General features: G+C 67.0%; 45 protein-coding genes (1 of these 45 running past the window's edge). 18 read left to right on the forward strand and 27 right to left on the reverse strand.

Going from position 1 to position 44,464, the window contains the following annotated elements; translation table 11 throughout:
- Positions 1–271, reverse strand: partial view of an IclR family transcriptional regulator gene (locus tag IJ15_RS0108350; protein WP_031937883.1) — the 5' portion only. 623 nt of this gene lie to the left of the window's left edge; 271 of the gene's 894 nt are visible here — the first part of the coding sequence; it begins with the start codon at positions 269–271; its stop codon lies beyond the left edge, outside the window.
- Between the two features lie 281 nt (positions 272–552).
- Between IJ15_RS0108350 and IJ15_RS0108355 the strand changes: the two genes are divergently transcribed.
- Both IJ15_RS0108355 and IJ15_RS0108360 read left to right on the forward strand, forming a co-directional pair.
- Complete coding sequence (locus IJ15_RS0108355; RefSeq protein ID WP_031937884.1) at positions 553–1,434, forward strand: TIGR03619 family F420-dependent LLM class oxidoreductase; 882 nt, start codon at positions 553–555, stop codon at positions 1,432–1,434.
- 61 nt (positions 1,435–1,495) lie between these two features.
- Positions 1,496–1,981: a nuclear transport factor 2 family protein gene (locus tag IJ15_RS0108360; RefSeq protein ID WP_031937885.1), complete on the forward strand. Its 486-nt coding sequence runs from the start codon at positions 1,496–1,498 to the stop codon at positions 1,979–1,981.
- A 117-nt stretch (positions 1,982–2,098) separates the two neighbouring features.
- On the opposite strand, the gene IJ15_RS0108365 is transcribed toward IJ15_RS0108360, so the two are convergent.
- Positions 2,099–3,715 carry an acyl-CoA synthetase gene (locus IJ15_RS0108365; RefSeq protein WP_031937886.1) on the reverse strand — a complete coding sequence of 539 codons (1,617 nt, stop codon included), beginning with the start codon at positions 3,713–3,715 and terminating at the stop codon, positions 2,099–2,101.
- A gap of 283 nt (positions 3,716–3,998) precedes the next feature.
- Between IJ15_RS0108365 and IJ15_RS0108370 the strand changes: the two genes are divergently transcribed.
- From IJ15_RS0108370 to IJ15_RS0108385, 4 genes are all read left to right on the forward strand, one after another.
- A complete protein-coding gene (locus IJ15_RS0108370; RefSeq protein ID WP_031937887.1) occupies positions 3,999–4,940 on the forward strand; it encodes a 3-oxoacyl-ACP reductase in 942 nt (313 codons plus the stop codon).
- Positions 4,941–4,959: 19 nt separating this feature from the next.
- Complete coding sequence (locus IJ15_RS0108375) at positions 4,960–5,712, forward strand: SDR family NAD(P)-dependent oxidoreductase (protein WP_031937888.1); 753 nt, start codon at positions 4,960–4,962, stop codon at positions 5,710–5,712.
- Positions 5,713–5,958: 246 nt separating this feature from the next.
- Positions 5,959–7,512 carry a GMC family oxidoreductase N-terminal domain-containing protein gene (locus tag IJ15_RS0108380; RefSeq protein WP_456238384.1) on the forward strand — a complete coding sequence of 518 codons (1,554 nt, stop codon included), beginning with the start codon at positions 5,959–5,961 and terminating at the stop codon, positions 7,510–7,512.
- Positions 7,513–7,715: 203 nt separating this feature from the next.
- Entirely contained in the window at positions 7,716–8,504 is a 789-nt protein-coding gene (locus tag IJ15_RS0108385; RefSeq protein WP_031937890.1) for a VOC family protein, read from the forward strand.
- 7 nt (positions 8,505–8,511) lie between these two features.
- Here IJ15_RS0108385 and IJ15_RS0108390 read toward each other — a convergent pair whose 3' ends face one another.
- On the reverse strand, positions 8,512–9,423 hold the full coding sequence (locus IJ15_RS0108390; RefSeq protein WP_051918634.1) for an amidohydrolase family protein: 912 nt from the start codon (positions 9,421–9,423) through the stop codon (positions 8,512–8,514).
- Between the two features lie 171 nt (positions 9,424–9,594).
- Here IJ15_RS0108390 and IJ15_RS0108395 point away from each other — a divergent pair, with 171 nt between their 5' ends.
- Positions 9,595–10,734: an NADH:flavin oxidoreductase gene (locus IJ15_RS0108395; RefSeq protein WP_031937892.1), complete on the forward strand. Its 1,140-nt coding sequence runs from the start codon at positions 9,595–9,597 to the stop codon at positions 10,732–10,734.
- A 76-nt stretch (positions 10,735–10,810) separates the two neighbouring features.
- On the opposite strand, the gene IJ15_RS0108400 is transcribed toward IJ15_RS0108395, so the two are convergent.
- A complete protein-coding gene (locus IJ15_RS0108400; RefSeq protein WP_031937893.1) occupies positions 10,811–11,629 on the reverse strand; it encodes a CPBP family intramembrane glutamic endopeptidase in 819 nt (272 codons plus the stop codon).
- A complete protein-coding gene (locus IJ15_RS0108405; protein ID WP_031937894.1) occupies positions 11,626–12,879 on the reverse strand; it encodes an MFS transporter in 1,254 nt (417 codons plus the stop codon). Before IJ15_RS0108405 ends, IJ15_RS0108400 begins: the two co-directional genes overlap by 4 nt.
- A 122-nt stretch (positions 12,880–13,001) precedes the next feature.
- On the opposite strand from IJ15_RS0108405, the gene IJ15_RS0108410 reads away from it, so the two are divergent.
- Both IJ15_RS0108410 and IJ15_RS0108415 read left to right on the forward strand, forming a co-directional pair.
- Positions 13,002–13,934 (forward strand): LysR family transcriptional regulator, encoded by a 933-nt coding sequence (locus IJ15_RS0108410; RefSeq protein WP_031937895.1) that lies wholly within the window; start codon positions 13,002–13,004, stop codon positions 13,932–13,934.
- Positions 13,935–14,025: 91 nt separating this feature from the next.
- Positions 14,026–14,466 (forward strand): DUF7832 domain-containing protein, encoded by a 441-nt coding sequence (locus IJ15_RS0108415; RefSeq protein WP_031937896.1) that lies wholly within the window; start codon positions 14,026–14,028, stop codon positions 14,464–14,466.
- 28 nt (positions 14,467–14,494) lie between these two features.
- Here the strand turns inward: IJ15_RS0108415 and IJ15_RS0108420 are convergent, their stop codons facing one another.
- The 5 genes from IJ15_RS0108420 to IJ15_RS0108440 all read right to left on the reverse strand — a co-directional run bounded on the left by IJ15_RS0108420 (position 14,495) and on the right by IJ15_RS0108440 (position 18,951).
- Positions 14,495–15,250 carry an iron ABC transporter ATP-binding protein gene (locus IJ15_RS0108420; RefSeq protein ID WP_031937897.1) on the reverse strand — a complete coding sequence of 252 codons (756 nt, stop codon included), beginning with the start codon at positions 15,248–15,250 and terminating at the stop codon, positions 14,495–14,497.
- On the reverse strand, positions 15,247–16,248 hold the full coding sequence (locus IJ15_RS0108425; protein ID WP_081880643.1) for an iron chelate uptake ABC transporter family permease subunit: 1,002 nt from the start codon (positions 16,246–16,248) through the stop codon (positions 15,247–15,249). The genes IJ15_RS0108420 and IJ15_RS0108425 overlap by 4 nt, the downstream gene beginning before the upstream one ends.
- On the reverse strand, positions 16,245–17,276 hold the full coding sequence (locus IJ15_RS0108430; RefSeq protein ID WP_081880644.1) for an ABC transporter permease: 1,032 nt from the start codon (positions 17,274–17,276) through the stop codon (positions 16,245–16,247). Before IJ15_RS0108430 ends, IJ15_RS0108425 begins: the two co-directional genes overlap by 4 nt.
- A 23-nt stretch (positions 17,277–17,299) precedes the next feature.
- Positions 17,300–18,247, reverse strand: coding sequence for a siderophore ABC transporter substrate-binding protein (locus tag IJ15_RS0108435; protein ID WP_031937900.1), 948 nt, complete (start codon positions 18,245–18,247; stop codon positions 17,300–17,302).
- Between the two features lie 143 nt (positions 18,248–18,390).
- Complete coding sequence (locus IJ15_RS0108440; protein WP_031937901.1) at positions 18,391–18,951, reverse strand: ribonuclease H family protein; 561 nt, start codon at positions 18,949–18,951, stop codon at positions 18,391–18,393.
- Positions 18,952–19,024: 73 nt separating this feature from the next.
- On the opposite strand from IJ15_RS0108440, the gene IJ15_RS0108445 reads away from it, so the two are divergent.
- Positions 19,025–19,957: a DNA-3-methyladenine glycosylase family protein gene (locus IJ15_RS0108445; protein WP_031937902.1), complete on the forward strand. Its 933-nt coding sequence runs from the start codon at positions 19,025–19,027 to the stop codon at positions 19,955–19,957.
- Positions 19,958–20,044: 87 nt separating this feature from the next.
- Here the strand turns inward: IJ15_RS0108445 and IJ15_RS0108450 are convergent, their stop codons facing one another.
- Genes IJ15_RS0108450 through IJ15_RS0108460 form a run of 3 tightly spaced genes read right to left on the reverse strand, consistent with a single transcriptional unit; the run spans position 20,045 to position 23,044 of the window.
- Positions 20,045–20,842, reverse strand: a complete 798-nt coding sequence (locus IJ15_RS0108450) for an SDR family NAD(P)-dependent oxidoreductase (protein WP_031937903.1) — start codon at positions 20,840–20,842, stop codon at positions 20,045–20,047.
- Positions 20,835–21,881 (reverse strand): 2,3-butanediol dehydrogenase, encoded by a 1,047-nt coding sequence (locus IJ15_RS0108455; protein ID WP_031937904.1) that lies wholly within the window; start codon positions 21,879–21,881, stop codon positions 20,835–20,837. The genes IJ15_RS0108450 and IJ15_RS0108455 overlap by 8 nt, the downstream gene beginning before the upstream one ends.
- Positions 21,878–23,044, reverse strand: coding sequence for an LLM class flavin-dependent oxidoreductase (locus tag IJ15_RS0108460; protein ID WP_031937905.1), 1,167 nt, complete (start codon positions 23,042–23,044; stop codon positions 21,878–21,880). Before IJ15_RS0108460 ends, IJ15_RS0108455 begins: the two co-directional genes overlap by 4 nt.
- 123 nt (positions 23,045–23,167) lie before the next feature.
- Between IJ15_RS0108460 and IJ15_RS0108465 the strand changes: the two genes are divergently transcribed.
- Positions 23,168–23,935, forward strand: coding sequence for a helix-turn-helix transcriptional regulator (locus IJ15_RS0108465; protein ID WP_031937906.1), 768 nt, complete (start codon positions 23,168–23,170; stop codon positions 23,933–23,935).
- A gap of 15 nt (positions 23,936–23,950) precedes the next feature.
- On the opposite strand, the gene IJ15_RS0108470 is transcribed toward IJ15_RS0108465, so the two are convergent.
- The 10 genes from IJ15_RS0108470 to IJ15_RS0108520 all read right to left on the reverse strand — a co-directional run bounded on the left by IJ15_RS0108470 (position 23,951) and on the right by IJ15_RS0108520 (position 33,822).
- A complete protein-coding gene (locus IJ15_RS0108470) occupies positions 23,951–24,535 on the reverse strand; it encodes a suppressor of fused domain protein (protein ID WP_031937907.1) in 585 nt (194 codons plus the stop codon).
- A gap of 69 nt (positions 24,536–24,604) precedes the next feature.
- Complete coding sequence (locus tag IJ15_RS0108475) at positions 24,605–25,054, reverse strand: hypothetical protein (RefSeq protein ID WP_031937908.1); 450 nt, start codon at positions 25,052–25,054, stop codon at positions 24,605–24,607.
- A gap of 424 nt (positions 25,055–25,478) precedes the next feature.
- Positions 25,479–26,690, reverse strand: coding sequence for a cytochrome P450 (locus IJ15_RS0108485; RefSeq protein ID WP_031937910.1), 1,212 nt, complete (start codon positions 26,688–26,690; stop codon positions 25,479–25,481).
- 21 nt (positions 26,691–26,711) lie between these two features.
- Positions 26,712–27,653: a PDR/VanB family oxidoreductase gene (locus IJ15_RS0108490; RefSeq protein ID WP_031937911.1), complete on the reverse strand. Its 942-nt coding sequence runs from the start codon at positions 27,651–27,653 to the stop codon at positions 26,712–26,714.
- 59 nt (positions 27,654–27,712) lie between these two features.
- On the reverse strand, positions 27,713–29,704 hold the full coding sequence (locus IJ15_RS0108495; RefSeq protein ID WP_031937912.1) for a flavin-containing monooxygenase: 1,992 nt from the start codon (positions 29,702–29,704) through the stop codon (positions 27,713–27,715).
- Complete coding sequence (locus IJ15_RS0108500; RefSeq protein WP_031937913.1) at positions 29,701–30,531, reverse strand: alpha/beta fold hydrolase; 831 nt, start codon at positions 30,529–30,531, stop codon at positions 29,701–29,703. The genes IJ15_RS0108495 and IJ15_RS0108500 overlap by 4 nt, the downstream gene beginning before the upstream one ends.
- Before the next feature lie 41 nt (positions 30,532–30,572).
- Positions 30,573–31,262 (reverse strand): SDR family NAD(P)-dependent oxidoreductase, encoded by a 690-nt coding sequence (locus IJ15_RS0108505; RefSeq protein WP_051918641.1) that lies wholly within the window; start codon positions 31,260–31,262, stop codon positions 30,573–30,575.
- 10 nt (positions 31,263–31,272) lie between these two features.
- Positions 31,273–32,052 carry an alpha/beta fold hydrolase gene (locus IJ15_RS0108510; protein ID WP_081880646.1) on the reverse strand — a complete coding sequence of 260 codons (780 nt, stop codon included), beginning with the start codon at positions 32,050–32,052 and terminating at the stop codon, positions 31,273–31,275.
- 33 nt (positions 32,053–32,085) lie between these two features.
- A complete protein-coding gene (locus IJ15_RS0108515) occupies positions 32,086–32,286 on the reverse strand; it encodes a tautomerase family protein (RefSeq protein ID WP_031937916.1) in 201 nt (66 codons plus the stop codon).
- A 36-nt stretch (positions 32,287–32,322) separates the two neighbouring features.
- Positions 32,323–33,822 carry an MFS transporter gene (locus IJ15_RS0108520; protein WP_081880650.1) on the reverse strand — a complete coding sequence of 500 codons (1,500 nt, stop codon included), beginning with the start codon at positions 33,820–33,822 and terminating at the stop codon, positions 32,323–32,325.
- Here IJ15_RS0108520 and IJ15_RS26010 point away from each other — a divergent pair.
- The 6 genes from IJ15_RS26010 to IJ15_RS0108550 all read left to right on the forward strand — a co-directional run bounded on the left by IJ15_RS26010 (position 33,821) and on the right by IJ15_RS0108550 (position 39,346).
- Positions 33,821–34,588: an IclR family transcriptional regulator gene (locus tag IJ15_RS26010; protein ID WP_197059780.1), complete on the forward strand. Its 768-nt coding sequence runs from the start codon at positions 33,821–33,823 to the stop codon at positions 34,586–34,588. The two genes, IJ15_RS0108520 and IJ15_RS26010, sit on opposite strands and share 2 nt — an antisense overlap.
- A 232-nt stretch (positions 34,589–34,820) precedes the next feature.
- Positions 34,821–36,266 (forward strand): coniferyl aldehyde dehydrogenase, encoded by a 1,446-nt coding sequence (locus tag IJ15_RS0108530; protein WP_031937919.1) that lies wholly within the window; start codon positions 34,821–34,823, stop codon positions 36,264–36,266.
- Positions 36,267–36,333: 67 nt separating this feature from the next.
- Positions 36,334–36,786, forward strand: a complete 453-nt coding sequence (locus tag IJ15_RS0108535) for a nuclear transport factor 2 family protein (protein WP_031937920.1) — start codon at positions 36,334–36,336, stop codon at positions 36,784–36,786.
- Between the two features lie 300 nt (positions 36,787–37,086).
- Positions 37,087–37,602 (forward strand): nuclear transport factor 2 family protein, encoded by a 516-nt coding sequence (locus IJ15_RS0108540; RefSeq protein ID WP_231569461.1) that lies wholly within the window; start codon positions 37,087–37,089, stop codon positions 37,600–37,602.
- A 74-nt stretch (positions 37,603–37,676) separates the two neighbouring features.
- The gene (locus IJ15_RS0108545) at positions 37,677–38,201 is read left to right on the forward strand and encodes a nuclear transport factor 2 family protein (RefSeq protein ID WP_031937922.1); all 525 of its coding nucleotides are present in this window, start codon (positions 37,677–37,679) and stop codon (positions 38,199–38,201) included.
- A complete protein-coding gene (locus IJ15_RS0108550) occupies positions 38,198–39,346 on the forward strand; it encodes an oxidoreductase (protein WP_031937923.1) in 1,149 nt (382 codons plus the stop codon). Before IJ15_RS0108545 ends, IJ15_RS0108550 begins: the two co-directional genes overlap by 4 nt.
- An 83-nt stretch (positions 39,347–39,429) precedes the next feature.
- On the opposite strand, the gene IJ15_RS0108555 is transcribed toward IJ15_RS0108550, so the two are convergent.
- From IJ15_RS0108555 to IJ15_RS0108570, 4 genes are read right to left on the reverse strand one after another with little or no spacing between them, the layout of a single operon-like run.
- On the reverse strand, positions 39,430–40,470 hold the full coding sequence (locus IJ15_RS0108555) for an NAD(P)-dependent alcohol dehydrogenase (protein WP_031937924.1): 1,041 nt from the start codon (positions 40,468–40,470) through the stop codon (positions 39,430–39,432).
- Positions 40,448–41,392, reverse strand: coding sequence for an alpha/beta hydrolase (locus tag IJ15_RS0108560; RefSeq protein WP_031937925.1), 945 nt, complete (start codon positions 41,390–41,392; stop codon positions 40,448–40,450). Before IJ15_RS0108560 ends, IJ15_RS0108555 begins: the two co-directional genes overlap by 23 nt.
- Positions 41,393–41,418: 26 nt before the next feature.
- The gene (locus IJ15_RS0108565) at positions 41,419–42,057 is read right to left on the reverse strand and encodes a TetR/AcrR family transcriptional regulator (RefSeq protein ID WP_031937926.1); all 639 of its coding nucleotides are present in this window, start codon (positions 42,055–42,057) and stop codon (positions 41,419–41,421) included.
- A 38-nt stretch (positions 42,058–42,095) separates the two neighbouring features.
- Entirely contained in the window at positions 42,096–43,445 is a 1,350-nt protein-coding gene (locus IJ15_RS0108570; protein WP_031937927.1) for a flavin-containing monooxygenase, read from the reverse strand.
- Positions 43,446–43,816: 371 nt separating this feature from the next.
- On the opposite strand from IJ15_RS0108570, the gene IJ15_RS0108580 reads away from it, so the two are divergent.
- Positions 43,817–44,428, forward strand: coding sequence for a TetR/AcrR family transcriptional regulator (locus IJ15_RS0108580; protein ID WP_031937928.1), 612 nt, complete (start codon positions 43,817–43,819; stop codon positions 44,426–44,428).
- Positions 44,429–44,464 lie beyond the last annotated feature (36 nt).

Consider the following 44,464-nt stretch of genomic DNA (forward strand, 5'->3'; position numbering starts at 1 on the left):
CGTCGCCGCCGCCGAGCCCGAGCGCACGCCGGCCCAGGCAGTAGCCGAACGACGCGTGTTCCACCCAGTTCAGCCGAACGAGCTGGTCGAGGATGCGGTGCACCGTCGAGCGCGGCAGCTGCGTACGGCAGGCCACTTCCTCGAGGGTCAGACGCGATGCGCGGCCGTCGAACGCGTCGAGAATCAGCGTCATCCGTTCGACCATCGACGGCGGCAGATCGCGCCGCGGCGCGGGAGTATCGACCGACTCATGTGAATCGACGACAGTCATCGACACCTCCAAACAGCATCCGCGCCCCTGATCAGCGGGGCGAGCCGGTGCAAAATTGAAATCAATTCTGCCAGGCTAGCAGGTTCGTCCCGCTGGGCGGGACCGAAATCGGTCAATTGTTTGCCCGGAATCGGACATCGACATCATGCCTGGGGACTCCCGGCCGCGCAGCGCCCGGTCCGACAGGGCCGCTTCCCGGTCACCGGAAAACCCGGCGCGGGCGTCACCACACTCGGGTAGAACGAAGCCACAATGGCCGATCCAGCAACGGAGCTGTAGGGATGCACATCGGAATCGTCTCCCCCGTCGTGGTGCTGCTCCCCGGCGCCCACTCGGAGTGGGAGCGCAGCGGCGGAATCTCCGACCTCGCCCGCGTCGCCGAATGCGCGGACCGTCTCGGCTTCCACCACCTGACGTGCAGCGAACACGTCGCGGTGCCGGTCGAGGTGGCCGAGGCCCGCGGCGGAACGTACTGGGATCCGCTCGCAACATTCGGCTACCTGGCGGCCCGCACCAGCCGGATCCGCCTCGCGACCCAGGTTCTCGTGCTCGGCTACCACCACCCGCTCGAGATCGCCAAGCGCTACGGCACCCTCGACGTGGTGAGCGGCGGACGCCTCGTCCTCGGTCTCGGCGTCGGGACACTGAAGGAAGAGTTCGACCTGCTCGGCGCCGCATTCGAGGACCGCGGTGCCCGCGCCGACGACGCCCTCGCCGCACTGCGCGCCGCGCTGTCCGCGAGCGTGCCCGAGTACAGCGGAAGCCACTACGAGTTCCGGGACCTCCTCGTCGACCCGCACGCAGTCCAGGACCGGGTGCCGCTGTGGATCGGCGGCCGCACGATGCGCTCGCTGCGCCGGGCCACCACGCACGGCGACGGATGGGTTCCGTTCGGGCTGAGCGTCGACGAACTCGCGACGATGCTCGGCAAGGTCGACGTCCCCGAACACTTCGACGTCGTGCTGAGCGCCGGGGCGCCCCTCGACCCGCTGGGGTCCCGCGAGCGCACCGTCCGCGCGCTCGAGCGACGACGCGACGCGGGCGCCACGATCACCAGCGCGGCCATCGCCGCGACGGACAGCGCCCACTACTGCGAACAGCTCGAGGCACTGCGCGACATCGGCGACGGTCTCGGTCTCGAGTTCGATCCCCGGCAGAGCTGACGCCGCCGCGAGGAACAGTCGTTACAACCGATTGCTGGACAAAACATCTGAAGGAGATCCGATGACCGATACCGCCGCGCTCGTCCAGTCCCTCATCGAGCGGGTTCAGTTGCTCGAAGACAAGCTCGCGATCCAGGAACTCATCACCGCGTACGGTCCGGCCGTCGATGCCGGCGAGGCCGAGAAGGTGGGCGCACTGTGGGCCGAGGACGCCGTCTACGACGTCGACGTGCGCCTCATGAACGGCCGCGAAGAGATCATGGAGATGGTACGCACCCGCCCGCACCAGGACTACATCAAGGGCGGCTGCGGCCACCTGCTCGACCCGGTCAACATCGTCGTCACGGGTGACACCGCGATCGCGACGTGCCACTCGCAGTTGCTGCGCCGCAACGAGAACGAAGATTCCTTCCGCGTGTGGCGGGTGACCGCGAACCGCTTCGAGCTCGCGAAGATCGAGGGCGAGTGGAAGATCGCGCGTCGCACCTCGCGCGTACTCGACGGCCGCCCCGAGGCAGTCGAGTTGCTCGCCCGCGCCGGCAGCTGACCTCAGCAGCTGAAGGGCCCCTTCATACGCTGCGAGCGCATGAAGGGACCCTTCAGCTCTCACGCGAACGGCCCGCTCCCCTTCCGGGAGCGGGCCGTTCGTGTCTGGATCGGAGCGTCAGTCGGCGGCTTCGAGAGTCGCCTTCGCCCAGCGGTAGTCGGCCTTGCCCGCGGGCGAGCGGACGACCTCGGACACGACGACGAGAGTGCGCGGCACCTTGTAGCCGGCGATCTGGGTCCGGCAGTGCGCGATCACCTCGTTCTCGTCGAGATCGTCGATGCCGTCGCGGGGCGAGATGACGGCCGACACCCGCTGCCCGTAGGTGGGATCGGGGATGCCGGCGACGAGCGCGTCGAGCACGTCGGGATGGCTCTTGAGCGCCTCCTCGACCTCCTCGGCGTACACCTTCTCGCCACCGGTGTTGATGCACGACGATCCGCGGCCGAGCACGACGATGGTGCCGTCCGCCTCGACGCGGGCGAGGTCACCGAGCACGGACAGTCGGACACCGTCGACGACCGGGAACGTCTTGGCCGTCTTCTCGGGGTCGTTGTAGTAGCCGACCGGCACGTGTCCGGCCCGGGCCAGGTAGCCGACGTTGTCCGAGCCGGGTTCGATGGTGGAGAAGTCGGTGTCGACCACGCGTGCCTTCGGCGACGGCGGCATCCGCAGCAGGCCGTCCTCGTCCTTCTTGAGTTCGCCGTCGTTGCCGGACTCCGACGAGCCGAACGCATCCCGCAGGTAGGTGTTGGGCAGCAGCTTGGTCAGCTTCGCGCGGACGCTGGCCGACCACAGCGCGCCGCCGGACCCGATGATCCACAGCGTGCTCAGGTCGAACCGTTCACCGTGCTCCTCGATCGCGTCGGCGAGCGGACGGGCGATCGCGTCGCCGACCACCATGACAACGTTGATCTTGTGCTGGTCGACCAGTTCCAGCGCCTCGACCGGGTCGTACTTGGACATGAGGACCTGCTTGGATCCCATGAACATGCAGGTGAACAGCGAGTACGACGCAGCGCCGTGCATTAGCGGCGCGGTCACAAGGTAGGTCATCGCGAACTGATTCGCGGCCGCGGCGGCCCCGAGCGCGGCGGGCGTGAGGATGGGATCGCCGCCCATGACCGCGCCGCCGGCGAGCGCGGCGTGGTAGAAGTCCTCGTGTCGCCACATCACGCCCTTGGGCATGCCGGTGGTGCCACCGGTGTAGATGACGTAGAGGTCGTCGTCACTGCGCTCGGCGAAGTCCCGCTCGGCCGACTGCGCGGCGACAGCCTTGTCGTAGTCGACGACCGAGACATCGGCAGCCGCAGCGGCTTCCGAGAGCGCCGGGCCGGCAGCCTCACCGATCAGGACGATGTGCCGCACGGTCTCACACTTGGGCAGTACCTCCGCGATGACGTCGCTGAACTCGCCGTCGGCGACCACCGCAGCCAACTGCGCGTCGTTGTACAGGTAGACCAGTTCGGCACCGACGTAGCGGAAGTTGACGTTCACCGGGACCGCGCGGATCTTCAGGCAGCCGAGCAGCGCCTCGACGAATTCGAGGCTGTTGCGTGCATGGAGACCCACGTGATCGCCGGGCCCCACCCCCTGCGCGGCCAGGTGGTGCGCGATCCGGTTCGCGGCGGCGTCGAACTCGGCGAACGTCCGCGATTCCGATCCGCACACGAGCGCGACCTTGTCCGGCACGGCATCGATGACGGCTTCGGTGAGGTCCGCAAGGTTGAGTGACATGGGTGGCCCTTCATGGAGAATCGCACAACGAGCAAGAGTGCGTTCTACCACATGACCCCACCCCGTGTGCCTGACATCACAGCCCTTCGAGTAGAACATATTCCGATAGGTCGATCAATAGCCCCGCGAAGAGTTCCGGGCCACCCCGGCAACGGCCGGATCTCGCGCTGATCTGCGGAAGTAGCGGCCATGGGCGCGCAGTCGAAAATGCGACAGACCCTTGTGTAAAAACTAGAATGAATACTAGTTTGAGAGTCATCGTATAGAAGGTAAGGAGCCCGACATGGACGAATCCCTGAGCTTGGCCGGTCGTACAGCCATCGTCACCGGTGCCGGAGCGGGCCTCGGCCGCGCCGAGGCACTCGCACTGGCCGAGGCCGGTGCGGCGGTCGTCGTCAACGACATGGGCCCTGCGGCCAACGACGTCGTCGACGAGATCAAGGCCGCCGGCGGACAGGCGCTCGCCGTCACCGGCGACGTCTCCGACTGGTCGCTCGCCGGGCGCATGATCGAGGAAGCCGTCGCGAACTTCGGATCGATGGACATCCTGGTCAACAACGCGGGCATCCTGCGCGACAAGATGATCTTCAACCTGTCCGAGTCCGACTGGGACGACGTCATCCGCGTCCACCTCAAGGGCCACGCCGCGACCTCGCACGCCGCGGCCGTGCACTGGCGTCAGGCGAGCAAGGACGCCGGCGGACCGATCTACGGCCGCGTCATCAACACCTCCTCCGAGGCGTTCCTGTTCGGCTCCGCCGGACAGCCGAACTACTCGGCCGCCAAGGCCGGCATCACCGCGCTGACGCTCTCGACCGCGGCCGGCCTGTCCCGCTACGGCGTGCGCGCCAACGCGATCTGCCCCCGCGCCCGGACCGCCATGACCGCCGAGGCGTTCGGCACCGAGAACAACACCGGCGCGCAGGGCCTCGACCCGTTGGCACCGGAGCGCGTCGGCACGCTGGTCCGCTACCTCGCGTCGCCCGCGTCGGACGAGATCAACGGTCAGGTGTTCGTCGTGTACGGCAAGATGGTTGCACTCATGGCCGCACCGCAGGTCGAGAACCGCTTCGACGCAGCCGGTTCCGAATTCTCCATCGAGGAGCTCTCGGGTCAGATGACGCCGTACTTCTCGGGCCGCGGCCCGTACGAGACCTACGCCGCCTACAGCGTCGCGGGCCTCGAGAAGATCGCGCTCGCCACCGACACGCCCGCCGGCGTCTGATCCCGGACGGGGGTTCGTCATGAGACTGCAGAACAAGGTAGCGATCGTCACGGGTGGCGCGGGCGGCATCGGCCGCGCGATCACCCGGGTGTTCTCCCGCGAGGGCGCGAAGGTGCTGTTCGTCGACATCAACGACGAGCAGGGTTTCGCACTCGAGAAGGAGATCGCGGAGGCCGGTGGTGAGGGCAAGTTCCTCAATGTCGACATCTCGCAGCCGGACTCGGCGGCGACGATCCGCGACGCCGCGGTCGCTGCGTTCGGCGGGATCGACGTGCTGGTGAACAACGCGCACGCGTCGCGGCAGGCGCCGCTGCTCGAGCAGACCCAGGAGATGTTCGACATCTCGTTCAACACCGGTTTCTACCCGACGGTGCACCTGATGCAGGCCTGCTACGAGGAGTTGAAGAAGTCGCAGGGCTCGATCATCAACTTCGGGTCCAGCTCCGGCCTCGAGGGCATGCCGACGCAGACGTCGTACGCGGCCGCCAAGGAGGCCATCCGCGGCGTCAGCCGGGTGGCTGCCAACGAGTGGGCCGCGGATCAGATCCGCGTCAACGTGCTCTGCCCGTTCGCGGCGACCGAGGGAGTCGTGGCCTGGCAGAAGGCATTCCCCGAGCGCGCGGCCGCGTCCGTCGCGAAGGTCCCGCTGCAGCGGATCGGCGATCCCGAGACCGACATCGCGCCGATCGCACTGTTCCTGGCGAGCGACGACTCGAAGTACATGACGGGTCAGACCGTCATGGCGGACGGCGGCAGCCTCAAGCTGCGCTGATCCGATCCTCGACGGCGGAGCCGAGAATGTCTCGGCTGTACCAATTTTCCGGTACCGCCTCGTAACCTCCTCTGTCGGCGGTATAACCCTGGCAGCTTGCCGTACAACGCAAGCCACCCAACAAACCGCCGACAGAGGAGTTCCATGACCGAAAGCCGGGCGAACAGAGCCACCGCAACTCGGGGGGTTGCAGATGTCTCACGCCGCCGATTTCTTGCAGGTACGGGCCTGACCGCGGGAGCACTGGTGCTCTCGTCGATGTCGACGTCCGCTGCAGCCTCCCCTCGCCGGGCGCTCGCCGACGGCGACCGCATTCCGGCACTGGTCATCGGCAGTGGCTACGGAGGCGCAGTCGCTGCGCTGCGACTGACGCAGGCCGGCATCCCCACCCAGCTCGTCGAGATGGGCCGCGCCTGGGACACTCCCGGATCCGACGGCAAGATCTTCTGCGGGATGCTCAATCCCGACAAGCGCTCGACGTGGTTGTCCACCACGACCGATCAGCCTGTCAGCAACTTCATGGGCTTCGGCATCAACAAGAACATCGACCGGTACGTCGGCTTGCTCGACTCCGAGCGGTTCTCCGGCATCAAGGTGTACCAGGGCCGCGGCGTCGGCGGCGGTTCGCTCGTCAACGGCGGCATGGCAGTTACCCCGAAGCGCAACTACTTCGAGGAGATCCTGCCGTCGGTCGACTCGAACGAGATGTACAACACCTTCTTCCCCCGCGCCAACTCGGGGCTCGGTGTCAACAACATCGACCAGGCCTGGTTCGAGTCGACGCCGTGGTACAAGTTCGCGCGCACCGGCCGCAAGACCGCCCAACGATCCGGTTTCACAACGACTTTCGTGCCGAATGTGTACGACTTCGAGTACATGAAGAAGGAGGCCGCGGGCCAGGTCACCAAGTCGGGACTCGGCGGCGAGGTCATCTACGGCAACAACGCGGGCAAGAAGTCACTCGACAAGACCTACCTCGCGCAGGCCGCGGCCACCGGCAACCTCACGATCACCACCCTCCACCGCGTCACCACGGTCGCGCCGGCGTCCGGCTCGGGCTACAGCGTGACGATGGAGCAGATCGACGAGCAGGGCAATGTCGTCGCCACGAAGGTCGTCACCGCGGACCGGGTCTTCTTCGCCGCGGGCAGCGTCGGCACCAGCAAGCTGCTCGTGTCGATGAAGGCGCAGGGCCACCTGCCGAACCTGTCGTCGCAGGTCGGTGAGGGCTGGGGCAACAACGGCAACGTCATGTTCGGTCGCGCCAACCACATGTGGGACGCCACCGGATCGCAGCAGGCGACGATCCCGACGATGGGCATCGACAACTGGGCGGACCCGACCGCGCCGATCTTCGCCGAGATCGCCCCGCTGCCGGCAGGCCTCGAGACGTACGTCAGCCTCTACCTCGCCATCACGAAGAACCCGAACCGCGCCCGGTTCCAGTTCAATTCGGGCACCGGCAAGGTCGACCTGTCGTGGACCGTGGCGCAGAACCAGCCCGGTATCGACATGGCGAAGAAGGTCTTCGACAAGATCAACAAGAAGGAAGGCACGATCTACCGAACCGACCTGTTCGGTGTCTACAAGACGTGGGGCGACGACTTCACGTACCACCCGCTGGGTGGCTGCCTGCTGAACAAGGCCACCGACAACTACGGCCGCCTGCCCGAGTACCCCGGCCTGTACGTGGTCGACGGCTCGCTGGTGCCGGGCAACGTCGGCGTCAACCCGTTCGTCACGATCACGGCCTTGGCCGAGCGGAACATGGACAAGATCATCTCGACCGATCTCGTCTAGAAGCCCTGACGACCCCTGCCCGTGTCCCTTTTCTCCCCTCACCGGGGGCGCGGGCAGGCCCGTTCTGCGATAGCCTTTCACCATGCTCGACCGCGTGTCGCAGCGATCCCGGACGGATCCACGTCCGTTCCCTCCCTACACCTTCGGCGGCAGGCGGCCCGAGTCGACCGCGCCCGGTCGACGGTGAATGAGAGGACATCGCGATGTCGACACGTTCGAGTTACGACCAGGGCATTCCCGCTTGGGTCGATCTGCAGACCTCCGATCAGGCTGCGGCCAAGGAGTTCTACACGGCGCTGTTCGGCTGGTCGTACGACGACCTACCGATGCCAGCGGAGGACGCCGTCTACTCCGTCGCGACGCTGCGGGGAGAACGAGTCACGGCGATCGCCCCGCTCCCCACCGGATCGTCCCCCTCCGAAACCCCCTCCCAGTGGAACACCTTCCTCGCGGTGGACGACGCGGACGCGTCGGCGGCGAAGGTCGAACCCGCCGGCGGTCGGCTCCTCCTCCCGGCCTTCGACGTCGGCAAGGCGGGGCGGATGGCGCTCGTGGCCGACCCCACCGGCGCCGAGGTGGGACTGTGGCAGGCCCGCAACCACGTCGGCGCCGGCCTGGTCAACGAGACGGGCACCCTGATCTGGAACGAGCTGATCACCGATCAACCGTCGACCGCACTCGAGTTCTACGCCGCCGTGGTGGGGCTGGGCAGTGCGACGATGCCGATGCCCGACGGCGCCGAGTACACCGTCCTGCAGGTACACGACGACGGGGTCGGCGGGTGCTCGCCGCCGCCGCGGCCCGACGTCCCCAACCATTGGCACGTCTATTTCTGCACCGAGGACACCGACGCCACGGTCGCGAAGGCCGCCGCGGCGGGTGGCGCGCTCATGGCCGAACCGTTCGACATGAAGACCGTCGGACGGATGGCGGTGCTCACCGACCCGCAGGGCGCGGTGTTCAGTGTGATGCAGCCGGAGCCGGCGGCCTGACCCCTCGTCAGCCGATCTCGAACAGGCGCGCGGCGTTGTGGTGGACCACCGCGCGCACCCAGTCGTCTCCGAGATCGAAGCGTTCCAGGGCATCGAGCGCGGCACGGTACGAGTACGGGATGTTGGGGTAGTCGCTGCCGAAGAGGATGCGCTCGCCCAGGTCCCGCAGCCGTGACAGTTCCGCGCGCGGGAACGGTATCTGTGCCTCGGTGAAGTCGGTGAAGGCCATCGTCGTGTCGAGGTACACGCTCGGATAGCGGTCCGCCAGGTCGAGGAACTCCGAGTACTCCGGCATCCCCATGTGGGCGATCACCAGCGCGAGCCGGGGATGCCGGGCGAGCAGGGTCGCGATGCGGTCGGGCCCGGTGAACCGGCCCGGCGCGGGCCCCGATCCACAGTGGATGACGATCGGGGTGCCGCTGTCGGCGAGCAATCCCCACACGGGATCGAGCAGCGGATCGTTCGGGTCGTAGTCGCCCACCTGGATGTGCGACTTGAACACCCGGGTCCCGGCGTCGAGTGCCGCGGTGACGTACGCGGGCGCCGATTCCTCCGGGTAGAAGGTGGCGGTGTGCAGGCAGTCCGGTGTGCGGTCCGCGAACTCGGCGGCCCACTGGTTGAGCCAGGCCGCCATGTCCGGCTTGTGCGGGTACAGCATGGAGGTGAAATGGCTGACGCCGAAGGCACGCAGATGCTCGACGCGGGTGTCCTCCTCCATCCGGTACCGGATCGGCCACTCGCGACCGGTGAGCGGGCCGGCCGAGTCGAAGTAGGCCCACACCTTGTCCATCACCCGTTTCGGCATGAAGTGGGTGTGGACGTCGATCAGCGTCGGCAGTCCCAGTCGCTCCCGGAACGCCACCACGTCCGCGGTGTCGGATTCCCAGTCCTGTTCCACCCGGTCAGCGGACTCGCACATGCACTGCCCCTCTCGTCAGCCTGCGGTCCGGGGTGACGCCGGACACTCCCGACGACCCTAGTCCCGACGGATTGCGCTGAGTGAGACCTGGGTTTGACGCGGGCGTAGAGGACTGAAAATCTACCTAACACTTGCTTGGTTTCCGTTGACACTCGAGAAGGCATTGACGACATGACCAGTTCATCTCCCCTGTTCCAGCCGCTGAAGGTTCGGTCGCTCGAGCTCGCGAACCGCATCGTGATGTCGCCGATGACGCGCTCCTACTCGATCGACGGGGTCCCCGGCGACGACGTCGCCGGCTACTACCGTCGCCGCGCCGAGGGCGGCACCGGACTGATCGTCACCGAGGGCGTCGCGATCGACCACGAGACCGCGGTCGACAACTCGCGTGTCCCGCGCCTCTTCGGCGAGGAGTCCCTCGAGGCCTGGCGCAAGGTCGTCGACGGCGTGCACGAGGCCGGCGGCAAGATCATTCCGCAGCTGTGGCACGTCGGCCCGCTGTGGGGCGCGATGAGCAAGGTCGATCCGGCGCTCAAGCCGATGCGCCCGTCGGGCGAGTGGGGCCCGCTGGGCACCACGTCGTACCCCGAGTCGTACACCTCGTGGGTCACGCAGGCCACCGAGGCGATGACCGAGCAGGACATCGCGGACGTCATCTCCGCGTTCGCCCGCGCCGCTCGCAACGCGATCGACGTCGGCTTCGACGGCATCGCCCTGCACGGCGGCCACGGCTACCTGCTGGACTCGTTCCTGTGGGCCGGCACCAACAAGCGTGACGACGAGTGGGGCGGCGACCTCGAGCGCCGCACCCGCTTCCCCGTCGAGGTCGTGAAGGCGATCCGCGCCGAGATCGGCGAGGACTACCCGATCTTCTACCGCTTCTCGCAGCACAAGCAGCAGAACTACACCGCGCGCATCGCGGAGACTCCCGACGAGCTGAAGGTGATCCTCGGTGCGCTGGCGGCGGCCGGTGTCGACGTGTTCGACGCCAGCATCCGCCGCTTCGACTTCCCCGCATTCGAGGGCAGTGACCTGTCGCTGGCCGGCTGGGCCAAGGAAGTCACCGGCGCGCTCACGATGGCCGTCGGCAGTGTCGGTATCGGAAAGTCGCTGCGCGACAGCCGCATCGAGGGTTCGGCGCCGGTCGTCGACAACATCCCCGAGCTCGAGAAGCGCATCGGCGGCGGCGAGTTCGACCTCATCGCCATCGGTCGCCTGCACCTGGCCGACCCGGCCCTGGCGTCGCGTCTGCGCGCCGGCGAGCCGCTGCCCGAGTTCGTCCGCGACGTGCACGAGGGCTCGCTGACGTAGCCCGCCGCCCTCGCGCCGTGGCCGGAACATGGGCCACGGCGCGAGCGCCCGGGTGGAAGCCCCGGAAGCCCCCGGCCTAGGTGCTGGGACCGGTCGTAGCGTCGGCGGCGGTCGCGGCCGGTTCGATGGACCGACGCTTGACGAGCAGCACGATGGCGAGCACCGGGTAGACCAGGATGGGTGCGAACACCCCGACGTAGCTGCCCTGGTCCAGCAGCACCGCCGTGCCGCTGAGTAGCGCGAAGTCGAAGAGCCCGTGCAGGGTCGAGTTCAGTGCGTTGCTGCCCGACACTCGCCGCGTGAGATAGAAGAAGTAGCCGGCGAGGCTGACGATGATCGCCTGGGGGATCGCCGACGCACCGCCGTGGCCGAAGACGTTCGTCAGGTGCACCGCACCGAAGACGAGGCTCGACCACAGTGCCACCTGTCCCTCGCGCAGACCGTGATTGCGCAGCACCGTCACCCCGATGCCGCGGAACATTCCTTCCTCGCCCCAGCCGACGAACTGTGTGGCGACGAGGAGGGTGACGACGAACAACCAGCCCTTCTCCCCCAGCGAGCCGTAGTCGATCCCGACGAGGATCGCGACGAGGAAGATGGCCGGCACCACCCACAACCAGCGATTGACCGGACGATCGTCCTTCATCACCGGACGCCACCACCCGAGCCACGCGACGACTCCGTAGGTGAAGATCAACGCCAATCCGAGTGGGATGAGCATCGTGAAGACGACTCCGCGGGTCGTCAGCGTGTCGCTTTCGTCGCCCCAGCCCGAGATGAGTCGGCCTCCGAGCTGGATGATCAGCAGATACACGACGACGACCGCCGCGAAGCCGAGGTAGGACAAACGGCGTCCGGTACTGCCCGGCGCGGGTACAGAATTCCCTGTTGTCATCGCGCAATCCTAGGAGCGTCGGAACGCTCCGTCGCGCTGAACGATTCGGGCTCGTCCCTTCGCAACAGAAGCACCGGGGTCGCGAGCAGGAGTACACCCGCGATCCCGATTGCGATGCGCGCGTCCGTAGCAGCCGCGAGCACACCCCCCAAGGCCGTCAGTACGGCGATCGCCCCGGTACCGGTCACGTTCCAGGCCACCATCATCCGACCGATCTGCGCTGCCGGGACGCTCTCGAGCCGCTCGGTCGCGAACAGCGGATTGAACACTCCCATGCAGGTGATCAACGCCAGTTCGATGCCGATGACAAGGACAACCCCTGCAGTCCCGGGCGCCACCAGGACCAACCCCACAGGCCACACCGCACGAAGCACCCCGGCGACGAGAAGTACTCGGCGCCGCCCGTACCGCGCGTCCAGAACGGGAGCGATCCGGGCACCGACGAACCCACCGATGCAGGGCAGCCCGAAGGCGAGTCCGTACTGCCAGGCCTCCCAGCCCAGATCCCTGAGCAGCAGGACTGCGAGCAGGGGTTCGGTGGCCATGATCAATGCGTTGACCGCCACGGTGTTCCAGAACAGCCGGCGCAACCGTGGCTCACTGCCGATCACCTTCCAGCCCTCGACCACGTCCGCAGCGCGAAAGGCCGTGGGCTGCTCCCGGGTCGCGGCGCGTTCTCGCTCGCGGATCATCCCGATGCTCAGCGCCGACAGGAGGAACCCCGCGGCGTTGGCGATCACGGTGACGACGGGGCCGAGAACGCTGATGGCCCCACCCCCTACGGTGGGACCCACCGCGGTGGCGGTCCAGGTGGTCGACTCGAACCGGCCGTTGGCCACCAACAGCTGATCCGGTCGCACGATCTGTTTCAGGTAGGCGCTGCCGGCGGCCGTGAAGGCGATGTTCGACACGGTGCCGAGTGCCGACACGACCAGCAGTTGCGTGTAGGTCAGCATTCCCAGCACGTAGGTGACCGGGATGGTGAGCAGGGCTACGCACCGGACGATGTCAGCGATGATCATCACCGGTTTCTTGCGGCGAGCCTCGACCCACGGCCCGAGTGGCAGGGCAAGCACCGCACCCACCAACAGTCCGACCGCCGCCAGAGCGGAGACCCCGACTGCGCCGACGTCGAGGACCAGGACGGCGATGAGTGGGAATGCACCGAACCCGAGCCAGGTACCGGCGGTGGACGCAGCGAACGCCGACCACAACCATCCGAACGATCGCCCCAGATTCTCCCGAGCCATGAAACCCTCTCCCCCACAACCGATCATCGACAGTGAGGATTCGACCAACCCGGCCGGCGGGAATCAAACAACGACAAACCCCGCGAGCCACAACCGCCGGTTGTAGCCGTAGGGTCTCGGCCGTGGACATCGAAGCTGTGCGCACCTTCGTCACCGTCGCGCGCGTCGGGCAGTTCCAGGAAGCCGCCGCCGATCTGCGTGTCACCCAGCAAGCCGTGTCCAAGCGGATTGCCAACCTCGAACGAGCGCTGGGGGTGACGTTGTTCGACCGCACAGCACGCGGGGCCCGGCTGTCACTCGACGGCCAGGCCTTCCTGCCGCACGCCGGCGGAATCCTGCGGGCCGTGGAGCGCGCCGAAGCCTCGGTGCGCCCGGGAGAACGGACGTTGAGGGTGGATGTCCTCAACCGGCGCATCGCTCCCGCTCTCGCCCTGCAGCGCTTCCACCGGGACCACCCGGAAATCGATCTCGACGTGGTGACGCTGCCGGATGCGAACGCCACCGCGGCGACCGAGGCCGTGCTCACCGGATCGATCGATGCGACATTCCGCTCCGTTCCGGTATCGCCACGCGACCTGCCTCACGGCATCGTGGCCGAGCGAATACGGGACGATCCGTTGCAACTGCTGGTCGGGCCCGATCACCCGCTCGCCTCTGCGCCGTCACTGAATCCGGCGGACCTGGCCGAGTACCGCGTGTGGATTCCGGGGATCAAGCAGGGCACCGAATGGGCCGCGTTCTACGACGAACTCGCCGAGGCGTTCGACCTGCGTATCGATGCCGTCGGTCCCGACTTCGGGGCCGAGGCCCTGATGGACGCGATCGCAGCCTCGTCAGCGCTGGCGACCCTGGTCGGTGCCGGTGACCGATACGTGTGGCCCGCGACGCACGGACTTCGGCGCATCCCGCTCACGAATCCCACTCCGGTCTACCCGCACTCGTTCGTGTACCGGGCAGGAAACCCGCATCCCGCCCTGGCCGCGCTCCGCCGGCATGTGGTCGAATCACGTCCGGCCCCATCAGGAAACACCTGGTTCCCGAGCTGGGCCCGATGAACGGACGGCACGGGGCCGACACTCGGTGATGCGCCACCACTAGGCTCTTCGAGAGTGTTCCGCCCCCGCGGGGCGGGAAGCGAGTGACAGCATGACCAAGTACGACGACGCCGATTGGCACTACGGCGGCGAGTTCCCGGAGGACCTGCCGAATGCGGCGGGCGGCACCCACATCGGCATGTTCGCGGCGTGGTGCCTGCTGGGCGGTTTCGCGGGTGAGGACATCGCCGACGAACTCGATCCGCTCGAGTCGCGGGAGCAGACGCCCGGCCAGTTCCTGATGGACGTGCTCGACGAGAAGTTCGTCAGCGACGATCTCACCGCCGACGGCAACGCCTTCGCCGTCGCGTACTACCAGGGTGAGGACGACAACTCCCGGTTCATCGCCGACTACCTCGCCGAATTCGACACCACGGCAGCGCAGCTGTATCACGTGCCGGACACGTGGGAGGTGTACGACCGGATCGCCGATCGGATCGACGCCCGCTTCCGGGCGTGGGCGGACGGCGGACGGCCGCACTTCGTCGCCTGACGCGCAGGGGACGTCGCCGCTCCCTACGTCAGAAGTACACCGCGATCCGCTGGCCGCCGATGTCGTGGACCTCGATGTCCATGTCGTAGACCTCGCGGAGCACATCGGAGCGCAGGATCTCGTCGACCGCGCCGTCGGCGACGACCCGGCCGCCGCGCATCGCGACGATCCGATCCGAGTGGCACGACGCGAAGTTGATGTCGTGGATCACCAGGATCACCGTCTTGCCCATCTCGTGAGCCATGCGGCGCAGCAGGCGCATCATGTGCTGCGAGTGCTTCATGTCGAGGTTGTTGAGGGGCTCGTCGAGCAGCACGTAGTCGGTGTCCTGCGCCAGCACCATCGCCACGAACGCCCGCTGCCGCTGCCCGCCCGACAACTGGTCGAGGTACCGGTGCGTGTACTCCGCCAGCCCGGCGTACTCGATCGCCCGATCCACCGCCTCGTGGTCCTCGGCCTTCAGCCGGCCCTGTGAGTGCGGGAACCGGCCGAACTCGACGAGTTCGCGGACCGACAACCGGACGGAGGTGTTGTTGTCCTGCCGCAGCACCGAGAGCCGCTTGGCGAGAATGTCGTTGGCGGTACGGCGCAGATCCAGGCCGTCGATGCTGACGCTGCCGGCGTCGGCGTCGAGTAGTCGGCTGACGATCGACAGCAGCGTCGACTTGCCCGCGCCGTTGGCCCCGATGATCGACGTGAGCCCGCCGACGGGGATGTCGAGATCGACGGAGTCCAGGACGGTGTCGTCGCCGTAGGACTTGGCGAGGTCGCGGATCGTGATCACAGTCGGGCTCCCCGGACGAGTAGGGCGATGAAGTAGATGCCGCCGACGAAGTTGACGACGACGATCAGGGCCGAGTTGTAGTCGAGCAACCGTGCCAGCACGAACTGGCCGCCGACGAGCGCAATGATCGCGAGCAGTGTCGCGGCGGGGACGGTCCAGCGGTGCCGGAACGTGCCCATCAGCTCGCGGGCCAGGTTCGCCACCAGCAGCCCCAGGAACGTGATCGGCCCGACCAGCGCGGTGGCGACCGACACCAGCACGGCCACGAGCACGAGACTGCGGTTGACCACCTTCCGGTGATCGACGCCGAGGCAGATCGCCTGGTCCCGGCCGAGGGCGACCACGTCGAGCTGGCGGAACAGCTTGGCGCCGTACAGCGTCGCACCGATCACCGCGATCGTGGAGACGGCGAGCAGCTCCACCTCGACGTTGTTGAAGCTCGCGAACAACGCGTCCTGCAGGGTGATGAAGTCGTTGGGGTCGATCATCCGCGACGCCAGGCTCGACAGTCCGGCGAACAGCGAGCCGAGCACGATGCCGACGAGCACCAGGACGTACAGGTCGCGTGAGCGTTTGCCGAACAGCCAGCGGAAGAGCAGCAGCGCGAACCCGATCATCACCAGGACCTCGACGCCGAACTTGAGCCGCGCGTCGATCAGCGCGAGCGCGCTGGCGCCGAAGAAGAACACGACGAGGGTCTGGATCAGCACGAACAGGTTGTCGAAGCCCATCACGCTGGGGGTGAGGATCCGATTGTTGGTGATGGTCTGGAAGAGCACCGCCGAGTAGGCCGACGCGTACCCGACCAGAACCATCGACAGCACCTGCCGCCCACGGATCTTCATGGCGTAGTCCCACGAGCCGGTGAGGAACAGGAACATGTACGCGCAGATCGCGAGCACAGCGAGAACCGCGAGGACGACCAGGACGCGGATCTGGCGGGACGTCGACGGCGCGCCCGCCCCGACGGACGCGGCGGTGGGGACGGTGGTGGTCATCGCGTCCTCCGGGCCCGCAGGATCAGCACGATGAAGACGACGGCGCCGACTACGCTCGCGACCGTGCCGACCGGAATCTCGTAGGGGTAGCGGATCACTCGGCCGACCACGTCGCACACGAGGACGAACAGCGCGCCCGCGATCGCGGTGACCGGCAGGACCCGGCGCAGGTTGTCGCCGAACACCATCGTCACGAGGTTCGGCACGATCAGCCCGAGGAACGGGATCGCGCCCACCACGACGGTCACGACCGCGGTGGTGACCGCGACGATCACCATGCCGACGTTCACGACGGCGTTGTACGACAGGCCCAGGTTCTTCGCGAACGCCTCCCCCATGCCGGCGACGGTGAACCGGTCGGCGTACAGGTACGCGACGACGATGACGGCGAGGACCAGCCAGATCACCTCGTAGCGGCCGCGCAGGATGCCGGAGAAGTCGCCCGTCGTCCACGTGTTGAGCGCCTGGGTCATCTCGAGGCGGTACGCGAAGAACGTCGTCACCGCCATCACCACGCCGCCGAACATGAGGCCGACGAGCGGGATGACGATCATGTCGGTGAACACGACGCGCTTGAGCAACTGCATGAACAGGAACGTGCCGACCAGCGCGAAGACGATCGCGATCAGCATCTTGCCGAGCACGGACTGACCGCCGATCACGACGGTGGAGACCAGCACGCCCAGCAGCGCCCACTCGACGGTGCCGGCGGTGGTGGGTTCGACGAACCGGTTGCGGGTCAGGTTCTGCATGATCAGACCGACGACACTCATCGCGGCGCCGGCCAGCAGGATCGCGATCAGCCGGGGCACGCGGGAGACGAGGAAGACCTCGATCTTCTCGCCGTCACCGCGGAACAGGTCGAGCGGGCTGATGTCGGCCACGCCGACGAACAACGATCCGAACGCGAGGACCAGCAGCAGCGCGAGCCCCGCCACGATGTGCCAACGCCGAAGGGTCGGGTGCGACGAGGCGCGCTGCGCGTCTCGTCGCACCCGACCCGGGCGTGACGTCACTTCAGTAGTCACGGGCGGAATCTCGAGGGTGCCGGTCAGGCGCCGACGACGTCGCCGACGACCTTGATCTGATCCTCGACCGCGCTGATGCCGCTCGGCGCCATGTACCACGTGTAGAGGTCGAGGTAGACGATCTTGTCGTTCTTCGCGGCGTTGGTGCCGGCGACGAGCGGATTGTTCAGCACCGGACCGGCATTCGGGCCGGTGGTGTCGCCCAGGGGCGCCTCGCGGTCCTGCACGAAGATGACGTCCGGGTTCGCCTTCGCGATGTACTCGAACGAGACGGCGTCGCCGTGCGCGACCTCGGTCGCGAAGCTGTCGTTGACCGGCGCGATGCCCAGATCGTGGATGATGCCGTAGCGCGAGCCGGGCCCGTACGCGGTGACCTCGGCGGCCTCGACACGGGTGATCAGGCCACGCAGGTTCGCGGCGGTGGCCTTCGCGGCGACGGCGTCGTACTGCTCCTGCACCCCGGCCCAGCGCGCGTCGAAAGCGTCCTGCTCGCCGTAGATGGCGGCGAGGTTGCGGTTCTGCTTCTCGGTGCTGGCGAGGAAGTCCTTCGCATCGACGGTGAGGTCGACGGTGGGGGCGATGTCGCTGAGCGCGTCGTACGCGTTGGCGGTGCGTGCCGCGACGATGATGAGGTCGGGCTCGAGCGCGTTGACGGCCTCGAAGTCGGGCTCCTTGAGCGAGCCGACCTTCGCGGTGCCGTCACCCTGGTAGCGCGTCAGGCTCTCGGGCCACTGCGTGAGCTGCGGGACACCGACGGCGTCGGGGAGTTCCAGATCGATCATCGACTGCAGCACGCTCTGGTCGAAGACGACGACCTTCTCCGGGTTCAACGGAACCGTGGTCTCGCCCTGGGCGTGGGTGATGACGACGGTCTCACCGGCCGCCGCCGTCGAGGTGTCGGACGAGCAGGCACTGAGCCCGAGCGTTGCGGCGGCGAGGATCGCCACGGCCGCAGTGAGCCGGATACGCATGGTTCTCCCGAGGGTTTGGTGCGTCACCCGACCGATGCCGGGCGGGTGAGCGAACGCCCCAGGGAGCAATTAGCCAACCGTAACCTAAATTAACATATCTTTACCTAAGTTCCGGGCGGGCCTCGTCACATGCGGCTCGTGGGTCAGAACAGCGTCAGCATCGGCTCCGGTTCCGGCTCCGGCTTCCGGACGGGGGCCGGAGCCACCGCCACGGCCGGTTCGGGGACCGCCGACGCCGGTGTGAGCCCACGCCACGGCCGCGCCACCTTCGGATCCGACGCGACGGCGCGCGCGGCCTCACCGGCCAGCTTGTCCGCCAACTCGTTGAAGTGGTTACCGACGTGCCCGCGGACCCAGCGGAACCGCACCGGACCGGTGCGTTCGGCGATGGCCCGGTCGATGTCCTGGACCAGTTCGAGGTTCTTGACGGGCCCGCCCGATGCCGTCTTCCACCCCTTGCGCTTCCAGCCGGGCAGCCACTCGGACGCGCATTTGATGGCGTACTGGGAGTCGGACTCGATGAGCAGCGGTTCGGGACCGGGATGCGCGACGACGGCCTCGACCAGCGCCCACAACTCCGCGATCTGGTTGGTACCGGAGACCGCGCCGCCCGACCCGCTGGGACCCTCGTGTGCGACCCACGCCCATCCGATGGCACCGCCGGGATTCTTCAGGCACGAACCGTCGGTACTCACGATGATCATGGCTTCGGACAATACGGGTTCCCTCCGACACGACTCGGTCCGGTCTCGGCGTGGCGGCGATAGGCTGCCTGGGATGACCGATACGGCCTCCGAAGTGCAGTTCGAGGTGTCGACGCGACGCCCCGTGGATCTCGCGGCGACGCTCGCGCCGCTGAGCCGTGGGCGTTTCGATCCGTGCCATCACCGCGAGCCCGACGGAACCGTATGGCGCACCTCGCTGCTGCCGTCCGGCGCGGTCAGCTACCGCCTCCGCCAGCGCGGCCCGGCCCTCGTCGACGTCCGTGCGTGGGGCCCGGGAGCCGGAGAGTTCGAGTCGTTCGTGCCCGGACTCGTCGGCGAGGACGACACCGACCGGTCCGCCGACTTCACGCCCACCCATCCGAAGCTGGTCGACGCGCACCGACGGTTCCCGAACCTGCGGATCGTGCGGACCGGACGGGTGCTGGAGGCGCTGGTGCCGGCGATCCTCGAGCAGCGGGTGCACACCGTCGCCGCGCAGACGTCGTGGCGGCAACTGGTCCGGAGGTTCGGCAGCCCCGCGCCGGGGCCGGCCCCCGACGGCATGCGGGTCCCGCCGAGCGCGGAGACGTGGCGGCGGATCCCGTCGTGGGAGTTCCACCGCGCGGGCGTCGACCCGCGGCGCGCGCAGACCGTCGTCGCCTGCGCGCGCGTCGCGGACCGCCTCGAGGAGACCGTCGGGATGGATCACGATGCGGCGTATCGCCGGTTGCGGGCCGTCCCCGGTGTCGGACTGTGGACCGCAGCGGAGGTGGCTCAGCGCGCACTCGGCGACGCCGACGCCCTGTCCGTCGGTGACTTCCACCTGTCCGCGATCGTCGGGTGGACACTCCTCGGCCGGCCCCTCGACGACGCCGCGATGGTCGAGTACCTCGCCGACCTGCGCCCGCACCGCTACCGCGCGATCCGGCTACTCGAGGTGAGCGGTCAGGCCCGCAAGCCGAAGTTCGGTCCGCGCACGCCGATCGTCGACCACCGGTGGCACTAGCTCGCGGCAGCCTGAGCGCCCATTCCCTGACCCGATCCGCGGGAATCCGCGCGCGACCGAAAGGAATGGGCGCTCAGGCCGACGGCCCTAGCCCCCGAGCTTGGTGAAGTCCGGGTAGTTGGAGATCTCCCAGCCGCCGTCGACCATGAGGCTGGTCCCGGTGATGTAGCTCGCGTCGTCGCTGGCCAGGTACAGGCACGGCGCCGCGATCTCTTCCGGCGTCGCGGGCCGGCCCATCGGGATGCGCTCGACGAACATGTCCAGCAGCGGCTCGTAGCCCATCACCGCGGCCACCAGCGGGGTGTCGACCAGACCGGGCAGCACCGTATTGACGCGGATGCCGTGGCGCGCCAACTCGACCGCCGCGTTCTTGCCGAACATCTCGACGCCCGCCTTGCCGGTCGCGTACGGGCTGCCGCCGATGACCGGCACGCGCCCGTTGAGCGACGCGACGTTGACGATCGCCCCGCCTCGCCCGCCGGACACCATGTGCCGGGCCTCGTGCTTGGTGCACAGGAACACGCCCTTCTGCACCAGGTCGACGGTGAAGTCCCAGTCCGACTCCTCGAGGTCGAGGATCTGTCCGCCCTTCTGGGCGCCGGCCACGTTGAAGGCCATGTCGAGCCCGCCGAAGCGCTCGGTCGCCACGGCGACGGCGGCGGCGACCGCGTCCTCGCTCGTGACGTCGGCGACCGCCCCGGCGAACCTCTCGCCGAGGTCCTTCTCCATCACGTCGAGCGCATCGGCGGAGATGTCGATGCCGACCACCGACGCGCCCTCGGCGACCAGACGCGTCGCGACGGCCGCGCCGATGCCCGACGCCGCCCCGGTCACGACCGCGACTCTGCCGTCGAACCTGTTGTCCACGGATCCACTCTCAGCCATGTCCCACCTCCACGAGTACCTTCATGCGGCGACCGGCGGCCGCCGCCTGCACACCTTCCACCACCACGTCCGCGAGCGGGACGGATTCGACCCACCCGTCGAGTGGGTACGCCCCGGCCGCCATCCGCTCGATGACGGTGCGGAACTCGTTGCGCGAGTATGCCAGCGACGCCATCAGCCGCGCCTCGGTGAACATCAGCAGGTACGTCGCGAGTGGCACCTGCTCCTTGTAGGTGGCGAGCAGGATCACCGCGCCGCGGGCCCGCACGGACCCGAGTGCGGTCTGCACCGCCGCCGCGACGCCGGCGCACTCGAACACCACGTCCGCGCCGACGCCGCCGGTGCGCTCGAACACGGCTGCCGCGGGATCCTGCACCGCGGGATCGACGGCGTCGAATCCCAGCGACTGCGCCACCGCCCGACGCGTCGGGGACGGCTCGCTGAGCAGGATCCGGTCCACCCCGCCGGCCCGCAGGTTGAGCGCGGTCGCGATGCCGATCGGACCGGCCCCGAGCACCAACACGTAGGCCCCCGGCTGCACGTCGGCCAGTTCGACGGCGTGCAGTGTCACCGCCAACGGTTCGACGACGGCGGCCTGACGGAGACTCACCCCGTCCGGGATCTTGTGCACGTTGCCCGCCGGAACCGCGGTGCGCTCCGCCAGGCCGCCGCCGTCCGCGTTGAGTCCGTGGAACGCGATGACCTGACACAGGTGATCGTGTCCGGCGGCGCACCGGGCGCACGTGCCGCACGAGTAGTTCGGCTGGACCACCACGCGGTCGCCGACGGACAGGTCCTCGACGCCCGCACCGACCTCGCGCACCACCCCGGAGAATTCGTGACCGAGGATCTGCGGCCCGCAGGCACCGGTGAGCGGATGCGGGTGCTCGGAGATGCCGAACGAGTGGATCATCCCGAGGTCCGATCCGCAGATTCCGTTGTACGCCACGTCGATCAGGACGTGGCCGTCGCGCAGTTCCGGCTCGGGCACGTCCTCGACCCGCAGATCGTCGACGCCGTGCAGAACGGCGGCCCTCATCGCTTGGCCGCCAGTTCGTCCTCGTACTTGCGCGTCATGTGCGCGATCGCGTCGTGCTGCGCCTGGTTGTGGCCCTCCCGGACCTTCCCGGCGCGGGTCGCCGCGTCCAGCAACGGCTGCGACTGACCCTGGAAGTGCGGCGCCACCTGCTGCGCGATCAACTCGAACGAGCGTCGGGTCGCGGCCGGGTTGGCCCAGTCGGTGCCCATGATGAGCATCGAGCCGAAGCCGCCGGACTGGTCGACCAGCTTCTGGATCAGTTCGCGTGCCTGCGCGGGGGTTCCGATGATGCCCATGCCGGAGTGGTTCATGTACTGGATCATCTGATCCATCGAGGCGCCGCCGGAGCCGAAGTGCGGGAAGGCCGCGACCTTGCCGAAGTAGTCGATCCACTCCCCGAGGCCGAACCGCACGTCCTGCTGCGCCTGCTCCTCGGTCTCGGCAATGTGCATGGGGCACACCAGCCGCCACTGGTTCCGGTCGACGGTGGTACCGAACTCCTCGGCCCGTTCCTCCATGATCCCGAAGTGGTGACCGAGGGCGTCGAAGCCTTCGGGGGTGAGGGTCGCGCCGATCGACAGCAGCCCCAGTCCGTGCTTGCCGGCCAGCCGCGGCCCGGTGGGCGAGGCCACGCCGGCGACGACGATGTCGAACACCGGGTGCGAGTAGGGCCGCATCTGCAGCTGGGCATTGACGAGGGTGTGCGTCCGTGTCTTCGCCGTGACCCGCTCGCCGGCCAGCAGTCGCATGACGATGTCGAGGTTGTCGTCGAGCAGTTCCCGGCACTCGGTGGGATTCAGCCCGATCATCGACGAGTCGGTGGGCAGCGAACCCGGCCCGACACCCAGCATCACGCGGCCGCGGGTGAGGTGGTCGAGCAGCACCATTCGATCCGCCGCCCACAACGGGTTGTGGTAGCTCAGCGACGTGACGCCCGTGCCGAGCTTGATGCGCTTGGTGCGTTCGGCCGCCGCGGCGATGAAGATCTCGGGGCTGCCGATGATCTCGCTGCCGGCCGAGTGGTGTTCACCGATCCACACCTCGTCGAAGTCGAGGCGGTCGAGATGCTCGACCAGCTCGAGGTCGCGCTGCAGCGCGACGGTCGGATTCTGCCCTGCCGCGTGATGCGGTGCGATGAACGCGCCGAACCGTAGCCTGCCCATGCGAGTACTCCTGTCGAAATCGATGAAACGACGTACCCTCCGACGCTAGAATTCGTTCCGCCCTGATGGCAGTGCACTTTGGTGGACACTTTCCGATCCGCATCGAACTGGTGGTGAGAAGAATTGACCGAGGTCGCGTTGACCACCACCGACTACCAGCGTGTGTTCACGGTCCTGGACCGGTGCGACGATGTGCGGACCGTGTCGGAGTTCCGCACCCGGATCGTCGCCGCCATGACCGAGGTGTTCCCGGTGCGCGTGGCGACATGTTTCGTCGGCGCCAGCTACGAGAGCCAGTTCGACGACCCGGACGCGACCGTCGAGGGATCCGGGTCGTGGGAGAGCATTCGCACTGCGTACCAACAGGTCTGGTCCCACCACGACGTCTTCGCGACACCGGAGGCGCGACGCCGACTCGAGTCGACCCGGGTGGCGTCCCTCAGCGATCTGCACGATCTGCCGGCAGCGTCGGCAGCCTACGTCCGGGACTACCTGCACGCGCAGCGCATGCACTCGGTCAACGCGATGCACCTCGACCTGCCGGACGGAGCGTGCGCGCTCGTCGGGTTGTACGACGCGAACGAGTCCGCACTGGGACTCAGAGACTATGCGGCACTGCGCCTTCTGGCCCGACAACTGTCCGTCCTCACCCGAGGCCTCGACAGCTCGAACCGCCGCGACATGCTGGCCGGTCTGACCGAGCGGCAGCGTCAGGTGGCTCGACTGGTGGCCGACGGGTTGAGCAACGCCGCGATCGCGCGGCAGCTGACACTCACCCAGGACACCGTCAAGAAGTACGTCAGCCGCATCCTCGCCGCCACCGGGTGCGGATCACGCACCCGGCTCGCGATCGAGGTGCAGCGTCAGGCCTTCGGTCCACCCGCCGCGTAGCCGACCTGCCAGTCATCAGCATTCACAGACAACTGGATCTCTGTTCGTATCCAATACGTCCACGGCTTCCGCTTCCAGGATGGATTCGAACTCGTCAAGAGTCTCGCGCTTGACGAAATCGGCCTCACTCTTGTGGATCGGAAGCAGCCACAAGAATCGCGCACCACCCGCTTCCGTCGGAGCCCATTCAAGTTCAGGCCCGTGGAAATAGGGAAGGCTCACGAGCAGGTGATCCATGCGCGAACCCGGTATCCAGGGACGACCGATATTCATGACCGATCCCACGTCCAGCCGATGAGCCTCGAACGAATGAAAGTGACTCACCATTGCCAGCGTCTCCGAGTGAATCTCGGCAGGATCGGGGGACATCACGAAGAACTCGGTTCCACCGACTGTGGATCCATGTACAGAGGACCCCACTGTCACGTAAACCCAGCCCTCCTTACCGACACGCTGGGGGCAGACCCGGTAGACGGTGAAGTGTGGAACTCGCTCCAGGATCGGCCCGCGATCCCAGGGTGCAGATTCGAGAATATGGCCATCCCAGAATCTCCGGACGTGCCGCTCGAGGGCCGACAGTCGTTCGCTCTCCTCGGTCATGTTCCCGGATTCCTCGTCATCGTGTGTGTTCCGGTGCCGTCCGTCGGTGAGGCGACGCGGACGGCGGCGTCAGGACAGGGAGACCGGCGAGATGGTGGCAACGATGCGGTCGATCGCGCCGTTCTCGAAGGTGAACGACTCGACGATCTCGACGGTCATCAGGCGCTGCGGACCGAAACCGGCGTCGAGCAGGTACCGGGTGTGGACGGTGTCGCCCACCTCCTTGACGACGAGGTCGCGGACACCCTGGATGATGCGGTACTGGATGCCGTGGTTCAGGTCGTTCGTCAGCTGCGGGCCGCTGAACCCGGTCTGCAGTCCGGCCTCGACGCGGGTGGCGTCGGGCGTGAACAGCACTGCACTCGCGTCGTGGCTGACGAGCGCGTCGATGTAGGCGCGGGCCGTCGTCTGGTTGGGGCTGTCGGCAGGTCCGGGCGCCGCCGATGCCGCCGCGGGCGCGGTGATCGCGACAGCAGCCGCGGCGAGGAGCGACATCGAGGCAGTCTTGGCAATTCGCATGCCGCATCGTAGCCAGCCATTCGCTCCGACTCAACACAAAACGAACTGATCAGTCTCTGCCTGGACGAGTTGTGCGATCTTGGACGCACAAAACGCCATCAGTCGCATTCGGACCCCCTGATCGACTACGTATCCGGTATCGGATTCGAGCAGGGAAGCAACCCTGGTGTAGAACTGGGCCGGCCGGAGCCCGAACTCGACGAATACGTGGTCATCGCCTCCCCCGTATCTGGCCCACCGCAAAATGAATCGGATCATCTCCGAATCGGTACGTGACATGATCCCTCGATCGGTTATTGCGTGCGCATGGATGTGTGCGGCTCGGTTTCGAACGAATCTGCGCCGGAAGTCGCAGCCGACGGTGCCCCGCCTGCCTCGCAGGGCGGGGGCACCGGCACAACTACCGCCCGGGCTGGGCCGGGCTTCAGCCGATCAGTCGAAGCGGAAGTGTCTTCCAGGTCTGCAGGGTGTTGTTCACCCCGCGTTCGGGCGGACCCGCCAACTCGATTCGCTGCACCTTGTCGATGAGTGCGGTGAGCAGTGCTTCGGCCTCGAGTCTCGCAATGTGCTGACCGACGCACTGGTGCAGACCCATGCCGAATCCCAGGTGCCCGGACGGGTCTCGGGTGAGCGTGAACCGCTCGCCGTCCTCCCAGCGTCGCGGATCGCGGTTGCCCGCGCCCAGCAGCAGCATGATCTTGGTGTGCCGACCGAGCTCGACCCCTTCGAGTTCGACCGGCTGAGAGGTGGTGTGGAAGACGATCTGCAGCGGCGATGCCCAGCGGAGGCACTCGTCGAAGGCGCGCCGGACCAGGTTCGGCTCGCCACGCAACCGCTCCCACTCCTCAGGGTGAGTGGCGAACGCGTGCAGGATCGCCGCGATCCCGTGAACCGTCGTATCGACTCCCGCGGACAGCAGCGATCGGACGACCAGGGGCGCCTGGTCCTGCATCAGCTCACCGCGATCGGCGGCCTCCCAGATCTTGGCTCCGAACCCGCCGGAGGACAAGTTCTCTCGCTGGCACAGCCGGTTCACCCACTCGGACAGCTCGGCGAGTCGTCCGGCGCTGCGGTAGAAGTGCTCGTTCTGCGGGCCGAAGGCATTGAAGACGAGATCGCCGTACGCCAGCAGGTTGTCGCGGTTCTCGGACGGCGGAATGCCGACCGCGTCGGGAAAGACCTTCAGGGGAAACGCAGCAGCGAGATCCGACATGCCGTCGAGGACGCCGCCCGTGGCGAGCGCACGATCGACGACTTCCTCTGCGGCCTCGGCCCAGTGATCTCGCATGCGGCGCAGCGTCCGGACACCCAGCAGTTCGGAGAGCACCCTCCGCGGGGCGTCGTGCTCCGGGGGATCGGTCTCCGTGGGCATCGCCGGCCGGCGCCAGGGCTCGTCGGTATGGAAGTTCGCGACACCGATGCCGGCACCCACTTGGAAGTGGGTCCAGTCCGCGAAAACCTCACGGATAGTGTCGTACCGGCCCGTCGCGTACACGCCGTATGCATCGAGGTGCACGACCGCAGCCTTTTCCCTGACTTCGTGTTGCAGACGCGACCTATCGAGGAGATTGTCGAGCGCGTAGGGATCGATGCCGCTTCGTGCGACGGTCGGGTGGGGGGCAGTCAAAGGCACCATGGTCGTCCGATCTTGGTCTGGTCAGAGGTCGAGAGTGATCCGGTCCGAGTACGCGCGGGACACGCACGCCATCATGCAGTCGCCGATGCGTCGGTCCTCCTGGCCGAGAACGCTGTCACGGTGATCGGGAGTCCCTTCGAGGACCGCGACTTCGCATGTGCCGCAGGTTCCCTGAAGGCACGAGGACACGATCGCAATGCCTGCATCGTTCAGCGAGTGGAGGAGTGCCGTATCGGCGGCGACGTGGATGTCGCGCCCGGAGCGCTCCAGTCTGGCGGTGAACTCGCGGTTGGTGGCCGAGCCCTGTGCGAGCGCCTCGAACCGCTCCGTATGCAGCGTGTGGGGCGGGCACTGCCGGCATGCGGACTCGAGAGCATCGAGCAGGGCTGCGGGCCCACAGCTGTATACCTTGGTACCGGCGGACACGCTCGCGATCGCGCCGGCGAGATCGAGCAGGCCGACCTCGTCCTGCGGGGCGATGTGCACCCGATCGACGTACTGTTCCAGCTCGTCGACGAATGCCATCGATGCACGTCGGCGTCCCCCGTAGAGGAGACGCCACGGACGCCCGGTCCGTTCGGCGTGCTCGATCATCGGCAGCATCGGCGTGATGCCGATTCCCCCCGCAATGAACAGGTACTGCTCGGCCGGCCACAGGGGGAAATGATTCCGGGGCCCGCTGAAGCCGAGGATGCCACCCTCTCGCACGTTGGCGTGCAACCACTCGGACCCGCCGCGCCCCTGCCGCTCCCGGAGGACCGCCACTCGGTAAGCGTATGGGTCCCAACGATCCCCACACAGCGAGTATTGACGGGTCACGCCGGTCGGCAGTACCAGATCGATGTGCGAGCCCGGGGTCCACGTCGGCAGTCGGCCGCCGGCGGGATCGACCAACGTCAGCGAGATGACGTCCTCGGCCACCTGGGTGCGGGCCGCGACACGAAGTTTCGTCGCAGGCACCATGTTCCTGGTGGAGGACGCTCTCGCCGAATCGGCTTGCATGCTCACTCGACCGCCGCCGTTCACGTCAAATCGCCTGCGAGATCGAAGGCTGCCATATCCGGTGTCCGGGTCAGTTGGTAGAACTCGAGCAGAGAGAAGGGCCAGACCTGACTCGCTCGACCGAACTTGTTCTTGTACCAGGAGTTGACCTGGGCCACGCCCCACGCACGGCGCCGGTTGCCCGCATCGACGCGTTCACAGAAGGCTTCCATGGCGTCGTGGTGCGGCTCGATCGTCTGCTTCCGTGCGCGGAGAAGTTCTCCGATGCACTCCACGGTGTACTCGGCCGCACACTCCGCCATGTAGAGGGAACTGCCGTTGACGATCACGCCGGTGTTGGGACCCATGAGCATGAAGAGGTTGGGGAAGTGCGGAACCGTAATTCCCATGTAGGCCCGGGCATCTCCGCCCCAGTACTCGTGGATGTCCATCCCCTGGCTGCCGGTGACGGTGATCGGCTCGAGGTAGTCCGATGCGTGGAATCCCGTTGCGAAGACGATGACATCGACTTCATGGACCGCTCCGTCGACCGTTCGGATTCCGTTCGGCGTGATCTCACTGATCCCCTCGGTGACGAGATCGACGTGCGACTGCTGGAGCGTTTCCGCCCAGACACCGTTGTCGCGGAGCAGTCGCTTCGCACCGGGCGGGTAGGTGGGCGTCATCTTCCCGAGAAGGTCCGGTCGATCGGCGAGCTGTCGTCGCAGATGCGCAAGCAGTTGCCTCCGCAGCTCGGCGTTGTTCGCCGAAGTGCTGTCCGCATCGGCCCAGTCGGGATCGGCCTCGACGAAGGGGAGCCGACCTTCTGCGGCAATCCAGAACTGCCAGAAGCGATACCAGCGCCCGTAGTGCGGGACGTGCCGCAGCAGCCAGTTCATGCCGGGCGAGATGTCGTCGTGATAGGTGGGCGTCGGCAGCATCCACGGCGCGTTCCGCTGGAACACGCTCAGATGCTCGACGCTGTCAGCGATGGCAGGAACGATCTGGTAGGCACTCGCGCCGGTTCCGACGACGGCCACCTTCAGGCCGGTCAGATCGGCATCGGTGTCCCACTGCGCGGAGTGGAACCATCGACCGGTGAACGAGTCCAGCCCCACGATCTCCGGGATGTTCGGCCGGTTGAGCTGCCCGACAGCGGTGATCACCGCGTTGACACGGCGGGTGCCGGTCTCGGCCCCGGTCCGCGTCGTCAACATCCAGGTTCCGCTGTCCTCGTCGAAGGTTGCGGACGTTACCTCGGTGCCGAAGCGGACGTTGCGTCGCAGCTCGAAGCTGCTTGCCACGTCACACAGGTAGCCCTCGATCTCGGTCTGCGTCGAGAACTGCTGCGGCCAGTCGGCCTTCTGGGCGAACGAGTAGCTGTAGGCGAAGTTCGGCGTATCGAGCCGGCATCCCGGATAGACGTTCTCCCACCACGTGCCGCCGACCTCCGAGTTCTTCTCGAACACGACATAGTCGACTCCGGCCTGCTGCAACCGGTAGGCGGCGGCCATACCGGAGATGCCGGCGCCGATGATCGCAACCGTGAACTCGACGTCCGGTGCGATCTCGGCCTTCGACCAGGAGGGCGAACCGTAGTCGGCGGGAAGACCGAGTTCGTGACGCAGCAGGGGAAGGTACTCGTCGCCGGCGTCCTTGGTCAGGAAGCGCATGATCTGCGCCAGCAGTTCCTCGGACGGATCGGAGATCGGCTCCGACCCGCGGTTTCGCAGACTCTTGAGGGCATGGACCGCCAACGTCCGGGCGAGCTCCTGCGCTTCCTCGGTCATCCCGCCCTGCGGGGCGATGACCGAATCCATCGGTGGAAGTGGCGGCTTGACCTGATCGGTCAGGAGGGAAAGGTCGGCGTTCGCCAGCGCGAGTGCCGCGAGCAGCGCAGGGAGTTCCGCCTCGCGGACCACGCTTTCCAGGTACTCGTCGCTTTCGACGATCGGCAGGCAGACATCGAAGGGATCCTGCGGAGCAGCCTCGAACGAGTGTGCAGCCGCTGCAGTCGTATTCGCGGACGTCATCGGTCAGCCCCGGACAGGAACTCGAGCACGAAACGAGCGGTGTCCTCGGGCGCGTCGATGTTGGGCTCGTGCGCGTAGTCGACCTCCAGCGCGTGGATGTTGGACCCTAGGTCGGCGAGCTTCTTGGACCAGCCCGTCTCGAGGAGTTCGTCCCGGAGCCCTTCCACTACGAGAACCGGAACCTGCACCGTTCCCAGGTTGTCGAGGTACGGGTCCGCAGCAGGCACGCGTGTGACGGCCGGGTTGCTCAGGCGGGGCGCCGCCATGCATTCGTAATGTCCTGGGATGAGGCTGTTCTCATACCGCTGCCGGATGTGGTCGTCGAGTCCATCGAGGCTGCGCACGAGGTAGCCGGTCATCCGTGCAGCGTCCTCGATACTGGGCGTGTAGTCACCCAAGGCGACCACACCCTCCGGAACCCGGTAGGGCCCACCGGTGCCCGAGATGCTGATCGCCTTGGCGACCGGCCACGGGCCGGCAGGATCGGAGACGGCGCGCATGACCATCGAGCCGCCGAACGATGCGCCGACGAAATGGGCGCGGTCCACCCCGAGTTCCTCGCAGAACGCGGCGATGTGCTTGACGCGCGGTGCGTACGGCGGCCGGTCGAGGAACACGGCCTTGTCGGTTCCACCCCACCCGAGTAGATCCGGCGCCAGGACGTGGAAGTGGACACTCAACAGCGGAATCATTGCCCCCCAGCACAATTCCGCGGTGGTTCCGAATGCACCGTCGTGGATGAGGACGACGGTCTCGCGGTTCGGGTCACCGGCCTCGAGGTAGGTGGTGTGGAAGCCGTCGGCGACGAGCGATTTCTTTTCGTACACGATTGTTCTCCGTATTCGGGGGGAGGAATTGGATAGGCGCGCTAGCGCTTGACGGAGCCGCCGTCGACGCACAGGGTCTGCCCCGTGACGAACGCGGCACCCGGCGACAGCAGGAACTTCACCGGTCCGACGAGATCCTCGGGGTAGGCGCGGCGCTTGATCGCACGAGTGGCGATGTTCGCATCCTCGGTATGGGCCATGTCGGCGATCATCGGGGTTGCCGTGATGCCGGGGCTGACGACGTTGACGGTGATTCCGTCGTCGCCGAGTTCGTCGGCGAGGCAGCGGGCGAACCCGATGACACCCGCTTTCGATGCCACGTACGCGAACACGTTCTTCGGACCCTTGAATACCGTTCCGGAGGCGAAGAACACGATGCGCCCGCCCCGCGGCATCAGGGGCACGACCGCCTGCGCGATAGCGATCGTTCCCTCGAGGTTGGTGCGCAGGATTCGCTGCCACACCTCGCGGGTGGTTTCGCGGAACGACGACCATTGAAGCATGGCGGCGCAATGCACGAGATCGTGGACTTCGCGGCCGGCCAGCGCGTCGACGACCGTGTCGATGCCCTCGGCATTGCTCAGATCAGCCTGAATGTAGAGATCCGAGCGGTCGTCGGCGGGTCGGGGCGCGATATCGACGATGACGATCTGATGGCCGTCCGCGCGCAACTCCTCGACGATCGCCTTGCCGATGCCGCTGGCGCCGCCGGTGATGACTGTTGTTCTCATAGTGATTTTCCTAGCGGAGTGCGGATACGTTGTCGTCGACCAGGTTCAAGAAACCAGCAATCACCTGGTTGAACCGAGTCGGGTTCTCGATGCACGACAGGTGGCCGGCGTCCGGGATGACCTCGAGCGGTGCGCCACCGAGACCGTCGACGATCTCGGCCGTTCGCGCGGCGGGGATCTTCGCGTCACGATCACCGACCACGACCATCGATGGGCAGGTGACCTTCTCGAGCATCGGGATGACATCGGCACGGAAGGTCGCTTCGACAGAGCCGAGGTATGCGTCGGGAGCGACACCGGCAATCGAGTCGAGCAACGCGGCGTAGTCGGCCTGGTCGAGTTCGCGAGTCAGTGTCTGGTCCAGATACTCCTTCGCGAAGGCTGCCATGCCTTCCTCGGCCACCGCCCGCGTGGAAGCCTCGACGCGGGCGTCGGCTACATCGATGGGCAGTCGCGCAAACGAATTGGCGATGACGACGCTCCGCACCAGTTCCGGATGAGCAGCAGCGAAGGCGATCGACTGGATCCCTCCCATGGAAAGGCCGACCAGGTGTACCGCGCCGAGGGGCTCGATCAAGGCCCGTAAGTCGGCGGTCCACTCGTCGATCGAAACGCTACCGAACCACGGCGACTCTCCGTGGCCGCGACTCTCCGGCGTCAGTACCCGGTAGTGCGGCGAGAGCGCGGGAACCTGGTGACGCCACAACGTCCGATCGGTGCCCAGGCTGTGCAGAAGCACAACCGTAGGTCGCTCGAGTGTGGTGTTTCCTGCTTCGTGAGAAATTGTCATGAGCCCTTCCTGGGGGAACGATCGATCCGGTGCCTATGCAGGTCGAGCGTTCCGCCGGGCGAGACTTTCCCCGCCGACGCTCCAGCGGTCCGTGGGCACGTGCTGGACGAGGACATGCACGGCGGCCGGATTCGAGTTGGTCACGGACGTGTACACGTCGGTGAGGCGTTCCATCAGTTCCTCGATCTGCTCACGAGTCAGATCGGATGCGTGGTTGACGTTGATGAGTGGCATTTCTACTCCTTGTGATGATTCCGAGAAGATGGCGTTTCAGGCCGGGCTGGCCGTAGGGACATCGGAAGGACTTGCAGCCGAATCTGATTCGTCCGCCCGGAGGCCGAGATGGCGCGTCTCCCGTGCTCGTAGCGCAGCGATCACGAAGATGACGCAGGCGATCGCCATCGCGATCGACAGACGCATCGGAATATCGCTGACCTCCGGGCTTACTGCGGTGACAATGGCCGGGGTGACACCGCCGATCGCATATCCGAAGTTCCAGCACAGCCCGGTACCGGTTGCGCGGATCCCCGTGGGGAAGCGCTCGTTCAGGAAGATCAGGATCGGCGCCGAACTCATCAGGACCAGCAGCGCCATCACCGTCGCCACGATCGTCACCAGAACAACGGCGTCGGCACTCAGCGAGGCCAGCCACAGGTACAGCACCGGTAGCAGGATCACATTCGGGATTCCGAACCAGAGGAACACTGCACGGCGTCCGATCCGGTCGCTGAGATGGCCACCGAGCACACCACCCGCGATGATCCCGAGATTCGCAATCACGAGGACGACAGCCGACGTGGACTTGTCGAGTCCGAGGTTCTTGCCGAAGAAGGTGGGGAAGAAGCCGACCGTGAGGTAGTACGCGGTGGCACCGCCGGCGGTGAGAGCGATGTTCAGGAGGGTCGTGGCCCGGTACCGGGGACCGAAGACCTCCCGGAGCGGCGACTTGCGAACGGCCGGTCCGTCCGACTTACCCTGCCACAGAGGCGATTCCTCGGTACGCCGGTAGATGTAGAAGCTGAAGGCAGCGGTGAGCAGGCCGGTGAAGAACATCACCCGCCATCCGTAGACGCTGAAGTCCTCTTGCGGGACGATTGCTGAAACGGCGAAGTAGACCAGGGACGCGACCACGGCACCGGCACCGGCACCGCCGCCCGCGACCATTCCCGCCATCAGCCCTCGATGCTGCGGCGCAACGGTCTCGGTGCCCAGAGTGTGAGTCGACGCCACGACACCGCCGACGAAGACGCCCTGGACGACCCGCAGGAGCAGGAACGCGACAGGAGCAATGAAACCGGCTGCGGCGTAGGTAGGAACGGCACCCATCAGCGCGGTCGAGATTCCGACGCCCAGAATCGCCACCATCATCGCGTACTTGCGACCGTTGCGATCCGCGTAGGCACCGAACAGCGCCGATCCGAGCGGGCGGAAGACAAGCGTCACCGCGAAGGACGCGTACACGAACGTCAGCTGCAGGGTTTCGTTGTGCGCCGGGAAGAGCAGCGGACCGATGATCGGCGCGAGGTAGAGGATGATCGTCAGATCGTAGAGATCCATCGCCCATCCGGTGATCGAAGCAAGGCCCGCGGACCGCACTTGCCGGCGACGGGCGTCTCCGTGGAGTTCTTCCAAAACGTCCTCCTGTGACCCAGTTCCCGCCACTGATGTGACGTGACCTGGACCATAGGCTGGACGTTTCCCTGGGTGCAACACGGATTCCTCTATGCGAAACAATACTTCGCGTCCTGGTTCCGATATGGTGAATCCCATGGTCGACTCGCATACGTCCGGCACCTTGAGCTCCGTCAACAAGGCCCTCTCGCTGCTCGAACTACTCGCAGAGAACAACGGGCTGACAGTCACGCAGTTGGCGGACCGTCTGGGCACGGGTAAGGCAACCGCGTTCCGCCTGACCAAGACCTTGGTCGACCGAGGCTGGGTGGAGAAGGACGACGAACTGCGATACCGGCTCGGCCCAGGCCTGCTGAGCCTGGCCCCGGCGCTTCAACCGGGGCAGGACATCCGTCGAAGGCTCCGCCCGATCATGGAAGAACTCCAAGACGAAACGCAGGAGACCATCCACCTGACCGTTCTGCAGGGCCGCTTCGTCACCTATGTGGAACAGCTCGTCTCACCCAAGCCGGTTCACTCTGTGAGCACCCTTGGCGGTCGCTCACCGGCACATTGTGTTTCGCCGGGCCTCGCGCAGCTCGCGGCACTGTCAGACGACGCCGTCGATTGGATTCTCGCGGGACCGCTTCGGCGATACACCGAGCACTCGCTCACGGATCCAGATGATGTGCGTGCGGAACTTCAACGCGTACGAGGCCGCGGCTACGCCGTCAACGGTGGAGCGTTTCGCGCAGAAGTCGGCGGCGTCGGCGCCGCCGTACTGGATGGCCGAGGGAAGCCGATCGCGGCACTGTCGGTGTGCATGCCCATCTTCCGCATGCAGACGACCGACCTGGACGAGATCGGAAAACTCCTCGTCTCCGCCGTTCTCGATGCCCAACACCGGTTGCAGGTGTTCCGCTAACCCAGAAGGAGTTGACCTCGGCCCTGTCTTGACAGCCTCCGACCGGCGAACCCTCCGGTCGCCACAGAGTCGGAGGTCCCGCCGGTCCAGGTACCTCCTACCGGGATCGCCGCGGCCCGGCGAGGCCGTTCGGCCTCTTCTCCGAAACATGCTCCCGGTCATCGAGACGGCCGACTGTTGCGCCGGACACAGCTCGTTAGCGTCGTGACATCGGCAACGACAGGAGTTACCCATGAGCGAGCACGTCACCGACGCGGCAACCATCGCGACGCTTCCCCAGATTCTGGAAGCCCAGAAACGTGCTGCGTCCGCACAGGGAACGCCCTCGGCCGACGTGCGGCGGGACCGGATCCAGCGAATGATCGACCTCCTGGTCCGCCACCACAAGCCCCTCACCGAGGCGATCGACGCCGACTTCGGCGGGCGACTCGTCGCGTTCTCGATCATGAACGACATCCTCGGGTCGATCACGTCCCTCAAGCACACTCGGGACTCGCTCCAGACCTGGATGGTCGACGAGGAGCGCCCGGCGTACCCGCCGTACGACCAGCTCGGCGCGAAGGCCTACATCCAGTACCAGCCCAAGGGGTCGGTCGGCATCATCGGCACGTGGAATGCGCCGCTGTTCACGCTGCTCAGCCCGCTGGCGTGCGCGCTGGGCGCCGGCAACCGCGCGATCCTCAAGCCGTCCGAGGTGGTGCCGCGCACCGCGCAGGTCCTCGCGGACGCGGTCGCCGAGATGTTCGATCCCACCGAGGTCGCGGTCGTCACCGGCGGCCCGGAGGTGGCCGACGCCTTCACGTCGCTGCCGTTCGATCACCTCGTGTTCACCGGCAGCACCGAGGTCGGCAAGCTGGTGATGGCCAACGCCGCCAAGAACCTCGTGCCCGTCACCCTGGAGCTGGGCGGCAAGTCGCCGACGATCGTCGGCCGCAGCGCCGACCTCGACGACGCCGCGAACAAGATCGCGATCGCCAAGTCCACCAACTCCGGACAGATCTGCGTCTCCCCCGACGTCGTGTACGTCCCCCGCGAGGAGCTCGACACGTTCGTCGGTGCGCTCGAGAAGTCGTACGCCGCGCTGCTGCCGTCGGTCACCGACAACGCGGACGTCGTCGCCGTCGTCAGCGATCGCCACCTGGCCCGGGTCGAGGCCCTGGTCGCCGACGCCCGCGACCACGGCGCCCTCATCGTCGCGACCCCGGTCGACGAGAGTGCACCCGTCGACGGCGATCGCAAGCGTCCGCTGCGCCTGGTGGTCTCGCCCCCGGCGGACTCGAAGATCATGCAGGAGGAGATCTTCGGGCCCGCGATCATCCTGCTGCCGTACGACCAGACCGACGACGTGATCGCCGACATCAACAGCCGGCCGAAGCCGTTGGCGCTGTACTACTTCGGCACCGACCGGGCGGAGCAGCAGGCGGTCCTCACCCGCACGTACTCGGGCGGCGTGACCGTGAACGACATCATGATGCACCCGGGCATGAACGACGCGCCGTTCGGCGGCGTGGGCGCGTCGGGCATGGGCCACTACCACGGGCGCGAGGGGTTCCTCGAATTCAGTCACGCTCGTACGGTTTTCGAGGCTCCGGAGCACGATCCGCGTGCCGAGTGGGGCACGCTGCCCCCGTACGGTGACACTTTCCTCGCGGCGATGGAAGCACAGGTCACTCCGTAACCTGCCGTTTGCCGATGAGCGAGAAGTCCTCCTGCCGAACCTCCGCTCGGCAGGAAGAATGCCGGGCATGAGCCGAGAACTTGCAGACCGACTTGCCCTGTCCGATCTCGTTGCGCAGTACGCGATCGCCGTCGACCGCCGGGACGAACTCGCACTGACGGCGCTCTTCGCCGTCGACGCCCAACTGGTCCAACCGGCCGGCCTGGTCCGGCGCGGCAAGAGTGCCGTCCTGTCGGGGGCCGGTGCCGTGGCGGAGGGCGTCCTCGGTGCGGTCTCCCACCTCCACTCGACGCGGCACGTGGTGAACCAGCAGATCGTCGTCGTCGCCGGCGATCGGGCCCGCGGCGAGGTGTACGGCGAGGCGCACCACGTGTACGCGGCCGAGGACGGACACCGCGACTACGTGGTGGCGATCCGCTACCAGGACGAGTACGCCCGGACCGACGACATGTGGCGCATCGCCCGGCGCGAGTTGATCGTCGATCTCACCTACGACCGTGAAGTGAAGCTCCTCAGCTGAGGCGAGAGCGCTCGAACGCCGGCCGACAGGTCGGCGCCCCGACCGGGTTCCGGGTCCGCCCGGTCGGGCGCATTTTGCTGAGCGGAACAACGCTTCCGAATGTCTCCGGACGCACCTAAGGTTCGACCAAGCGATTGCTTGTTTCGTGGCGGAGGGGGGCCCTGGAGCACTTGGAGCGGCCGACCTCGACGAGATCGGCCGCGCCCCTCCATTGCGGCGTGAACGGGCGAGCCCCTGGATATGCTGCGAACCGATCAACTGCTTGTTTAACCCACTTCGCCCGACCCCGGAGGTTGAACCGTGAGCACGACCGACGACATCGAATCCACCCCGACCGTGACGCTCGACGCCGCCGAGCAACTGCTCGCCGTCGAAGAGATCAAGCGCCTGTTCGCCACCCGACTGCGCGTGATGGACACCAAGCAGTGGGACCTCTACGGAACCGTGCACACCGACGACGTCGTCAGCGAGTCGTGGGGCGCGGGTTCGCGCGTGGTCGGCCCCGAGGCCCTCACGGCTGCGATCCGGAACACCTTGGACGGCAACGTCTTCGTGACGACCGTGCACCACGGGCACACCCCGGAGATCACCCTCACCTCCGACACCACGGCCACCGGCATCTGGGCCATGGAGGACGAGCTGTGGTGGACCAACGGCGACGTCGAGGAGCACCTCCACGGCTACGGCCACTACCGCGAGGAATACCGCAAGGTCGAGGGCAAGTGGCTGATCAGCTACCGCACCCTGACACGCCTGCGCGAGACCCACACCCCCAACTTCTACGACTACCGCCAGGCATCGAAGCCCGCACGCTAGCTATGCTGTGCCTCACATCACCAAAGCAATTGCTTGGTTGATTGTTCGAATCGTTTCGAGAGAGAGGTCCAGCCATGGGTGAGTCCACCGGGGCACTGACGATGACCGCCGCCGAGCAGCTGCTCGCCATCGAGGAGATCAAGAAGGTGTTCGCGACGCGCCTGCGTGTCATGGACACCAAGCAGTGGGATCTGTACGGCCCGCTGCACACCGAGGATGTCGTCACCGAGACGTGGGCGGGCCTGCCGGGCGACAAGCAGCCGAAGGCGAACGGACAGTCCAACCGCGCGTCGGGACGCGAGCACCTCACCAAGGCCATCAGCGGCATGCTCGGCAACTCCACCTACGTCACCACCGCACACCACGGTCACCAGCCCGAGATCACCCTCACCTCCGACACCACGGCCACCGGCATCTGGGCCATGGAGGACGAGCTGTGGTGGACCAACGGCGACGCCGAGGAGCACCTCCACGGCTACGGTCACTACCACGAGGAATACCGCAAGGTCGAGGGCAAGTGGCTGATCAGCTACCGCAAGCTCACGCGCCTGCGCGAGGTGCACACGCCCGACTTCTTCGACTACATGAGCGCCCTGTGACCACGGCAGCGGTCGACACGTCCGCGCTCTTCGAGCCGCTGACGGTCCGGTCCCTCGAGCTGCGCAACCGGATCGCGATGTCCCCCATGACCCGGCACGGCTCGCCCGGTGGCGTGCCGACCGAGGAGGTCGTGGCCTACTACCGTCGGCGCGCCGAGGGTGGCACCGGCCTGATCGTCACCGAGGGAACTGCGATCGAGCATCCTTCGGCGGTCGACGCCGACACCGTCCCGGTGATGTACGGCGAAGCGGCACTGGAAGGTTGGCGCAAGGTCGTCGACGCGGTCCACGCCGCCGGCGGCAAGATCGTCCCGCAGCTGTGGCACGTCGGACCGCTCTTCGGCGCGATGGGCCCGGTCGGCGACGTGCATCCCATGCGCCCGTCGGGACACTGGGGATCGGTCGGCAACACGATGTACTCCGACGAGTACGTCGAGCAGATGCGACCGGTGACCGCGGCGATGACCGAGCAGGACATCGCCGACGTGATCGCCGCGTACGCGGCAGCGGCCCGCAATGCGATCGACGTCGGATTCGACGGCATCGCGCTGCACGGTGGCCACGGCTACCTGCTCGATGCGTTCCTGTGGGAGCCGAGCAACCAGCGGGACGACGAGTGGGGCGGAGACCTGCAGCGCCGCACACGGTTCCCCGCCGAAGTGGTCAGGGCGATCCGCCGGGAGATCGGCGACGACTACCCGATCATCTTCCGGTTCTCGCAGCACAAGCAGCAGGACTTCGCGTCGAGGATCGCCCAGACGCCCGAGGAGTTGGGCGTGGTCCTGAACGCGCTCGTCGACGCCGGCGTCGACATCCTCGACGCGAGCATCCGCCGGTTCTACGCTCCGGCGTTCGAGGGCAGCGACCTGTCCCTCGCCGGGTGGGCCAAGAAGCTGACCGGTGCGACCGTGATGGCCGTCGGCAGTGTTGGACTCGACAGCGCGCTCAACGAGCGGGTCATCGTCGGACTGCCGACCATGACGGACAACATCCCGGACCTGATGCGCCGCAAGCACGAGGGCGAGTTCGACCTCGTCGCGATCGGCCGCCTGCACATGGCGGATCCGGCGATCTCGCAACGACTGCGCGACGGCGATCCCATGCCGGAGTTCGACCGGGGCCTGCACGAGGGCCGTCTGTACTGACGCATTCCCCTGAACGGGAGTTCACGGCACGCTTTTCGTCCGCATGCGTGCCGTGAACTCCCGTTCGGCGCTTCGGGTGGGTGTCAGCCCCGGCCCGGCACCAGGATCGCCCGGCCCTTGACCTTCCCGGCTTCGAGCGCGTCGAAGGCCGCCACCCCGTCCTCGAGCGGGAAGGTCTCCGTCTCGATGGTGATGAGTCCGCGCCGAGCCAGGGCGATCACGGCGCGCTGATCGGCGCGGGTGCCCGCGTAGCTGGTTCGCAACGTCGCACCCCAGGGCAACGCGAAGCCCGTCCACTCGATCCGGCCGCCGCCCAACCCGAGGACGCGCACCGCACCGTCCCGCCCGACGACCTGCGCGGCGATGTCGACGGTGTCCTGCACCCCGACGCAGTCGAACACGGCGTCGACGCCGATCCCGTCGGTGAGTTCGAGGATCTTCGCGGCGCAGGTGCTGTCGCTGAAGAAGGCGTGATCCGCACCCAGCGTGGTGGCCAGTTCGAGTTTGCTCTCCTCGGAGTCCACCGCGATGATGCGGGCCGACGTGGTCGCGGCGAGGATCTGGACGGCCGCGTGCCCCAGCCCACCGATACCGAGCACGACCGCGGTCGAGCCCGGTCCGAGCCGGTCGCGTGCCCCGTCGATCGCGTGGTAGGTGGTGAGCCCGGCGTCGGCGAGCGGCCCGGCGGTGACCGGATCGAGATCGCCGAGCGGTTCGACGAACCGGGCGTCGACCTTCATGTACTCGGCCATGCCACCGTTCGCAGCCAAACCCGGGCACAGCGGCATGCCCTGCCGGCCGCCCGGTGAACGCTCACAGGAGTTTTCGCGGCCTTGCACACACGCACGGCACGTGCCGCAGCTCCACACCAGGAACACCAGCACCGCATCGCCCACCGCGAACGACCCGACGCCGTCACCCAGTGCGGCGATGCGACCGGCGGTCTCGTGGCCCAGGGTCATCGGTGGCGGCATCATCGACCCCGGCGCGTGCCGGACGTGGACGTCGGAGTGGCACAGGCCCGCGCCGGCCACCTCGATGAGGACCTCACCGGGGCCGATCTCGGGAATGTCGGTGTCGACGACGGCGATTCGGCCGTGCTCAACCAGCTGCAACGCTCTCATCACGCACCTCCTCCACAACGACGGCGGCGGGCGCGACGGCGAGATGCCGACGCAGGAAGAGGACCTGGTGTTCGAGGGCACGGTCGTGCCACCGCTTGCCCGGATAGACGTCGAAGTGGTCGCACGGGTAGCGCCGCACGTCCGCCCGGCCCTGCTCGGCGGCCTTCGCCGCGGCGTGCGGCGGTGCGCTGCGGTCGAGGTCGCCGATCTGCACCAGCAGCGGGGCGGTGATCTTGTCCGCGTCCTTGCTCGGTCGGTACGAACCGATTTCGAGGAACGATCGAGCGCTGACCTCGTTGCGCCAGGTCGGACCGGCGATGGACAGGTAGTCCTCGTAGATGCCCGGCAGTGCGAGCGCCGCCACCTCGCCGGGCCGTCCCGCCAGGGGAATCGTCACGCCGGCGCCCCCGCGGGCCGCGGCGGCCTTGTCCCGGATCGCGGCCCACGAGCTCTTCGCCAGGTGTCCGGGGGTGTAGTGACGCATCGACGCCGTGGACGCTGCTCGCGCGTCGACCGCCGGGGTGAGTGCGATGAGCGCGGCCAGGCGCGGATCGGTCGCACCCAGACTGAGGACGTGTCCGCCGGACAGCGAGACGCCCCAGGCGACGATCCGGGTGGGGTCGACGCCGTCGAGCCCTCGGGCCGTCGCGATCGCGGCAGCGTAGTCCTCGAGCTGGCCACTGATCGAGATCGTCTGGCGCACATCGCCGCCGCTGGAACCGAATCCGCGGTAGTCGAAGACCAGAGCGTCGAGTCCCGCGCGGGCGAAGCCCTCCGCGAACCCCTCGAGACCCGAGTCCTTGGTACCGCCGAATCCGTGCGCCATGACGACGCACGGTCGGCCGGCCTCGGTCCGGAAGTCGTCACCGTCGCCCCGGTAGTGCCAGGCCGAACAGAGACTGCCCTGCACCGAGAAGGTCACATCGGTGCGTGTCACATCGGTTGGTGTCACAGTTTGCTCCCATAGATGGTGTTGAGCCACACCGAGACCAGAGCCTCGTGGGCGGTGTCCGGGTCCAGAGATCCGGCTCCGCCCCGGGAGAGGCTCTCGACGGCACGGTCGTTCATGTCGAGAAGGACGGTGGCGAGCGCCCGGCTGTCGGTGCCCTCGGCCGCGCGTCCTGCTCTGCGTTCGGCATCGATCATCGATGCCACCGGTTCGATGAAACTCAGTCGGTCGACGTTCCAGAACTCGCGCACTGCGGGATCCGAGTCGCGAGCATCCCGCAGTGCCCGATACAGATTGGGGTGGCGCGCCCAGGCCCCGATCACCTCGGTGATGAGGCCGTCCACCATCTCCCGCGGGCTGCCCTCGCGAGCGAGATACGTCCTCGTTCCGTCGCTGATCTCGCCGTAGGAGTTGCGCGACAGCGCCGCCACGGCCTGGGCCTTGTTCTCGAAGTAGAAGTAGAACGCCGATCGTGTCACCCCCGCCGCGCGGGAGATGTCGACGATCCCGATCTCGTCCAGGCGGTGTTCGTCGAGCAGCGCCTCGAGCGCACCGAGAATCGCGGCACGCCGCTCCTCGCCCTTGTTCGCCTTCCGCTCTGGTGCTGCGGAGGTGGGGTCTGCGCTTCGGCTGCTCATGTGTCGCTTTCGGATCGGCTACGGCGTACGGGTGGCCATCATGCCGGGACCGGATTCCACCGCACCGGCCCGTCCCTGCGTACGCGCTGCAGGCCGGCGGGCAACTCCTTGGTCCGCATCTCGTGCTCGTAGATGTAGTAGTCGACCTGCTGCGTGTGGCGGGGACGGTTGTTGAAGTGCCCCACGAACTTCTCCTCGTCGGCCTTGATCACACGCTCCATCTCGGGAACCGCCGGCGGCCGATACGTTCCGGCGAGGTAGGCCGCGAGCGTCCGTGCCTGACACTCCACGAATGGGAATAGAGTCGGCGCCGACTGCGCGAACCCGATGAATGCCAGATCGTCCACGCCCGGCTTGAACATTCGCTTGTAGAGCGGGAACTGGTTGCCGGGTGCGCTCAGGAAGCCCTCGTCGAAGAACGGGAACGTGATGTTGTATCCCGTCGCGTAGATGATGACGTCGTACTCCCGACTGGTGCCGTCGACGAAATGGACATCGGATCCGTCGAGACGTTCGATGTTGGGCTTGACATCGATGTCGCCGGATCCCAACCGCACCAACAGTTCCTGGGACTGGGTGGGATGAGCCTCGCCGAAGTGATGGTCGGGGGTGGGAAGTCCGAAGTTCTCCGGGCGACCCGACAGGAAGATCGGTCCGCGGCGCCCCAGGCGCCGCTGCCACGACAGCGGAATCTGCGGGTACGTCTGGATCAGCGTGTCGGCGGGTACGCCGAACGCGTACTTCGGCACGATCCACGCCCCGGACCGGGTGGACAGCGTGACCTTGTTCCGCTGGGAGCGCTGGGACAGCTCGACCGCGATGTCGGCGGCACTGTTGCCGATGCCGACGATCAGGATGCGCTTGTCCCGCAGGTGCAGCGGGGTTTCCGGGTCGATGTAGGCATGCGAGTGGATGGACTCACCGGTGAACTCACCCGGAAAGTCCGGCAGGCGCGGATCCCAGTGGTGACCATTGGCGACCACGAGGAAGTCGAACAGTCGACGCTCCCCGTCCTGCGTGCGGATCTCCCATCCCCCGCCGGGCAACCGCTCCGCGTGCTCGACGCCGTTCTCGAATCGGATCCTGTCGAGCAACGCGAACGCCGACGCGTAATCGTCGAGGTACCGCTTGATGTCGGTGTGGTGCGGAAAGTCGGGAAGGTCCTCCGGCATCGGAAAGTCCTTGAACGACAAACGCTTCTTGGACGTGTCGATATGCAGGGACCGGTAGGCGCTCGAATGACCGTTCGGGTTCCCGAACGCCCAGTTGCCGCCGATCCGATCCGAACTCTCGAAGCACTCGTAAGGGATGTCGTAGTCGGTGAGCATCTTGCCGGCCGTCAGACCGCTGATGCCGGCGCCGATGATGCATGTCGTGGGATTGGCCATCGTGCTCCGTTCGATGTCGATCTGCCGTGCGGGGGCACGAAGAGCGCTGACTGCCTGCGCCACCCAGCAGATCGTGAGGTGGCTCACACGCTAAGCGTGGAATTGACACGTGTCAATAGCTATTTGACGCGCGTCAACACCTGACCGTTGACGGCAGCTGCCGGACGCCGGTCCACGGCCGGCTCGTCGTCGAACAAGTCGAACGCCGCCTCCGGACCCGTCGCCGTCATACGATCGATCGCGTCACCCCGGCTCTCCCACCGGCATGTCGGATTCGCGAAGTTTGTCCCCGAATACCTTCCGACCGGTAGATTCTCGACGGTCGGGGCTTGTCGATGGAACAGTCGAGGTGGGGACACGGGGGAACAGCGATGATGGATGACCGGGAGATCGTCACTCGCCGGGAGGAACGTAAGCGGCAGACACGTGGTCGTTTGGTCGAAGCGGGACGGACCCTGTTCACGCAGCAGGGCTTCGATCGGACCACCATCGACGACATCGCGACGGCGGCACACGTGTCCCGCGGAACGTTCTTCAACTATTTCGACAGCAAGGACGGGGTGCTCTCGGCGCTGCACCAGGGGCACATGGACAAGCTGCCGGGGATCATCGACGACCTGCTGGCGCAGGACCTCACCACCGCCGAACGCATCCACTCGCTCTTCTACGACGTCGTCGAGGCTGCGGTCACGCTCGAGCAGTACTTCCGGGCGACCACCCGGGAACTCGATCGGGATCTCGCGACGCCGGCGATCAGCGCTGCCCGCACCGAGCGGTTCATCGTGGCGTTCGGCCGGGTCCTCGAGGCCGGTATCGCTCGTGGTGAGGTCCGACAGGACTACCCGGTGCGGTTCCTCTCACAGATGGTGACCGCCGTGTACGTGAGCACGATTCGGTTCTGGCGTCAGGAGACCGTCTTCGACATGGAACTGGAATTTGCGCGCGCCGCCGAGTTCGTCGCCGAGGCTGTCGCGCCCCGCTGAAACTGAAGAACCCGTCCGGCCCGAGGGCCCACTCGG

Source organism: Prescottella defluvii (genome assembly GCF_000738775.1).
Classification (GTDB): Bacteria; Actinomycetota; Actinomycetes; order Mycobacteriales; family Mycobacteriaceae; genus Prescottella; species Prescottella defluvii.

Bases quoted from the DNA above. Each gene is read 5' to 3' on its own strand.
- IJ15_RS0108355 (WP_031937884.1), top strand. From the start codon at position 553: ATGCACATCGGAATCGTCTCCCCCGTCGTGGTGCTGCTCCCCGGCGCC.
- IJ15_RS0108360 (WP_031937885.1), top strand. From the start codon at position 1,496: ATGACCGATACCGCCGCGCTCGTCCAGTCCCTCATCGAGCGGGTTCAG.
- IJ15_RS0108365 (WP_031937886.1), bottom strand. From the start codon at position 3,715: ATGTCACTCAACCTTGCGGACCTCACCGAAGCCGTCATCGATGCCGTG.
- IJ15_RS0108370 (WP_031937887.1), top strand. From the start codon at position 3,999: ATGGACGAATCCCTGAGCTTGGCCGGTCGTACAGCCATCGTCACCGGT.
- IJ15_RS0108375 (WP_031937888.1), top strand. From the start codon at position 4,960: ATGAGACTGCAGAACAAGGTAGCGATCGTCACGGGTGGCGCGGGCGGC.
- IJ15_RS0108385 (WP_031937890.1), top strand. From the start codon at position 7,716: ATGTCGACACGTTCGAGTTACGACCAGGGCATTCCCGCTTGGGTCGAT.
- IJ15_RS0108390 (WP_051918634.1), bottom strand. From the start codon at position 9,423: ATGTGCGAGTCCGCTGACCGGGTGGAACAGGACTGGGAATCCGACACC.
- IJ15_RS0108395 (WP_031937892.1), top strand. From the start codon at position 9,595: ATGACCAGTTCATCTCCCCTGTTCCAGCCGCTGAAGGTTCGGTCGCTC.
- IJ15_RS0108400 (WP_031937893.1), bottom strand. From the start codon at position 11,629: ATGACAACAGGGAATTCTGTACCCGCGCCGGGCAGTACCGGACGCCGT.
- IJ15_RS0108405 (WP_031937894.1), bottom strand. From the start codon at position 12,879: ATGGCTCGGGAGAATCTGGGGCGATCGTTCGGATGGTTGTGGTCGGCG.
- IJ15_RS0108415 (WP_031937896.1), top strand. From the start codon at position 14,026: ATGACCAAGTACGACGACGCCGATTGGCACTACGGCGGCGAGTTCCCG.
- IJ15_RS0108425 (WP_081880643.1), bottom strand. From the start codon at position 16,248: ATGACCACCACCGTCCCCACCGCCGCGTCCGTCGGGGCGGGCGCGCCG.
- IJ15_RS0108435 (WP_031937900.1), bottom strand. From the start codon at position 18,247: ATGCGTATCCGGCTCACTGCGGCCGTGGCGATCCTCGCCGCCGCAACG.
- IJ15_RS0108440 (WP_031937901.1), bottom strand. From the start codon at position 18,951: ATGATCATCGTGAGTACCGACGGTTCGTGCCTGAAGAATCCCGGCGGT.
- IJ15_RS0108445 (WP_031937902.1), top strand. From the start codon at position 19,025: ATGACCGATACGGCCTCCGAAGTGCAGTTCGAGGTGTCGACGCGACGC.
- IJ15_RS0108450 (WP_031937903.1), bottom strand. From the start codon at position 20,842: ATGGCTGAGAGTGGATCCGTGGACAACAGGTTCGACGGCAGAGTCGCG.
- IJ15_RS0108455 (WP_031937904.1), bottom strand. From the start codon at position 21,881: ATGAGGGCCGCCGTTCTGCACGGCGTCGACGATCTGCGGGTCGAGGAC.
- IJ15_RS0108460 (WP_031937905.1), bottom strand. From the start codon at position 23,044: ATGGGCAGGCTACGGTTCGGCGCGTTCATCGCACCGCATCACGCGGCA.
- IJ15_RS0108470 (WP_031937907.1), bottom strand. From the start codon at position 24,535: ATGACCGAGGAGAGCGAACGACTGTCGGCCCTCGAGCGGCACGTCCGG.
- IJ15_RS0108475 (WP_031937908.1), bottom strand. From the start codon at position 25,054: ATGCGAATTGCCAAGACTGCCTCGATGTCGCTCCTCGCCGCGGCTGCT.
- IJ15_RS0108485 (WP_031937910.1), bottom strand. From the start codon at position 26,690: ATGGTGCCTTTGACTGCCCCCCACCCGACCGTCGCACGAAGCGGCATC.
- IJ15_RS0108490 (WP_031937911.1), bottom strand. From the start codon at position 27,653: ATGGTGCCTGCGACGAAACTTCGTGTCGCGGCCCGCACCCAGGTGGCC.
- IJ15_RS0108495 (WP_031937912.1), bottom strand. From the start codon at position 29,704: ATGACGTCCGCGAATACGACTGCAGCGGCTGCACACTCGTTCGAGGCT.
- IJ15_RS0108505 (WP_051918641.1), bottom strand. From the start codon at position 31,262: ATGAGAACAACAGTCATCACCGGCGGCGCCAGCGGCATCGGCAAGGCG.
- IJ15_RS0108510 (WP_081880646.1), bottom strand. From the start codon at position 32,052: ATGACAATTTCTCACGAAGCAGGAAACACCACACTCGAGCGACCTACG.
- IJ15_RS0108515 (WP_031937916.1), bottom strand. From the start codon at position 32,286: ATGCCACTCATCAACGTCAACCACGCATCCGATCTGACTCGTGAGCAG.
- IJ15_RS26010 (WP_197059780.1), top strand. From the start codon at position 33,821: ATGGTCGACTCGCATACGTCCGGCACCTTGAGCTCCGTCAACAAGGCC.
- IJ15_RS0108520 (WP_081880650.1), bottom strand. From the start codon at position 33,822: ATGGGATTCACCATATCGGAACCAGGACGCGAAGTATTGTTTCGCATA.
- IJ15_RS0108530 (WP_031937919.1), top strand. From the start codon at position 34,821: ATGAGCGAGCACGTCACCGACGCGGCAACCATCGCGACGCTTCCCCAG.
- IJ15_RS0108535 (WP_031937920.1), top strand. From the start codon at position 36,334: ATGAGCCGAGAACTTGCAGACCGACTTGCCCTGTCCGATCTCGTTGCG.
- IJ15_RS0108545 (WP_031937922.1), top strand. From the start codon at position 37,677: ATGGGTGAGTCCACCGGGGCACTGACGATGACCGCCGCCGAGCAGCTG.
- IJ15_RS0108555 (WP_031937924.1), bottom strand. From the start codon at position 40,470: ATGAGAGCGTTGCAGCTGGTTGAGCACGGCCGAATCGCCGTCGTCGAC.
- IJ15_RS0108565 (WP_031937926.1), bottom strand. From the start codon at position 42,057: ATGAGCAGCCGAAGCGCAGACCCCACCTCCGCAGCACCAGAGCGGAAG.
- IJ15_RS0108570 (WP_031937927.1), bottom strand. From the start codon at position 43,445: ATGGCCAATCCCACGACATGCATCATCGGCGCCGGCATCAGCGGTCTG.
- IJ15_RS0108580 (WP_031937928.1), top strand. From the start codon at position 43,817: ATGATGGATGACCGGGAGATCGTCACTCGCCGGGAGGAACGTAAGCGG.